General features: G+C 72.7%; 58 protein-coding genes and 2 tRNA genes (2 of these 60 only partly in view). 20 read left to right on the plus strand and 40 right to left on the minus strand.

The genetic code is table 11. The features are described from left to right. The 8 genes in view from QQX10_RS08040 to QQX10_RS08075 are tightly spaced (at most 54 nt apart) and all read right to left on the minus strand, a layout consistent with a single transcriptional unit that may run on beyond the window. Window positions 1–1,082, minus strand: the beginning of a protein-coding gene (locus QQX10_RS08040) for a heavy metal translocating P-type ATPase (RefSeq protein WP_301118768.1). Its footprint begins 1,213 nt before the window's first position; only the first 1,082 of its 2,295 coding nucleotides appear in the window; it begins with the start codon at window positions 1,080–1,082; its stop codon lies off the left edge, out of view. Between the two features lie 34 nt (window positions 1,083–1,116). Further along, window positions 1,117–1,542, minus strand: a complete 426-nt coding sequence (locus tag QQX10_RS08045) for a pyridoxamine 5'-phosphate oxidase family protein (protein ID WP_301118767.1) — start codon at window positions 1,540–1,542, stop codon at window positions 1,117–1,119. Continuing rightward, window positions 1,542–2,111, minus strand: a complete 570-nt coding sequence (locus QQX10_RS08050) for a UbiX family flavin prenyltransferase (protein ID WP_301118766.1) — start codon at window positions 2,109–2,111, stop codon at window positions 1,542–1,544. The genes QQX10_RS08045 and QQX10_RS08050 overlap by 1 nt, the downstream gene beginning before the upstream one ends. Beyond that, a complete protein-coding gene (locus tag QQX10_RS08055) occupies window positions 2,108–3,628 on the minus strand; it encodes a UbiD family decarboxylase (RefSeq protein WP_301118765.1) in 1,521 nt (506 codons plus the stop codon). Before QQX10_RS08055 ends, QQX10_RS08050 begins: the two co-directional genes overlap by 4 nt. Before the next feature lie 20 nt (window positions 3,629–3,648). Next, entirely contained in the window at window positions 3,649–5,172 is a 1,524-nt protein-coding gene (locus QQX10_RS08060; RefSeq protein WP_301118764.1) for a sugar ABC transporter ATP-binding protein, read from the minus strand. Window positions 5,173–5,192: 20 nt separating this feature from the next. Next, complete coding sequence (locus QQX10_RS08065; protein ID WP_301118763.1) at window positions 5,193–6,317, minus strand: sugar ABC transporter substrate-binding protein; 1,125 nt, start codon at window positions 6,315–6,317, stop codon at window positions 5,193–5,195. A gap of 54 nt (window positions 6,318–6,371) precedes the next feature. After that, window positions 6,372–7,427 (minus strand): ABC transporter permease, encoded by a 1,056-nt coding sequence (locus QQX10_RS08070; RefSeq protein ID WP_301118762.1) that lies wholly within the window; start codon window positions 7,425–7,427, stop codon window positions 6,372–6,374. 11 nt (window positions 7,428–7,438) lie between these two features. After that, window positions 7,439–8,332: an alpha/beta hydrolase gene (locus tag QQX10_RS08075; RefSeq protein ID WP_301118761.1), complete on the minus strand. Its 894-nt coding sequence runs from the start codon at window positions 8,330–8,332 to the stop codon at window positions 7,439–7,441. Window positions 8,333–8,737: 405 nt separating this feature from the next. On the opposite strand from QQX10_RS08075, the gene QQX10_RS08080 reads away from it, so the two are divergent. Genes QQX10_RS08080 through QQX10_RS08125 form a run of 10 tightly spaced genes read left to right on the plus strand, consistent with a single transcriptional unit; the run spans window position 8,738 to window position 16,812 of the window. Then, window positions 8,738–9,169: a hypothetical protein gene (locus QQX10_RS08080; protein ID WP_301118760.1), complete on the plus strand. Its 432-nt coding sequence runs from the start codon at window positions 8,738–8,740 to the stop codon at window positions 9,167–9,169. Continuing rightward, window positions 9,166–10,089, plus strand: a complete 924-nt coding sequence (locus QQX10_RS08085) for a hypothetical protein (RefSeq protein WP_301118759.1) — start codon at window positions 9,166–9,168, stop codon at window positions 10,087–10,089. Before QQX10_RS08080 ends, QQX10_RS08085 begins: the two co-directional genes overlap by 4 nt. A 19-nt stretch (window positions 10,090–10,108) precedes the next feature. Further along, on the plus strand, window positions 10,109–11,380 hold the full coding sequence (locus tag QQX10_RS08090; protein ID WP_301118928.1) for a V-type ATPase 116kDa subunit family protein: 1,272 nt from the start codon (window positions 10,109–10,111) through the stop codon (window positions 11,378–11,380). A 3-nt stretch (window positions 11,381–11,383) separates the two neighbouring features. Further along, window positions 11,384–11,809, plus strand: coding sequence for an ATP synthase subunit C (locus QQX10_RS08095; protein WP_301118758.1), 426 nt, complete (start codon window positions 11,384–11,386; stop codon window positions 11,807–11,809). Further along, window positions 11,806–12,051 (plus strand): V-type proton ATPase subunit F family protein, encoded by a 246-nt coding sequence (locus tag QQX10_RS08100; protein WP_301118757.1) that lies wholly within the window; start codon window positions 11,806–11,808, stop codon window positions 12,049–12,051. Before QQX10_RS08095 ends, QQX10_RS08100 begins: the two co-directional genes overlap by 4 nt. Continuing rightward, the gene (locus QQX10_RS08105) at window positions 12,048–12,572 is read left to right on the plus strand and encodes a V-type ATP synthase subunit E family protein (RefSeq protein WP_301118756.1); all 525 of its coding nucleotides are present in this window, start codon (window positions 12,048–12,050) and stop codon (window positions 12,570–12,572) included. The genes QQX10_RS08100 and QQX10_RS08105 overlap by 4 nt, the downstream gene beginning before the upstream one ends. Next, the gene (locus QQX10_RS08110) at window positions 12,560–14,317 is read left to right on the plus strand and encodes a V-type ATP synthase subunit A (protein WP_301118755.1); all 1,758 of its coding nucleotides are present in this window, start codon (window positions 12,560–12,562) and stop codon (window positions 14,315–14,317) included. The genes QQX10_RS08105 and QQX10_RS08110 overlap by 13 nt, the downstream gene beginning before the upstream one ends. Beyond that, window positions 14,314–15,741 (plus strand): V-type ATP synthase subunit B, encoded by a 1,428-nt coding sequence (locus QQX10_RS08115; protein WP_301118754.1) that lies wholly within the window; start codon window positions 14,314–14,316, stop codon window positions 15,739–15,741. The genes QQX10_RS08110 and QQX10_RS08115 overlap by 4 nt, the downstream gene beginning before the upstream one ends. Next, complete coding sequence (locus tag QQX10_RS08120; RefSeq protein ID WP_301118753.1) at window positions 15,734–16,363, plus strand: V-type ATP synthase subunit D; 630 nt, start codon at window positions 15,734–15,736, stop codon at window positions 16,361–16,363. Before QQX10_RS08115 ends, QQX10_RS08120 begins: the two co-directional genes overlap by 8 nt. Next, a complete protein-coding gene (locus QQX10_RS08125; RefSeq protein ID WP_301118752.1) occupies window positions 16,360–16,812 on the plus strand; it encodes a universal stress protein in 453 nt (150 codons plus the stop codon). Before QQX10_RS08120 ends, QQX10_RS08125 begins: the two co-directional genes overlap by 4 nt. 17 nt (window positions 16,813–16,829) lie before the next feature. Here QQX10_RS08125 and QQX10_RS08130 read toward each other — a convergent pair. The 6 genes from QQX10_RS08130 to manA form a co-directional block, all read right to left on the minus strand. Then, a tRNA-Arg gene (locus QQX10_RS08130) sits at window positions 16,830–16,905 on the minus strand. A 53-nt stretch (window positions 16,906–16,958) separates the two neighbouring features. Then, window positions 16,959–17,945: an aldo/keto reductase gene (locus QQX10_RS08135; protein WP_301118751.1), complete on the minus strand. Its 987-nt coding sequence runs from the start codon at window positions 17,943–17,945 to the stop codon at window positions 16,959–16,961. A gap of 130 nt (window positions 17,946–18,075) precedes the next feature. Next, a complete protein-coding gene (locus tag QQX10_RS08140; RefSeq protein ID WP_301118750.1) occupies window positions 18,076–18,792 on the minus strand; it encodes a C40 family peptidase in 717 nt (238 codons plus the stop codon). Window positions 18,793–18,939: 147 nt separating this feature from the next. Next, complete coding sequence (locus QQX10_RS08145; RefSeq protein ID WP_301118749.1) at window positions 18,940–19,623, minus strand: metal-dependent transcriptional regulator; 684 nt, start codon at window positions 19,621–19,623, stop codon at window positions 18,940–18,942. Next, entirely contained in the window at window positions 19,620–20,954 is a 1,335-nt protein-coding gene (locus QQX10_RS08150; RefSeq protein WP_301118748.1) for a UDP-glucose dehydrogenase family protein, read from the minus strand. Before QQX10_RS08150 ends, QQX10_RS08145 begins: the two co-directional genes overlap by 4 nt. Before the next feature lie 33 nt (window positions 20,955–20,987). Next, window positions 20,988–22,181 (minus strand): mannose-6-phosphate isomerase, class I, encoded by a 1,194-nt coding sequence (manA, locus tag QQX10_RS08155; protein WP_301118747.1) that lies wholly within the window; start codon window positions 22,179–22,181, stop codon window positions 20,988–20,990. Between the two features lie 35 nt (window positions 22,182–22,216). On the opposite strand from manA, the gene serC reads away from it, so the two are divergent. Both serC and QQX10_RS08165 read left to right on the plus strand, forming a co-directional pair. Next, on the plus strand, window positions 22,217–23,347 hold the full coding sequence (serC, locus tag QQX10_RS08160; RefSeq protein ID WP_301118927.1) for a phosphoserine transaminase: 1,131 nt from the start codon (window positions 22,217–22,219) through the stop codon (window positions 23,345–23,347). Then, on the plus strand, window positions 23,344–24,105 hold the full coding sequence (locus tag QQX10_RS08165) for a CAP domain-containing protein (RefSeq protein ID WP_301118746.1): 762 nt from the start codon (window positions 23,344–23,346) through the stop codon (window positions 24,103–24,105). The genes serC and QQX10_RS08165 overlap by 4 nt, the downstream gene beginning before the upstream one ends. A gap of 12 nt (window positions 24,106–24,117) precedes the next feature. Here the strand turns inward: QQX10_RS08165 and QQX10_RS08170 are convergent, their stop codons facing one another. The 3 genes from QQX10_RS08170 to QQX10_RS08180 are packed head-to-tail and all read right to left on the minus strand — an operon-like array spanning window position 24,118 to window position 26,728. After that, entirely contained in the window at window positions 24,118–25,323 is a 1,206-nt protein-coding gene (locus tag QQX10_RS08170; RefSeq protein WP_367281268.1) for an MFS transporter, read from the minus strand. Then, a complete protein-coding gene (locus QQX10_RS08175) occupies window positions 25,320–26,348 on the minus strand; it encodes a DUF3027 domain-containing protein (RefSeq protein WP_301118745.1) in 1,029 nt (342 codons plus the stop codon). The genes QQX10_RS08170 and QQX10_RS08175 overlap by 4 nt, the downstream gene beginning before the upstream one ends. Continuing rightward, window positions 26,348–26,728 (minus strand): cold-shock protein, encoded by a 381-nt coding sequence (locus QQX10_RS08180; RefSeq protein WP_301118744.1) that lies wholly within the window; start codon window positions 26,726–26,728, stop codon window positions 26,348–26,350. Before QQX10_RS08180 ends, QQX10_RS08175 begins: the two co-directional genes overlap by 1 nt. Before the next feature lie 182 nt (window positions 26,729–26,910). Here QQX10_RS08180 and QQX10_RS08185 point away from each other — a divergent pair, with 182 nt between their 5' ends. From QQX10_RS08185 to QQX10_RS08195, 3 genes are all read left to right on the plus strand, one after another. Beyond that, complete coding sequence (locus QQX10_RS08185) at window positions 26,911–27,621, plus strand: HD domain-containing protein (protein WP_301118743.1); 711 nt, start codon at window positions 26,911–26,913, stop codon at window positions 27,619–27,621. 85 nt (window positions 27,622–27,706) lie between these two features. Beyond that, window positions 27,707–27,994 carry a WXG100 family type VII secretion target gene (locus QQX10_RS08190; protein WP_301118741.1) on the plus strand — a complete coding sequence of 96 codons (288 nt, stop codon included), beginning with the start codon at window positions 27,707–27,709 and terminating at the stop codon, window positions 27,992–27,994. A gap of 145 nt (window positions 27,995–28,139) precedes the next feature. Then, window positions 28,140–28,403 (plus strand): DUF4031 domain-containing protein, encoded by a 264-nt coding sequence (locus QQX10_RS08195; RefSeq protein ID WP_301118740.1) that lies wholly within the window; start codon window positions 28,140–28,142, stop codon window positions 28,401–28,403. Between the two features lie 271 nt (window positions 28,404–28,674). Here the strand turns inward: QQX10_RS08195 and groL are convergent, their stop codons facing one another. From groL to QQX10_RS08210, 3 genes are all read right to left on the minus strand, one after another. After that, window positions 28,675–30,303, minus strand: a complete 1,629-nt coding sequence (gene groL, locus QQX10_RS08200; protein ID WP_301118739.1) for a chaperonin GroEL — start codon at window positions 30,301–30,303, stop codon at window positions 28,675–28,677. 228 nt (window positions 30,304–30,531) lie between these two features. Next, window positions 30,532–31,125, minus strand: a complete 594-nt coding sequence (locus QQX10_RS08205; RefSeq protein ID WP_301118738.1) for a LytR C-terminal domain-containing protein — start codon at window positions 31,123–31,125, stop codon at window positions 30,532–30,534. A gap of 21 nt (window positions 31,126–31,146) precedes the next feature. After that, on the minus strand, window positions 31,147–31,428 hold the full coding sequence (locus QQX10_RS08210; protein WP_301118737.1) for a DUF3263 domain-containing protein: 282 nt from the start codon (window positions 31,426–31,428) through the stop codon (window positions 31,147–31,149). A 98-nt stretch (window positions 31,429–31,526) separates the two neighbouring features. Here QQX10_RS08210 and QQX10_RS08215 point away from each other — a divergent pair, with 98 nt between their 5' ends. Then, window positions 31,527–32,198, plus strand: coding sequence for a uracil-DNA glycosylase (locus tag QQX10_RS08215; RefSeq protein ID WP_301118736.1), 672 nt, complete (start codon window positions 31,527–31,529; stop codon window positions 32,196–32,198). A gap of 189 nt (window positions 32,199–32,387) precedes the next feature. Here the strand turns inward: QQX10_RS08215 and QQX10_RS08220 are convergent. The 4 genes from QQX10_RS08220 to QQX10_RS08235 all read right to left on the minus strand — a co-directional run bounded on the left by QQX10_RS08220 (window position 32,388) and on the right by QQX10_RS08235 (window position 35,624). Then, a tRNA-Thr gene (locus QQX10_RS08220) sits at window positions 32,388–32,460 on the minus strand. A gap of 87 nt (window positions 32,461–32,547) precedes the next feature. Then, a complete protein-coding gene (locus tag QQX10_RS08225) occupies window positions 32,548–33,357 on the minus strand; it encodes a DsbA family protein (RefSeq protein ID WP_301118735.1) in 810 nt (269 codons plus the stop codon). A 46-nt stretch (window positions 33,358–33,403) separates the two neighbouring features. Then, a complete protein-coding gene (locus tag QQX10_RS08230; protein ID WP_301118734.1) occupies window positions 33,404–33,910 on the minus strand; it encodes a MauE/DoxX family redox-associated membrane protein in 507 nt (168 codons plus the stop codon). Between the two features lie 130 nt (window positions 33,911–34,040). Then, complete coding sequence (locus QQX10_RS08235; RefSeq protein ID WP_301118733.1) at window positions 34,041–35,624, minus strand: protein kinase domain-containing protein; 1,584 nt, start codon at window positions 35,622–35,624, stop codon at window positions 34,041–34,043. A 182-nt stretch (window positions 35,625–35,806) separates the two neighbouring features. Between QQX10_RS08235 and QQX10_RS08240 the strand changes: the two genes are divergently transcribed. Together QQX10_RS08240 and QQX10_RS08245 are read left to right on the plus strand one after the other, a co-directional pair. Then, complete coding sequence (locus tag QQX10_RS08240; RefSeq protein WP_301118732.1) at window positions 35,807–36,970, plus strand: ABC transporter ATP-binding protein; 1,164 nt, start codon at window positions 35,807–35,809, stop codon at window positions 36,968–36,970. 258 nt (window positions 36,971–37,228) lie between these two features. Continuing rightward, entirely contained in the window at window positions 37,229–38,710 is a 1,482-nt protein-coding gene (locus tag QQX10_RS08245) for a DUF4032 domain-containing protein (protein ID WP_367281266.1), read from the plus strand. Window positions 38,711–38,767: 57 nt separating this feature from the next. Here the strand turns inward: QQX10_RS08245 and rlmB are convergent, their stop codons facing one another. The 5 genes from rlmB to QQX10_RS08270 all read right to left on the minus strand — a co-directional run bounded on the left by rlmB (window position 38,768) and on the right by QQX10_RS08270 (window position 43,296). After that, complete coding sequence (gene rlmB / locus QQX10_RS08250; RefSeq protein ID WP_301118731.1) at window positions 38,768–39,730, minus strand: 23S rRNA (guanosine(2251)-2'-O)-methyltransferase RlmB; 963 nt, start codon at window positions 39,728–39,730, stop codon at window positions 38,768–38,770. A 209-nt stretch (window positions 39,731–39,939) separates the two neighbouring features. Continuing rightward, on the minus strand, window positions 39,940–41,364 hold the full coding sequence (gene cysS, locus QQX10_RS08255; protein WP_301118730.1) for a cysteine--tRNA ligase: 1,425 nt from the start codon (window positions 41,362–41,364) through the stop codon (window positions 39,940–39,942). Window positions 41,365–41,624: 260 nt separating this feature from the next. Beyond that, window positions 41,625–42,107, minus strand: a complete 483-nt coding sequence (gene ispF, locus QQX10_RS08260; RefSeq protein WP_301118925.1) for a 2-C-methyl-D-erythritol 2,4-cyclodiphosphate synthase — start codon at window positions 42,105–42,107, stop codon at window positions 41,625–41,627. A 2-nt stretch (window positions 42,108–42,109) separates the two neighbouring features. After that, window positions 42,110–42,817, minus strand: coding sequence for a 2-C-methyl-D-erythritol 4-phosphate cytidylyltransferase (gene ispD / locus QQX10_RS08265; protein ID WP_301118729.1), 708 nt, complete (start codon window positions 42,815–42,817; stop codon window positions 42,110–42,112). Next, the gene (locus QQX10_RS08270; protein WP_062296348.1) at window positions 42,814–43,296 is read right to left on the minus strand and encodes a CarD family transcriptional regulator; all 483 of its coding nucleotides are present in this window, start codon (window positions 43,294–43,296) and stop codon (window positions 42,814–42,816) included. Before QQX10_RS08270 ends, ispD begins: the two co-directional genes overlap by 4 nt. Before the next feature lie 172 nt (window positions 43,297–43,468). On the opposite strand from QQX10_RS08270, the gene QQX10_RS08275 reads away from it, so the two are divergent. Beyond that, window positions 43,469–43,933: a hypothetical protein gene (locus tag QQX10_RS08275; protein WP_301118728.1), complete on the plus strand. Its 465-nt coding sequence runs from the start codon at window positions 43,469–43,471 to the stop codon at window positions 43,931–43,933. A gap of 111 nt (window positions 43,934–44,044) precedes the next feature. Here the strand turns inward: QQX10_RS08275 and pstB are convergent, their stop codons facing one another. The 6 genes from pstB to QQX10_RS08305 form a co-directional block, all read right to left on the minus strand. Next, a complete protein-coding gene (gene pstB, locus QQX10_RS08280) occupies window positions 44,045–44,824 on the minus strand; it encodes a phosphate ABC transporter ATP-binding protein PstB (RefSeq protein WP_301118727.1) in 780 nt (259 codons plus the stop codon). A 10-nt stretch (window positions 44,825–44,834) separates the two neighbouring features. Then, window positions 44,835–45,794, minus strand: coding sequence for a phosphate ABC transporter permease PstA (gene pstA / locus QQX10_RS08285; RefSeq protein ID WP_301118726.1), 960 nt, complete (start codon window positions 45,792–45,794; stop codon window positions 44,835–44,837). 1 nt (window position 45,795) lies between these two features. Continuing rightward, window positions 45,796–46,800, minus strand: coding sequence for a phosphate ABC transporter permease subunit PstC (gene pstC, locus QQX10_RS08290; protein ID WP_436968569.1), 1,005 nt, complete (start codon window positions 46,798–46,800; stop codon window positions 45,796–45,798). A 95-nt stretch (window positions 46,801–46,895) separates the two neighbouring features. After that, window positions 46,896–48,014, minus strand: coding sequence for a phosphate ABC transporter substrate-binding protein PstS (gene pstS, locus QQX10_RS08295; RefSeq protein WP_301118725.1), 1,119 nt, complete (start codon window positions 48,012–48,014; stop codon window positions 46,896–46,898). Window positions 48,015–48,205: 191 nt separating this feature from the next. Beyond that, window positions 48,206–48,901: a response regulator transcription factor gene (locus QQX10_RS08300; RefSeq protein ID WP_301118724.1), complete on the minus strand. Its 696-nt coding sequence runs from the start codon at window positions 48,899–48,901 to the stop codon at window positions 48,206–48,208. Then, entirely contained in the window at window positions 48,902–50,011 is a 1,110-nt protein-coding gene (locus QQX10_RS08305; protein WP_301118723.1) for a sensor histidine kinase, read from the minus strand. Window positions 50,012–50,149: 138 nt separating this feature from the next. Here QQX10_RS08305 and phoU point away from each other — a divergent pair, with 138 nt between their 5' ends. Further along, on the plus strand, window positions 50,150–50,809 hold the full coding sequence (gene phoU / locus QQX10_RS08310) for a phosphate signaling complex protein PhoU (protein ID WP_301118722.1): 660 nt from the start codon (window positions 50,150–50,152) through the stop codon (window positions 50,807–50,809). 308 nt (window positions 50,810–51,117) lie between these two features. On the opposite strand, the gene QQX10_RS08315 is transcribed toward phoU, so the two are convergent. The 5 genes from QQX10_RS08315 to lysS all read right to left on the minus strand — a co-directional run. Then, complete coding sequence (locus QQX10_RS08315; RefSeq protein ID WP_301118721.1) at window positions 51,118–51,864, minus strand: phosphoglyceromutase; 747 nt, start codon at window positions 51,862–51,864, stop codon at window positions 51,118–51,120. Window positions 51,865–52,043: 179 nt separating this feature from the next. Next, the gene (locus QQX10_RS08320) at window positions 52,044–53,111 is read right to left on the minus strand and encodes a lactonase family protein (protein WP_301118720.1); all 1,068 of its coding nucleotides are present in this window, start codon (window positions 53,109–53,111) and stop codon (window positions 52,044–52,046) included. Then, on the minus strand, window positions 53,108–53,440 hold the full coding sequence (locus QQX10_RS08325) for a histone-like nucleoid-structuring protein Lsr2 (protein ID WP_301118719.1): 333 nt from the start codon (window positions 53,438–53,440) through the stop codon (window positions 53,108–53,110). The genes QQX10_RS08320 and QQX10_RS08325 overlap by 4 nt, the downstream gene beginning before the upstream one ends. 117 nt (window positions 53,441–53,557) lie before the next feature. Then, entirely contained in the window at window positions 53,558–53,809 is a 252-nt protein-coding gene (locus QQX10_RS08330) for a hypothetical protein (protein ID WP_301118718.1), read from the minus strand. Window position 53,810: 1 nt separating this feature from the next. Beyond that, a protein-coding gene (lysS, locus tag QQX10_RS08335) for a lysine--tRNA ligase (RefSeq protein WP_301118923.1) crosses the window boundary here: on the minus strand, window positions 53,811–54,422 show its 3' portion. 852 nt of this gene lie beyond the right edge of the window; only the last 612 of its 1,464 coding nucleotides appear in the window; the start codon falls outside the window, past its right edge — the gene reads right to left on this strand; the stop codon is at window positions 53,811–53,813.

The raw sequence follows: 54,422 nt of genomic DNA on the forward strand, positions 1-54,422 counted from the left end.
CGCGCGAGGGCGGCCTCGACGATCGGTCCGGCGAGCACGTGGGCGGAGACCTGGTCCAGCGAGGCCGCGAGGCGCAGGGCGACGTCGGGGTCCCCGCCGTCCGCCGGCACCACGTCGGCCAGCTGCGGCCGGCCTCGCGTCAGCGTGCCGGTCTTGTCGAACACGGCGACGCGGGCGCGGGCGAGGCGCTCGAGCGCACCTCCGCCCTTGACCACCACGCCGAGCCGCGCGGACCGGGACAGGCCCGACACGATCGCGATCGGCGCCGCGAGCAGCAGCGGGCACGGGGTGGCCACCACCAGCACCGCGACGGCGCGGACCGGATCGCCGGACACCCACCAGGCGCCGCCCGCGAGCGCGAGCGTGAGCGGCACGAACGCGATCGCCCACCGGTCGGCGGCGCGCACGAACGGCGCGCTCGCCGCCTGCGCCGCCTCGACCAGCCGCACCAGCGCCGCGTAGGTCGAGGTCTGCGCCGTCGTGGTGGTGACCAGCTCGAGCGGACCGCCCGCGTTCACCACGCCCGAGCGCACGTCACCACCCGCGGGCCGCTCGACGGGCTCCGGCTCCCCGGTGAGCGCCGACTCGTCGAGCGTCGCGTCCGCCGCCAGGCGGCCGTCGACCGGCACGACCTCCCCCGGGCGCACCAGCAGACGCTCCCCCACCCCGATCTCCTCGACGGCGACCTCCACGAGGCCGTCTCCCACGACCCGGCGGGCGGTCCGTGGCGCACGCGCGGCCAGGAGGCTGAGCTCGCGCCGCGCGCGGGCGTCGGCGCGGGCCTCCAGGACCTGGCCGGTCGCGAGCATGAGCGTGATGATCGCGCCGGCGAGGGGCTCGTCGACCCACAACGCCCCGGCGAGCGCCAGCACCGCGATGATGTCGACCGTCGGCCGGCGATGCCGGGCGGCCTCGACGGTCGCGGAGAGAGCGAACGCCAGCCCGAGCAGGGTGCCGGCGATCCACATCCACCGGGCCGCCGCATCGTCCCCCGCCCAGGCGAGGACGCCGCCCGCGGCCAGGACGAGCCCCGAGGCGATCAGCACGATCGTCTCGAGGTGCCGCCGCAGCGCCGCGATCATGCTTCCACGCTACGCCGCGAGCCGTGGTCCCGGCTCAGGGCAGCAGCGGCTCGACCTGATTGTCGAACGGGTCCGAGGACAGCACCGTCCAGCGACGCGCCTCGTCGAGGGTCACGGCCAGGACGCACACGCCCTCGGCCGGGACGCCGGGCGCGAGCCGCGAGACGTGCCGCGCCACCTGCTCGGGGTCGCGGATCACCCGCGCCGTCCCGCCGGCGGCGAGCCACCCGCCGGGGACCGGCCCGGCGAGCGCGACCTCCGGCCACCGCTCGAGGTCGACGGCCTTGCGGGACGATGCGGCGGTCAGGACCAGCGCATCCGCCCCGCCCTCCGGCGCGTCGGCGAAGAGGGTCACCGGCCGCGAGCGCAACGCTCCCCCTTCGGCGCGCGTGGCCATGGTCCACACGGCGGCCTCGACGAGCAACGCGCGCACCGCGGCGCGACGGGGGCGGTCGTCCATCAGCCCGGCCCCTCCCAGCGCGGGATCCCCGCGACATGGACGTCGAAGAGGTCGAGCGCGCGGGCGACGGAGTGAGTGATCACGTCGTCGATCGAGGCCGGGTGCGCGTACATCGCCGGCACCGGGGGGAACACGATGGCCCCGGCCTCGGTGACGGTGGCCATGTTCCGCAGGTGGATGAGGTGGAGCGGGGCCTCCCTCGCCATCAGCACCAACCGCCGACGCTCCTTGAGCACCACGTCCGCGGCGCGGCTCACCAGGGACGTCGAGGCGCCCGAGGCGATCTCGGCGAGCGTCCGCATCGAGCAGGGCGCGATCAGCATGCCGCGCGTCGCGAAGGATCCGGAGGAGATCGCGGCGTCGATGTCGCCGGGACGGTGCACGTGGTCCGCGAGCGCCTCGATCTCCGCCCGGCTGAGGCCGCTCTCGTAGGTGCGGGTCACGTGCGCCGCCTTCGACATCACCAGGTGCGTCTCGATGCCCGCGTCGCGCAGGAGCTCGAGCGCCCGCACGCCGTACGCGGTGCCGGAGGCGCCGGTGATCCCCACGATGATCCGGTCACCCGTCATGGCGCCGCCCCGGCGACCGCATCGTCCAGGTACGGGAACGCGAGTCCCGGCGCCCAGGGGCGGGGGTCCACGTCCGCGAAGCTCGCGCGGGCGAACTCATCGCGCAGCGCCCACGGCGCCGTCGCGTCGTAGAGGGTCTTCGACGTCACGCCCGGGGCGGGGATGCCGGCGTCGTAGGCCGGCTGCTGCGAGGGGTCGAGCACGTGGCCCGCGACGCCCGGGATCACCACGATGTCCGTGGAGCCCTGCATCCGGGTGGTCATGGCCCACAGCACGTCGTCGGTGTCGAACACGTCCACGTCGTCGTCCACGACGATCACGTTCTTCAGCTCGCGGAAGGTCGCGAAGGCGACCAGCGCGGCATGCCGCGCCATCCCGTCGTCCCGCGGGCCGCGCTTGCGCACCTGCATCACCAGCAGGAGCTTGCCCCCGCCCGCCGTGTGCGCGTGGACCTGGGTCACGAACCCGGGCATCGATCGCTCGACCGCCTGCAGCACGGACGCCTCGGTGGGGATGCCCGCCAAGGAGGTGTGCTCCTCACCCGGGCCGACGAGCGTCTGCAGGATCGGGCGCTCGCGCGTGGTGACCGCCGTGACGCGCATCACCGGCACCGCCGGGTGGGCCGGACCGGCGTACCCGGGGAACTCGGGCATCGCGTGGCCGGTGCCCGTGTGCTGGTCCTCCGCGACGCGCACGCCGGGGAGGAGCTCGCCCTCGATGACGATCTCGGCGCGGGCGATCGCGTGCTCGTCGACCGTCGTGGCGCGCACCAGCTCGACGGGCTCGCCTCGCAAGCCGCCCGCCACCTGCAGCTCGTCGAAGCCGAGCGGCGTGGCGGGGGCCTCGAAGCACGCGCCGACCACCACCGCCGGGTCCAGGCCCATGTTGATCGTCACGGGCAGCGGCCGCCCGGCGGCCTCGGCCTTCGCGCGGAACACGTCGATGTGGCGGCCCGGCGAGAAGAAGATCGACAGCTCGTCCCGCCCCTGCACCGCGATCCGGTGGATCGTGACGTCGGAGCGCCGGGTCTCGGGGTCGGACGCGAGCAGGAGCCCCATGCAGAAGTACGGGGCGGCATCGGTGGGGGTGTTCGTGGGCGCCGGCAGCAGGGCGCGGATGTCGAAACCCGGGTCGGAGGCGAGGTGGACCACCTCCTGGGCCGGCGCATCGTCCACGACCACGGGCGGCACCGGCGCCTCCAGGGCGTCGACCAGCCGGTGGGCCACGGTGTCCGGGGTCGCGCCCAGCAGCCGCGCGGCCCTCCGGCGGTCCGCGAGCAGGCCCACCAGCACCCGCGCGCCCGGGTACCCGGCCACATCGGTGAACATCATGGCCGGCCCGCGGCGCGTGGGCCGGGCGACGGTGCCGCCGGCGCCCACGTGACGGTAGACCCCGGCGAGCTCCGCCTTCGGATCGACCGGGTGGTCGCTCTCGAGGTACGCGCCGGGCTCGTCCGCGATCAGCGCGAGCGCGTCGCGCAGGTCGCGCACGAGCGGTCCGGGTGCATCGCGGGTCATGGCGGCTCGAGCGGCCGCGGTCAGGCGGTCGCCTCCTCCGGCACACCCGTATTGATCAGCTCGAGCATCGTCTGCGTGGTGATGCGCTCGCCCTCGAGCTCGGCGACCGCGCGGCCGCGATAGAAGACCACGACGCGGTCGCACGCGGCGACCACCTCCTCCAGGTCCGTGGAGCACATCAGCACCACCGCGCCTCCGTTGGAGGCGCCGCGCAGGAGCCCGTGGATCTCGGCGCGCGCGCCCACGTCGACGCCACGGGTCGGGTCGTCGAGCAGCAGCACCGACGGCGCGTTGTCGAGCCACTTGGCCATCACGACCTTCTGCTGGTTGCCGCCCGACAGCGAGCTGACGTCGTCTGCGATCGAGCCGACCTTGATGCCGACCCGCTCGACGTGGCCCTGGGCCCGCTCGATGAGCGAGGCCTTGCGCATCACGAGGCCGTCGCGGGCCATGCCCATCGATCGGACCTGGACCATGTTCTCCCAGATGGGCTTCTCGAGCATGAGGCCGTAGCGGCGCCGGTCGCCGGACACGTACGCGACCCCGGCGGCGACGTGCGCCCGCTGCCCCTTGGGCGCGGGACGTCCGCCCGGCAGCGTCACGGTGCCCGCGGTGGGGCGGACGATCCCGGCGAGGGCACGCAGCACGTCGGTGGGCCCGGACCCGGCGAGCCCGACCAGGCCGACGATCTCGCCCGGCCGCGCCGTGAGGTCGACGTCGTGGACGCCGGAGGCGAGGGAGAGGCCGGTGACCTGCAGGACGCCCTCCGCCGAGCCGGCGAGGTCCTCGACGTCCGCCCGCGCGACGGTCTCGGTGGCCACGACCTTGTCGCCGATCATGGCCTTCACCAGCGTGGGCACGGTGTGGTGCGCGATCGGATCCGCGGACAGCGCCATCTCGCCGTCGCGGAGCACCGTGACCTCGTCGCAGACGCTCATCACCTCCTGCAGGATGTGGCTGACGAACACGACGCCCACATCGCGGCTGCGCAGCACCCGGAGGATCTCGAGCAGCCGCTCGGTGGCGCCCCCCTCGAGGGCCGAGGTCGGCTCGTCCAGAAGCAGGACGCGCGGCTGGGTCACGAGCGCCTTGGCGATCTCGACCAGCTGGCGGTCCGCCAGCGACAGGTCCTCGACCAGGACGCTCGGCTTGGCGTCGACGCCCAGCTGCTCGAGGATCGGCTCGGCCCTTCGGAGCATCTCGCGCGTGTCGATGAGCAGCCCCTTGCGCGGCTCGCGCATCGGGAACAGGTTGGACAGCAGCGACAGGTGGGGGAACAGGCTGAGCTCCTGCGACACCACCGCCACGCCGCTGGCGGCCGCCTCGGCCGTGTTCGCGAACGCCACGTCACGCCCGTCGAGGCGCAGGACTCCGGAGTCGGGCCGGGTCACCCCGGTCATGATCTTGACCAGGGTCGACTTGCCGGCGCCGTTCTCGCCCAGCAGGGCGTGAACCGAGCCGGGACGGACCGCGAGGCCCACCCCACGGAGCGCGTGCACTCCGCCATAGCTCTTCCGGATGTCCTGCGCCTCGAACGCGTGCATGAGTGTGCGTGCCTGCCTTGTTATCCGATGTAGTCCTGGTAGTTCGCGATCTGCTCGTCACCCACCGGGCTCAGAGCCTCGCGCATCGAGTCGTCGCTGGCCTGCCGCGCCAGCACCTCGTCGATGTTGTCGGAGTTGACCACGAGGCCGCCGGTGTCCCAGACGCCCGCGGGGATCTCGAAGCCGTCCTCGGCGTGCATCGCGAGCAGCTTGGTCGCGATGTAGCCCTTCAGCCAGTGCTCGGGCGAGACCAGCACGGCGACGCGGCCGGTCTTGACCTCGTCGAGCGAGCCGGGCTCGAGGTCCATGCCGCCGGCGAGGATCTCGACGCTGTTGCGGGTCTGGATCAGGCCGAGCGAGACGGCGTCCTGGGCGCCGGGCGCCATGTAGGCGAGGGCGTCGGGGTACTGGCGCCAGATGCCGTCCCAGGCGTCGTAGTTCTCCTGGGGGGAGCCGGACGTGCCGTAGGTGGAGATCGGGCCGATCACCTCGACGTTCGGGTACTCCTCGGTCACGACCTCGATCATGCCGTCGACGCGGGCCATGAGCGGGGGCACGGCGGGGCCGTTGGTGCCGATCACGATCTGCCCGGACGCGTCGGCGTCGAGGTCCTTGAGGAGCTCGCGGGCGAGCATGCGGCCCAGCTCCATGTTGTCGTTCGTGATGAAGAGGTCGACGCCGGCGTCGGCGGGCGGCGGGGCGTCGATGGCGATCACCGGGGTGCCGGCACCGGTGGTGTCGAGCACCGGACGGTAGAACGGGTCGGCCGCGAGCGTCTGGAGCACCACGCCGTCGGTCTGGGTCTGCGCCAGCGCCTGGAAGAGCGGGAGCAGCTTGGACGGGTCGCCGGAGTCGGGCGCGGCGGACTCGAGGGCGATCGCCGGGTCGTTGGCGGCCACGGCCTCGGAGCCCTTGAGCATGAGCTGGAAGGCGTACGTGATGGTGTCCCAGTACGCGATGCCCAGCTTGATCGAGCCGGGCTCGAGCGTCGACTCGGTGGTGGTGTCGGTGCCGGTGGTGGGCTCGTCGGAGGTGGTGGCCTCGGTGCCGGACGAGCTGCAGCCGGCGAGGGCGACCGCGGCGATCGCGGCGCTGGCCGCGAGAACGCCGAGGCGCCTGCGGAGGGTGGTCGGATCGGACTTCATTGTCACTGCTCTCCTTGTTGTTGGGGACCTGGTGGTGGGGTGGGATGTGGACCGCTAGGTCTTCTTCCGTCTCGCCTTGCGGCGGGCCATCAGCCCGTTGAGCGAGACGGCGAGGATGATGATGGCGCCGGTGGCGAACTGGCTCCAGACCGCGGGGATCGAGAAGTACACGAGGCCCACGCCGACGGTCTTGAGCAGGATCGCGCCGATCGCGGCGCCGAAGATGGTCGCGATGCCGCCGGTGAGCGGGTTGCCGCCGATGACGGCGCCGGCGACGGCGAACAGCTCGAAGCCGCCGCCGCTGGTCGGGTCGCCGCTGGTGAAGAACGCGAGCCCGAGCAGGCCTGCGAGGCCCGCGAGGCCGCCGCTCAGCAGGAAGCCGTACGTCTTGTTGCGGTTCACGGGGATGCCGGCGAAGGCCGCCGCGTCGGGGTTGGAGCCGATCTCGCGGGAACGGTAGCCGAACGGTGTCGCGCGCAGCACCACGGTGAGCAGCGCCACCACGATGATGAGGATCCACACCGAGACGGGCAGCCCCAGCACCTTCCCGCCGCCGAGGATGGCGAAGAACGGGTCGGAGACCGGCATGCCGATGATCTGCTTGCCTTCGGAGACCGCGGCCGCGAGTCCGCGGAGCACCCATCCCATCGCGAGCGTCGCGATCAGCGAGTTGATGCCGATCCCTTGCACGATCAACGCGTTGAACGCGCCCACGCCGACGGCGCACAGCAACGCGATGGCCGCGGCGAGCCACGTGTTCATGCCTCCCTGGATGAGGAGCGAGGCGACGATCCCGGTGAGCACATAGTTGCCTGCGACCGAGAGGTCGACCTCTCCCTGGGTGAGGAGGAACGCGATGCCGGCGGCCATCAGCGCGATGTACACCGACTGCTGCACCACGTTGATCAGCTGCGTGGTGCTGAAGAACGCCGGGTTCATCAGGCCGATCACCGCGACGAGCAGCAGCAGCGCGGCCAGCGCGCTGAACCAGTCGGCACCGGTGAGGGCGCGGATGTTGAGCCCGCTGGTCAGGAACGACGGCAGCGTGCTGCGCGTCGGCGCCGACGGCGGGGATGCGGAGGGCTCGTCGGCCTTCACGCGTGGGCTCATGAGGGTGCCTTTCATCGGAGGGTCCTGGCGGTGGCGTGGGGGTGAGCCGGGGGCATCACCTCGCGGAGGAAGTCCACGGCCTCGTGGACGAACTGGAACGGGTCGGGGTGGCCCTCGAAGACGTGCCCCGCGCCATCGACGGGACGCAGCCGCACATCGACACCCGCGCCCTCGAGGGCCGAGGCGAGGTGCACGCTCTGCCCGAAGGGCACCAGGCGGTCGTGCATGCCGTGACGGATCAGGATCGGCGGGCATCCCGGGCCCACGTGGGTCGCCGGATCCGCGTCCGCCACCCGGTCGGGCGCGTGCTGCACGGGAGCCCGCAGCAGCACCGACTCGGGCGAGTCCGGATCGTCGTGCACCTGAAGGGCATCGGCGGGAGCCTGGTGGTCCATGAGGGCGAAGTTGGACGGGCCGTACCAGTCGACCACGGCCGCCACGGTCGGCGGCTCGAGGCCGGGCTCCTCATCGGGGTGCTCCGCGGCGCCCCGGACCCCCGCGCTCGCCGCGAGGTGGGCTCCCGCGGACTCTCCCCACACCGCGATCGCGGCCGGCGCGATGCCGAGCTCGTCCGCGCGGCCCCTCAGCCATCGCACGGCGGCCCTGACGTCCAGCAGCTGGGCGGGCCAGGCCGCCTCGGAGGAGAGGCGGTAGTCGATCGACGCCACCACGAATCCGGCACGCGCGAGGCTGCCGAAGAAGTCGCCGTCGTCGAGGAAGTCGGGAAGGAGGGCCCGCGAGCCGACGCGGAAGGCTCCCCCGTGGATCCACACGATCGCGGGATAGCGACGCGCGGCGGCGGCGCCGCCGGCCGGCTCCCACGCCTCGGCCGGGGCGTGGAGGTCGAGGGTCAACGGGCGGAAGCCGACGCGGCTGGAGTAGACGGCGTCACGGATGACGGCCACATCGCCGTCGATCTGCGGCGCGCTCAGCGGCCGGCCGGCGAGGGGGGCTCCCCAGGGTTCGGCGGTCTCGGGACCGTCAGGTGTACGTCTTTGCACATCTGCAGTCTGGAGGAATTTAAGTCAGGAGTCAACTTAATTAGGTCACGAAAGGTCGAGTTTCGGTCTCGGTTCGGTAACGGTCGCCCAGGAGGGACGACGCGATGGCGCCGCGCCGCTCGCGGCACGGCGGGACGGCGCCGGCGCCATGCCCTCCCCCCGACGGTCGCGACGATGCGGCGGTCCGTGTCCTCAGCAGGGCCTTCGCCTCCCCCGGGCCCGCCGGGCGCGGGCGCACCCCGCGGGAGTAGATTCGAAGATGAGCGGGCACCCCGGATGCCCGGGTCGTCGCTGACTCGAGGAAGAGACATGCGCTGGCAGGAGATCCTGGACCGCTTCCGCCCGGTGGCGGCACCCGGCGGCGCCGCCGAGTCGGCGGAGCACGTCGCCCAGCGCTCCAGCGCGGCGCTCGAGCTCGCCCCGGTCTTCGCGGCCGTCGACGCGGACCTGGCGCAGGCCGCGACGCGAGTCGAGGAGGGATGCACGCGCGCGGCGGAGCGTGCCGAGCAGGCACGCGCCGAGGCCGCGGCGCTGCTCGCGCACGCACGTGGCGAGGCGCCGGCGCGGGAGGCCGCGGCCGCTGCGGAGGTGCTCGCGCGGGCAGCGGGCGAGGACGAGCGCGTGATGCGTGCGGCCCGCGATGAGGTGGACCGTCTGCTCGCCGACCGCAGGCCGCGCGTCGAGGACGCCGCGCGACAGGTGGTCGAGAGCCTGGTCGACCCGCTCGGGCGCTCATCATGAGCATCGCATGGGTGGCCGCCGCGGTCAGGACGCGTGCGCTGGTCTCCGGCCGCGCGGGAGCCGCCGGAGCCGCGCGCCTCGCGGCCGCCGGCTCGCTCGAGCAGGCCCGCGAGCTGGTCGCGCGCTGGAGCTACGGCGCACGGCTGCCCGAGTCCGCCACCGTGACCGGCCTCCAGCTCGCGACCAGGGAGACGCTGCTGTGGCAGCTGCGGGTCCTGGCGGGGTGGGCGCCGGCGGGCGGCACCCGCATCCTCCGCGCCGCCGCGGCGCCGTTCGAGCGCGACAACATCCTGGGACTGGCCCGGGAGCTGCGGGGCGACAGGGCGGGCCCGGCGCACGACCTGGGCTCGCTCGCGACGTCCTGGGGCGCTCTCCGTCGGGCCGCGAGCCCGGAGGACCTGCGTGCCGCGCTGGCGCGCACGCCGTGGGGGGCGGTCGAGCCCGAGGAGGAGGACCGGCTGGCCGAGCTCCTCGAGGCCGCCTGGCTCCTGCGCTACGCGCAGACGGCCCCCGCGGCTCGGGTCTGGGTGTCCCGACGCGCGGCCCTGGTCGCCGCGCGCGCCGTCGTCGTCGACGGCGACAGCCCCTCCGCGGGTCTGACCCGGCGGCTGCGGCCGTTGCTCGGACGCGCGTGGGAGGAGGCTCGGGACCTTCCGGCGCTGACGGCTGCGCTCCCGCCGCACGTGCGCCCGATCCTCGCGGGGATCGACGGCGCGGAGGATCTGTGGCGGGCCGAGGCTCGGGACCGTGCCCTGACCGAGGCGGAGGCCACGGCGCTGATGAGGTCCGGCGCGCCCCGCCAGGAGGTGGTGGTCGCGGGCCTCGCGCTGCTCGAGGTGGACGCGTGGCGCGTCCAGGCCGCCGCGGCGGCCCTCGAGGCGGGTCCGGCTGCCCGGGAGGTGCTCGATGCCGCGGCGTGAGCACGGGGGACCCGTGACGATGGACCGCGTCGCGATCGTCGCGCTCGAGGAGGACCGCGACCGCACGCTCGCGGCGGTCGCCCGCGCGGGCATCGTCGAGCTGGACCTGCGAGCCGCGGGCCCCGAGGACGGCGATCCGTTCGCCCGCGCCGCCCGGGCGGCCGTGACCCATGACCGCATCGTCGGGTGGGTCGGCTGGATGCCGAGCCACGAGCGCGACGGCCTCGCCTCAGCACTCGCCCCGCTCGGCGCGGCGGTCGTGCCGCTGCGCCACCCCGCGGGCGAGCAGCCGCCCACGCTCATGGCGGAGCGCGACGCGGGCACCTCCCGCACGCTGGTCGACACCTACGGGGTGGTGCCCTACGCCGACGTCGACCCGGCGCGCCTCGCGGCCGCCGCATACATCCTGATGTTCGGGATGATGTTCGGCGACGTCGGTCACGGCGCGATGCTCGCCGGGCTCGGGCTCGCGATGCGCGCCGGCTGGATCCCCCGCCTCAGGAAGCTGACCCGCATGTGGCTGTTCGTCACGCTCGCGGGGCTCGCGGCGATGGTGTTCGGCGCGCTCTACGGCGAGGCGTTCGGGCCCACGGGCCTGGTCCCGGTGCTGTGGCTCGACCCGATGGACGACCCGGTGCCGCTGCTGCTCGCCGCCGTCGGCATCGGCGGGGTCCTGCTCGCCGGCTCCTACGCGACGGGCACCATCAACCGCGTCCGCGAGGGCGGCTGGGGCTACGCGCTCTACGCGCGCTCCGGGCTCGCCGGCGCGGGCCTGCTCGTCGCCCTGGCCCTCCTGACGTGGGGACTCGTCGCGGACGTTCCCGCGCTGACAGCGGCGGGAGCCGTGCTCGCCCTCGCCGCGCTGGTGCTGATCTTCATCGGGGTGCTGTCCGAGTCGGGCGGCGGCGCCACGGGCGTGCTGCAGGCGGGCATCGAGTCCGTCGACGCCGTCAGCCGGCTCGGCTCCAACGTCGTGTCCTTCGCGCGGCTCGCGGCCTTCGGACTGACCCACGCGGCCCTGCTCACCGTGATCTGGGACGGCACCACCGCCCTGTGGCGTCCGGGCTGGGCGGCCGTCGCCGCCGTGCTGGTATTCGTGGTCGGCAACGTCATCACGTTCGGGCTCGAGGCGCTCGTCGCGGGAGTGCAGGCGCTCCGGCTCGAGTACTACGAGCTGTTCTCCCGTGTCTTCGTCGGGGAGGGACGCGCCTTCCGACCGTGGCACCCCGAGGTCCCCGAGGTCGCGGAGCCGTCCGGCGCCGCGGCGAGCGAGCCCGATCGAGAGGAGTGACCCATGTCCATCTGGCTCCTGACCCTTCCCATCCTCGTGCTCGTCGCGGGCGGCGCCACCGTGCTGATGCGTCGACGCCCCCGCGCGGGGATCGTCACGATCATCGGCGCCAACCTCGCGGTGATCGCTGCCGCCGTCGTCGTGCTCGTCTCCGCGCCCTCGGCGAGCGCCGCGGCACCCGTCGCGGCCGCGACCACCGAGGCCGCCGCGTCGGGCTCCAACGGCTCCGCGCTCATCGCCGCGGCGATTGCCGTCGTGGGCTCGTCGATCGGCGCGGCGATCGCCGTCGCGTACACCGGTTCCGCCGCGCTCGCCGCGATGAGCGAGCGCCCCGAGATGTTCGGCCGCGCCATGGTGGTCGTCGGCCTCGCCGAGGGCATCGCCATCTACGGGCTCATCATCGCGATCATCCTGATCGGCAAGGCATGAACGCTCCGGCACCGCTCCTCGACGGCGTCGTCGTCGCGATCGGCGACCGCCGGCTCGTCGGCGCGTACGCGCTGGCCGGGGTCGACGTGCGGCACGCGCCGGATCCGGGCGCCGTGCGCCTCGCCTGGGAGGCGCTCGCGCAGGATGTCGCGCTGGTGGTGCTGACCGCGGACGCGGCCGCGGCGCTGGGGGGCGAGGCGGACCGCCTGGGCGCACCGGTGACGGCGGTGATCCCGACATGAGGTCCCTGCCGACCGGATCCGCGCCGTCGCTCGCGCCGCTGCGCGACCGCATCCATGCTCAGGCGGAGGGCGTGGTGCGCGCCTGCGAGCGGAAGTCCGCCGAGGAGGCCGCCATCACGCTCGCGGAGGCGCGCCGGGACGCCGACGCGATCACGGAGCGCGCGGTCCAGGCGGGCGAGGCCGCGGCGCGGTCGGACGCCGCACAGCGCTCGGCACGCCGCCGGCGCGCCGCGCACGAGCTCGACCTCGCGGGTCGCGAGTCGCTGCGCCGGGAGATCGAGGACCGGGTGGTGGCGCGCGCCCGGATGCTGCGGACCTATCCGGCCTACCCGCGCCTGCTCGCGTCGCTGCGCGAGCGCGCACGCGAGATGCTCGGGCCCGACGCCGCCATCGAGGAGCACCCCGACGGCGGGGTGGTGGCCGCCAGCGGCACGCGCAGGCTCGACCTCACGCTTCCCGCGCTCGCGCGTGCCGCGCTGGGGTCCCCGTCCGAGGAGGTGTCGGCGCTATGGATGCCGTGAGCGCGTCGCCGACGCCGGCCGCACGCGTCGGCCGCGCCGTGCGCGTCACCGGGCCGCTGATCGAGGCCGACGGCGTGCCGGACGTCGCGATGGGCGAGATCCTCCGGATGGGCGCGGGCGGCATCAGCGCGGAGGTGGTGGGCGTCGACGGTGCCCGCGCGACGATGCAGGCCTACGAGTACACCGGCGGCCTGCGCGTGGGCGACCCGGCGGCGGGCACCGGGCAACCCCTCACGGGGCTCTTCGGCCCGGGGCTGCTCGGGCACGCGTTCGACGGGCTCATGCGTCCGCTCTCGTCGGCGCCGCTGTGGCTGCGGCCCGACCGTCCCGGGGACGATGCGGACGGGATCCGGTCGCACCGGTGGACCTTCGTGCCCGCGGTGGCCGCGGGCGACACCGTGGGCGAGGGCGACGTGCTCGGCACCGTGCCGACGACGGGCGCGGTCGAGCATCGGGTCCTGACGCCGGCGGGCTGCGCCGGCACCGTCGAGCGGATCGCCGCCGGAGAGGTCGGCGAGCTCGACGCCGTCGCGCGCGTCTCCGGGCGCGACGTCCACCTGTCCGAGCGATGGCCGATCCGCCGCCCGCGCCCCCACCGCGAGCGGCTCACGGATCCGGTACCGCTGCACACGGGCCAACGCGTGCTCGACCTGTTCTTCCCCGTCGCGCGCGGCGCGGCTGCCGCGGTGACCGGCGGCTTCGGCACGGGCAAGACCATGCTCCTCCAGCAGGTGGCGAAGTGGTGCGACGCCGACGTGATCGTCTACGTCGGGTGCGGCGAGCGCGGGAACGAGATGGCCGATGTCCTCGACGACCTCGGCCGGCTGGTGGACGCGCGCACCGGCGGCCGGCTGGTCGACCGGACCGTGGTGGTCGCGAACACGTCGAACATGCCGATGATGGCGCGCGAGCTCAGCATCTACACCGGCGTCAGCATCGCGGAGTACTTCCGCGACATGGGGCACGACGCCGTGGTGATCGCCGACTCGACCTCGCGCTGGGCCGAGGCCCTGCGCGAGTTCGCCAACCGGCGCGGCGACCTGCCCGCGGAGGAGGGGTTCCCCGCCGATCTGGCGTCGGAGCTCGCCGCGTTCTACGAGCGGGCCGGGCGCGTGACCACCTTGGGAGGGCAGGAGGCCTCCGTCACCGTGATCGGGGCGGTGTCGCCACCGGGCGGCGACATGTCGGAGCCGGTCACCACCATCAGCCAGCGGTTCGTGCGCGCCATGTGGATGCTCGACCGGGATCTCGCCTACGCGCGGCACTATCCCGCCGTGCACTGGTCCGGATCGTTCGCGCGCGACGCCGCCGGCCTCGCACGGTGGCAGACCGTGCACGGCGACCCCGAGTGGGCGCAGCGCCGCGCGCGGGCGCTCGAGGTGCTTGCCGAGGCGGACCGGTTGGAGTCGCTGGCCGAGGTGATCGGCGTCAGCTCGCTCCCCGGCCGCGAGCGGGTGGTGGTGCTCGGCGGGCGCCTGCTGCGCGAGGGCGTGCTGGCGCAGAACGCCCTCCACCCCAACGACGCCACGTGCGCCGACGCGAAGGGCGCGGCGCTGCTGGACCTGGTGCTCGATGTGATCGACGCCTGCCACGCGGCGATCGCACGAGGGGTCTCCGCGACCGCGCTGGAGCGCGTCGACATGGGTCCGGTGATCCGCGCGGCTCAGGACGGCGGCCCGGAGGACGCCACGGCCATCGCCGCGACCCGGGAGCGGATGCTCGACGCAATCAGGAGGGTGTCATGAGCGGCGACGGACGCGCCCCGTCGTGGGCAGCCGGCGAGCCGCGGGTCGCCCACCGCGACGTGCAGGCGATCCGTGGGCCGCTGCTGGTCGTCGGCGGTGTGGACGGCGTCGGCTGGGACGAGTCCGCCCAGGTCGCGACCGAGGAGGGCGTCCGGCATGGCCTGGTGCTGGAGCTCGACGGCGATCAGGCGACGGTGCAGGTGTTCGAGGGCACCGACGGTCTGGTGCCCGGCGCGATCGAGGTGAGGTTCGCCGGAAGCCCCCTGCGCGTCCCGGTCGGCGCCGGCTGGCTCGGCCGGGTGTGCAACGGCCGCGGGGCGCCCCTCGACGGGGGGCCGCCCGTCACCGGCGACCGGCTGGAGCCGGTGGCGGGGTGGCCGATGAATCCGGTCGACCGCGACCCCCCGCACGAGCCCGTCCTCACCGGGGTCTCCGCGATCGACGCGCTCACCACCCTGGTGCGAGGGCAGAAGCTGCCGATCTTCTCCGTCGCCGGCCTGCCCCATCTCGCGCTCGCGACCCAGATCGCGGCTCAGGCGACCAGCGCGGGCACGCGGTTCCGGGTGGTGTTCGCGGCCATGGGGCTGACGCATGCCGACATCGCGTACGTCCGGGACCGGCTGGAGGAGCGCACCTCCTCGGGAGAGCTGGTGCTGATCCTCAACGCCGCGGACGACCCGGCGATCGAGCGGATCCTCACGCCCCGCCTCGCGCTCACGGTCGCCGAGCATCTCGCCTTCGACGACGGCGCCGACGTGCTCGTCGTCCTGTCCGACATGACCAACTACGCGGAGGCGGTCCGCGAGGTCTCGGCCGCGCGGCGCGAGATCCCCGCCCGACGCGGCTACCCCGGCTACCTCTACAGCGACCTCGCGAGCCTGTACGAACGCTGCGGCCGGGTCCGCGACCGCGACGGCTCCGTCACGATCGTCCCGGTGCTCACCATGCCGGCGGGCGACATCACCCACCCCGTGCCGGACCTCACCGGCTACATCACGGAGGGGCAGATCGTGCTGTCGCCCGAGATCGCGGCGCGCGGCGTGTATCCGCCGGTCGACACGCTCGGCTCGCTGTCGCGGCTCATGCGTCACGGCGCGGGCGCGCGACGCACGCGCGACGACCACCTCGATGTGGCCGCGCAGGTGCTCGCGGCGCTCGCACGCGCGCGCCAGTCGGCGGCCCTGGCCGAGCTCGTCGGGGCCGCCGCGCTCGGCGAGACGGACCGCAGCTACCTCGCCTACCGCGAGGAGCTCGAGCGGGAGCTGCTCGACCAGGGCGACGCGGAGAGCAGGTCGCTCGAGGAGACGCTCGATCGTGCCTGGACGGCGCTCGCCACGTTGCCGCGACAGGAGCTGACGATGCTGTCGCCGGAGATGATCCGGGCGCACCTCGAGCTCCCGGACGAGGGGGTGGACGATGCCTGACGTCGGGCGCGCGGCCAGGCTGCGGGTGCAGCGCCAGCTGGCCGTCGCGCGCCATGGGGTCGACATGCTCGAGCGCAAGCAGCGGATCATCGCCGCCGAGCACGAGCGGCTCCTCCTCGGCGCGGACCACCTCCAGCAGGCGTGGGAGCGCGCCGCCCGCGATGCGGCGGTGTGGGCGGACCGGGCGGCCGCGCTGGACGGCTGGCCCGCGATCGAGGCCGCGGCGCCGAGCGGCGCGGCGACGATGCGCGCGGAGGCCGGCCACGTCATGGGGGTCGAGTTCACGGACGCGGGCGAGGCGACGGTGCCCGAGCGCCTGCCGTCGGGAGGCAGCTCAGCGCTCGAGCTGGCGGCCGAGGCGATGGCGGAGGCGGTCCGGGCGGCCGCCGCCTACGCCGCGGCCCGGCGCGCCTCGACCACGGTCGAGGCCGAGCTGGTGGCGACCAGGACCCGCCGTCGGGCGGTCGAGCACCGCTGGATCCCGCGCCTCGAGGGCGAGCTGGCGCGGATCGAGGGCGCGCTCGAGGAGCTCGAGCGCGAGGAGAACCTGCGTGTGCGCTGGGCGCTCGACGCGCGCCGACCTCGGCGGACCGCCGGGTCGCGAACGGGAGGTGCGGGATGAACGGCACGGTGCTGGTGGCGGTCCACGACTCCCCCGCCGCGTTCGCGGCCGCCGACGAGGCGATCGCTCACGCACGGCGGACCGGGGCGGCGCTGCGCGCCGTCGCGGTGGTCGAGCCCGCGGGGGCCGGCGAGGACCGCGACGGGTCCGTGGCACGCGGCCGCGCCGCCGGCTGCGAGGCGGCGCTGGCGCACGTGGTCGAGCGCGCCGGCGCGGCCGGGATCGTGGCCACGGTGGCGCTGCGTGGCGGCCGGATCGCCGCCGAGATCCTCGCCGAGGCGGACTCCTGCGAGGCGAGCCTCATCGTGGTGGGGCGGATGGACCGGCCCGGGCACGTGATCCCGGCGATCGGCTCGCACACGCTCGGCGTGATCGAGTTCGCCCGCTCCCCCGTGCTGGTGGTTCCCGAGGACGCCCCGTCGGCACCGCGGCCCCGGAGGCCGCAGTAGGGCGGTCGTGCGGCGGATGGTGCGCCTGGCGCGATTCGAACGCGCGACACCCGCTTTAGGAGAGCGGTGCTCTATCCCCTGAGCTACAGGCGCCTGTACGAGGGGGTACCGGTCAAGGGTACCCGCTCACCGCATCGTCCCTGCGCTCAGAACACGTCGTGGACGTGGCGGCGGCAGTGCCGGTCGTAGATGTCCTCGAGCGCCCGCATCGTCTCCTCGGGCAGCGCGGGCATCTCCGCGGCCGCGGCGTTCGACACCGCCTGCGACGGCCGGGACGCGCCGGGGATCATGGTCGCCACCCCCACCTGCGCGAGCCAGCCGAGCGCCATCTGCGCAGTCGTCCAGCCCGCGGGGGTGAGCGCCGCGACCTCGCGCGCCGCCGCCACGCCGACCTCGAACGGGATGCCGGAGAACGTCTCGCCGATGTTCATCTTCGAGCCGTCGCGGTTCCAGGTGCGGTGGTCCTCCGGCGCGAAGGTGGTGTGCTCGTCGTACTTGCCCGAGAGCAGGCCCGAGGCCAGCGGCAGCCGCGCGATGATCCCGACGCCGCGCTCGGCCGCGAGCGGCAGCACCCTCTCGAGCGGCTTGCGGCGGAAGATGTTGACGATGATCTGGATGGTGGCGAGGTCGGGCTGCTCGAGCGCCGCCAGGGCCTCGTCCACCAGCTCGACGCTCACGCCCCATCGCGCGATGCGGCCCTCGGCCTGGAGCGTGCGGAGGTCGTCGTAGACGCGCTCGTCGCCGTAGACGGCCGTGGGCGGGCAGTGCAGCTGGACCAGGTCGAGGGTCTCGACGCCGAGGTTCTCGCGCGACCGGTCGGTCCATGCGCGGAAGGCGTCGAGCGTGTACGCCGCCGGCTCATGGGGCTCGGCCCGGCGCCCCATCTTGGTGATCACCGTGAAGTCGGCCCGGTCGGCACGCCCCGCGAGGAACCGCCCGATCGCCTTCTCGGAGCGCCCGTCGCCGTACACGTCGGCGGTGTCGAACAGCCGCGTACCCGCGTCGGCCGCGGCCGCGAGGACCTCCTGCGCCGCATCGTCGCCCACGGTGGCCCAGTCGCCGCCGAGCTGCCACGTGCCCAGACCGACCAGCGAGATCTCGCGTCCCAGGTTCGGGACCATCGTCGTCCTCATGGGATCCACCCTAGCCGCGGGAATGCATCACCCCGACCGCGCGGTTGCACCAGGCATGACGATGCCCGGGCCCGCACGCGACGAGGGCCGCCACCTTGCGGTGACGGCCCTCGTGAGGCGTGTGCGCCGGTCAGCCGGCGATGCGCTTGTAGGTCGGGTTGGACTGCCAGATCGGGCGGAACTGGACGGTCTTGCCCGGGCGCGGCGCGTCGATCTGCAGGTTGGGACCCGCGTAGAGGGCCACGTGGCCGGAGGAGACGATGATGTCGCCCGGCTGCGGGCTCGACACGGTCACGCCGACGCCCCAGTAGGCGCTCGACGAGCGCGGCAGGGAGACACCGAACTGCGCGTAGACGTACGAGACGAAGCCCGAGCAGTCGAAGCCCGACGGGCTCGAGCCACCGGAAACGTAGGGGGTGCCCACATACTTTGCGGCCTCGGCGATGATCGCGGAGCCGGAGATGGCGGCCGTCACGGCGGCGGACGACGAGGTCGAACCGGACGAGCTCGAGGTGGTCGTGGTGCCGGCGCTGGTCCCTGAGGACGTGGCCGCACGGGCCGTGGTGGCGACGGGGGCCGGCTCCGGCGGCGGCGGGAGCTCGACATCGACGGAGGGGGTGTCGATCTCGAAGGCGTCCGACTCCTCGGTGGAGGTGACCGCAGGGATCTCGGCGACGTCGCTGGCGTAGTCAGCGCGCTGAGCGGAGCCCAGGACCGTGACGTTCGAGTCGTCCTCGGTCGTCACCAGGGCGGCCGCGGCGGCTCCCGTGAGGGGAACCACGACGAGTGCGGCGCCCGCTGCTGCGGCCACCGCGCGCGTCCGGGCGCGCATGTATCCGTACTTCAATTTCTGTTCCTTCCGCGCCGTGTGCGCGTCGTTGTTTCTGTACCCCGTCGCTCGCGTCATCTTCGAGCGTCTCCTCTTGTGAGGGGCACCGTGGAGTAGGTCTCCATGCCATGAAGGCCGTCTTTGTTACCGAAAATTTATCAAACTTCACTGAGAAGGCAAGCCGAAGAGGTGGCGCGCCACCTCTTCGGGCACGGTGACGGCATCCTTGCGAACGGCCAAGCATACCCCCTGGGGTACCTCGGACAGCGTGACCGTCTCGCCTGGCAGGATCCCGTTCTCGACCAGCGCCTCGAGCGCCTCCAGATCGGCCTGCGGATGCTCCCCGATGCGGGTCAGTGTGACGGATGTCACACCGGCCTCCAGCAGCTCCGAGACCCGCGCCTCGCCCCCGGCCGCGATGCCCTCGGGCACGCCCAGCTCCCCGAGCCCGGGGATCGGGTTGCCGTACGGCGACACCGTGGGAGCGTCGAGCAGCTCGATGAGCCGGCGCTCCACACGCTCGCTCATCACGTGCTCCCACCGGCATGCCTCGTCGTGCACATGCGCCAGGTCGAGCCCGATCACGTCGGTCAGCAGCCGCTCGGCGAGGCGGTGCTTGCGCATGACGCGCGTCGCGAGCTCGCGGCCCCGCTCGGTGAGCTCGAGGTGGCGGTCCTCCGACACCAGCACCAGCCCGTCGCGCTCCATGCGCGCGATGGTCTGCGAGACCGTGGGGCCCGCGTGGCCGAGGTGCTCGGCCAGGCGCGCGCGCATCGGCGTGACGCCGTCCTCGATCAGCTCATAGATGGTCCGGAGATACATCTCCGTCGTGTCGATGAGGTCGCTCATGACGCGTAGCGGCCCAGCCCCAGGTAGCGCCACCCCGCCGCGATCCACTGGTCGGCCGGGAGGCAGTTGCGTCCGTCGATGACCGTGGCCTGCGCGACCTCGCCCGCCACGACGGCGGGGTCGAGCTCGCGGAACTCCTTCCACTCGGTCGCGACGATCACGAGGTCGGCGTCCGCGCAGGCCTCGTCCGCATCGGCCACGAACGGCAGCGTGGGCCACACCGCGGCGGCGTTGCCCATCGCCTCCGGGTCGTAGACGCGCACCTCGGCGCCCGCGAGGTGAAGCCGCCCCGCGATATCGAGCGCGGGCGAGTCGCGCACGTCGTCGGAGTTCGGCTTGAAGGCCGCTCCTAGCACCGCGATGCGCGCACCCTTCAGGGAGCCGCCCACCTCACGCTCGGCGAGGTTGACGACGTGGTCACGGCGGCGCAGGTTGACGTTGTCGACCTCGCGCAGGAACCCCAGCGCCTGGTCCACGCCGAGCTCGCCGGCCCGCGCCATGAACGCTCGGATGTCCTTCGGGAGGCAGCCGCCGCCGAAGCCGAGGCCAGCGCCCAGGAACTTGCGGCCGATGCGGGCGTCGTAGCCGATCGCGTCCGCCAGGTCGGCGACGTCGGCGCCCGTGGCCTCGCACACCTCCGCGACCGCGTTGATGAAGGAGATCTTGGTCGCGAGGAAGGCGTTCGCGGAGACCTTGACCAGCTCCGCGGTCGCGAGGTCCGTCACCATGAACGGCGTTCCCCGGCCGATCGCGCCGGCGTACACCTCTCGCGCGACCTCCTCGATGCGGCCCGGCCGGTCCTTGTCGACCCCCACCACCAGGCGGTCGGGACGCAGGGTGTCCTCGACGGCGAACCCCTCCCGCAGGAACTCCGGGTTCCAGCCGAGCTGCGCCTCGTCGCCGACCGGAGCGAGCTCGCGCACGCGGGCCGCCAGGCGGGCGGCCGTCCCCACCGGGACGGTGGACTTGCCCAGGATCACGGCGGGGCGGGTGAGCAGCGGCGCGAGCGTCTCGATGACGGAGTCCACGAACCGCATGTCCGCCGCGTTCTCCCCCTTCTTCTGAGGGGTGCCGACACCGATGAAGTGGACGTCGGCGAACTCCGCCGCCTCCGCGGCGTCGGTGGTGAAGCGCAGGCGCCCCGACTCGACGTGCTTGCGGAGCAGCTCAGGCAGCCCGGGCTCGAAGAACGGCACCTCGCCTCGGGCGAGCCTCTCGATCTTCGCCGGGTCGATGTCGACGCCGATGACCTCGTGGCCGAGCTCGGCCATCCCGGCCGCGTGGGTGGCACCGAGGTAGCCGGTGCCGAAGACTGACATGCGCAGTGACATGCGCCTAATCTAACGGCACCCCAGGCACCAGGACTAAGGAACTTCTGCGACGACGGCCATCCCGTGGGCGTCCACGTGGAGCTCGCCGTCGCAGTACGGCACGAACGCCGCCTGGCCGCGGCGCAGCCCGAGGCCTCCCGAGCCCGCCCGCACGTCGACCGTGCCGTCGACGGCGAGGACGATGCGCGGGCCCGGAGCGACCCGCGCGGCCCCGTCCCTGACCACGGTGAGCGCGAACTCGCCGACCGGCGCGGGATAGTGCGTCACCGGCCCGTCGACCTGCGGCGCGACGCGTGGCGGAGGACCGGGGGTGCCGTCGGTGAGAGCGACGAGCAGCGGGATGTCCACCTGCTTGGGCGTGAGCCCGGCGCGCACCACGTTGTCGGAGTTCGCCATGATCTCGACGCCCAGGCCCGACTGATAGGAGTGGACCACTCCGGCCTCGGTGAAGCAGGCCTCACCCGGCTCGAGGCGCACGACGTTGAGCGCCAGCGCCACGAGGGCGCCGACGTCGCCGGGGAAGTCGGCCAGGGTGGCGGCGGCGACCGCGAGGCCCTCGCTCGCGTCGGCGCCGGTGCCGACCTCGGCCAGGCGTGCGACCGCGTCACCGGCGTCGGGATGGGTCAGGACCGTCGAGACGTACTCCCGCAGCGCGACGGTGGGCTCGGTCGAGTTGTTCAGCTCCTCCGCCCACGCGCGCGTGCACTCGAGGCCCAGCCGCATGAGGTCGGCGGCCACCGCGGGCGCCTTGCGGAAGCCCGCCAGCAGAGTCATCGGAGTGAGCGCGACGATCATCTCGGGCTTGTGAGACCGGTCCTTGAAGGTGCGCGCCGCCGCGTCGAGGGGGACGCCGATCGCCTGCTCCCGGCGGAAGCCCTCGTCGGCCTGGGCCAGCGTCGGATGCACCTGCAGCGACAGCGGCTTGGCGATCGCGAGGACCTTGAGCAGGTACGGCAGCCGCTCCCACCGCACGACCACGTCGTGGCCGAGCATGGCGGCGGGGTCGCGCGCGATGAGGCGGTCGAGCGGCACGACGTCCCCGGGGTACAGCCCTACCTCGTCGGCACGCACGGCGTGCATCGCCGTCGCGAGCGCGGGCGCGCTGGGGTGAGCCCCCCACCACGCCTCGGCGACCGGCTCGTCCGTGACGGGTCGTCCGAGCATCGTCTCGATGACCCCGGACATGCCCCAGGCATAGTTCTGGAGCGTGGGTTCCAGGCGATACATGGGGCACATCATGCCAGTACCCGCTGGCTACCATGATGCCCATGACCGCGCTGATCGAGATCCCTCACGACCTGCTGCCCCGCGACGGGCGCTTCGGCTCGGGCCCGTCGAAGGTGAGCGACGCGCAGGTGAGCGCGCTGGTCGCGTCCCAGCCGTCCGTGCTCGGCACGTCGCACCGGCAGGCTCCGGTGAAGGGCCTGGTGGGCGACGTGCGGCGCATGCTCGCCGAGCTCTACTCGCTGCCCGAGGGGTACGAGGTGGTGCTCGGCAACGGCGGCTCCACCCTGTTCTGGGACGCGGCGGCGTTCTCCCTGGTCGACGAGCTCGCCCAGCACTGCACGTTCGGGGAGTTCGGCGCGAAGTTCGCGAAGGCCACGGACCTGGCGCCGCACCTGCGGCGGTCGTCCCTCCGCACCGCCGAGCCCGGGAGCATCGTCCTGCCGGAGGCCGAGGACGGCGTGGACGTCTACGCCTGGCCGCACAACGAGACCTCGACCGGGGCGATCGCGCCGGTGCTGCGGCCCGCCGGGACCGAGGGCGCGCTGACCGTGGTCGACGCCACCTCGGCCGCCGGAGGCACGCTGGTCGACCTGACCCAGGCCGACGTCTACTACTTCGCGCCCCAGAAGAGCTTCGCCTCGGACGGCGGGCTGTGGTTCGCCTTCCTGTCGCCGGCGGCTCTCGCCCGCGTCGAGGCCATCGCGGCCGCCAAGCGCTGGGTGCCGGAGTCCCTGTCGCTCGCGGCCGCGATCGACAACTCGCGTGCGAACCAGACCCTCAACACCCCCGCGGTCGCCACGCTGGTGATGATGCGCGCGCAGCTCGAGTGGATGCTGGCCGGCGGCGGGCTCCCGTTCGCGGCAGGACGCTCAGCCGAGTCGTCCACGGCCATCTACGACTGGGCGGAGCGCACGTCCTGGGCGACGCCGTTCGTGACCGATCCGGTGCACCGGTCGCCGGTGGTCGCGACCATCGACCTCGACGCCTCGATCGACAGCGCCGTGCTGCGGACCCACCTGCGCGGCAACGGGATCGTCGACATCGACCCCTACCGGAAGCTGGGGCGGAACCAGATCCGCGTCGGCGTCTACCCGGCCGTCGACCCCGACGACGTGCGTGCCCTGCTCGCCTGCATCGACCACGTCGCGGACCGCCTGGGGTCATGACCACGGAGCGGGAGGACCCGCGGCCCGACCGTGCCGGCCGGCGTCTCCCGGTCCTCCTGCTCGGGATCGCGCTGGCGGGCGTCGGCGGGAGCGTCGCCTGGTCGCTCGCGTCGCAGGACGATGCGCGGGTGACCGCGAGCGCCGACGTGGTCTCCGTCCCGGAGGCCACCGCCGGTGCCGAGGCGATCACGGCCGCCGAGGTCAGCCCGGCACCCCTCTCGCGGGGCATCGGCGTGCGGCTGCCCTCGCCGACGCCGGAGCCGGCGGACACGCCGGCCACGCCGGGGGGATCGACGGCGTCGGGGTCCTCCGCCCGGTCCTGGGGGCCGGACGACTGGCGCGCCTACTGCGACTCTCCCGCCTCCCCCACCGGCGCATCGTCCGCCCGCGGCCTGCTCACCGCGGCGAATACGGAACGCGCCCGCCTGGGCATCGCGCCGCTGGCATGGTCCGGCGATCTGGCGGCCGCATCCGAGTCGTGGTCCTTACAGATGGCGCGCGACGACGAGTCGACCTCCGGCATGGCGGATGCGCTCGCGCACAATCCGGCGTCACCGGGCCGGGCGGAGAACGTCGGCGTCACCGCGAGCTCCGCAGGCATCAGCCAGGCCCGCGCCGCCTCGACGCTGGCCACCGGATGGATGCGGTCTCCGGGACACTGCCGGAACATCATGAACCCCGCGTACTCGGTCATGGGCGCGGGCCTCGCCGTCACCTCCGACGGCACCACCTGGTACGGCACCGAGAACTTCCGCTAGGCCTCCGGAGCCTCATTCGGCGACGTGACCCGGGGACCGCATGGACGGGATCCACGCGACGAATCCGCCCACCGTCGCCAACCCCATGCCGCCGACGGCGACGAACCCGACCGGCAACGCGATCAGGGCACCCACCGACACCAGCGCGGGGCCGAGCAGGCCTCCCACGTCCTGCAGCACCATCCACAGCCCCGTGAACACGGTGCGGCCCTCCGCGGGAGCGACGTCCGCGCCGAGCGTCATCACCAGGCCCGAGCCCCAGCCGTTGCCCAACCCCAGCAGGAGCGCGGCGATCGTGACCTGAGTCGCCCCCGCGGTCAGCGGGAGCGCGAGCGTGCCGAGCGCGAGCAGCAGGGTCGACGGGATCGCCGTCCAGCGCCGGCCCCAGCGGTCCATCACCGCCCCCGCCGGGTAGAACAGCAGCATGTCGATCGCCGCCGAGATGGAGTAGATCAGGGTGGCCGCCTGCGGGCTGAGCCCCACGTGGGTCGCCCAGAGCGGGATGACGGCGATGCGCGCCTGGCGCAGCGCCCCGGTGGCGATGACGGTCACGCCCAGGGTGCGCAGCACGGGCAGGTTCTCACGCGCGACCAGCCGCAGGGAGATCCGGGGACCGTCCGCGCGGGCCGGCCGCTCGCGAGCGGCCGGGGAGAGGCCCAGCGCCGCGATGGCGGCGACCAGGAACGCGGCCCCCATCCAGTAGGTCGCGGCGAGCCCCCAGATCCCGATCAGCGCGGCACCGAGCAGCGGGCCGATGAAGTTGGCGATGCGCCAGACCCCCGCGAGCGTCGTGAGCGAGCGGGCGGTGAGGTCGGGGGTGATGATCGCGAGGATCTGCCCCTGCCTCGCCACGTGATACCAGGCATGACCCAGCCCGACGATCACGGCGCCGACCATGAAGACGGCGAGGTGCGGTGCCCACGCGGCGAGCACCGAGCCCGCCGCGATGACCGCGAGCGCGGCCATCGCCGCGTGCGTGGAGCCCCAGCGGTGCGCGATGGCGCCGCCGAGCGCCGAGCCGGGCAGCCGGCCGAGCTGGTACGCGGCGACGGCGAGGGAGGCGAAGGCCGCCGTGTGCCCCATGTCCGCGACGCTGAGGGCCAGCACCGGCAGGATCGCGCCGATCCCGATCTCCGCGAGGAAGGTCGGCAGGTAGGCGTGGCTCAGGAGCGAGCGCGCGATCTCCCGGCGGGAGGTCGGGCCCTCGCCCGCGGTCAGGAGCGCTGCTCCGGCTCGGAAGCCGTGGCGGCGTCGGTGGCCTCGGCCGGCTCCTCAGAAGCCTCGGTCGTCTCCGCAGCCGCGTCCTCGGGCAGCGGCTCGCCGGGCGCGACCTCGGTCTCGACCACGTCGCCGTCGACCTCGACGGGCTCGGGGGCGACGGGCTCGTCGTCGGGGGTCTCGGGCTCGCTCGCCTCGTCGGCGGGCTCGGTCGGCTCCTCGGCCGCCTCGTCCGCCGGCTGCTCCGGCTCGGGAGTCGGCTCCGGCTCGGGCTCCTCCTCGGCCTCCTCGAGATCCACGGTGACCGCGGTCTGGTTCTCGAACACGGGGTCGGGGTCGGGCCACTGGGTCGAGTGACGCTCGACGTCGGTCTCCGAGTGCGCACCGCAGCCATGGTCGACGCTGACGACCTTGCCGTCGGAGGGCGACCACTCGTTCGAGCAGGCCCCGAAGCGCAGGCGCATCGAGCCGGTGAGCGGGATGAAGAAGGCGCAGGTCGAGCAGGGCGACGCGGACGCGATCGCCGAGGCGGCGTTCGGGCCATGCGAACCGCGGTACCAGCGGTCCGCGACCTCGGAGCGCCCCTCGGAGCCGAGCGCGCGGGCGCGACCGAGCCCGAGCTCCCAGATCTCCATGGCGTCCTCGTCCTCGCCGGACACCTCGTAGCCGGGGACCAGCCGCGCGTCGTCGGGGATGTACGGCAGCACCATCGAGGGCTCGAGGTCGCCCGGGCGCACCCGGTCGGCCCACGGGACCCACGCGGGGGCGAGCAGCGCATCGTCCGCGGGCACCAGGTGGGCCTCGCACACCGTCGCCGCCTTCTGGCGCGGAGCGCGCGCGAGCGAGACGGACCAGACCCAGCCGCGGTAGCCCGGCAGGGCGCAGGCGAACAGGTGGGTCACCAGCCGCTCGGACTCGGTGGTGGCGGAGAGGTGCTCGCCGACCGCGTCGACGTCACCGGCCGCCTCGATCGCCGCCTCGCGGGCGAGATCGACGGCTCCGATCAGCACGGCGTCCTTGGCCATCAGACGTCCAGCTGCTCCGCGACGGCGCGCAGCACGGCGGCCACCTGCTTGCCCTTGGCGGGCTCCGGGTAGCGCCCCTTGCGCAGCGAGTTGGACACGCCGTCGAGCATCTTGATGAGGTCCTCGACGATCACGGTCATGTCCTCGGCGGGCTTGCGGAGGTTCGCGGCGACCGACGGCGCCGCCTCGAGGACGGTCACCGAGAGCGCGGAGGGTCCCCGGCGGCCGTCGGCGACGGAGAACTCGACCTTCGCGCCCGGCTTGACGGTGGTGCCCGCGGGCAGCGCGGACGCGTGGAGGAAGACCTCCGAGCCGTCCTCGCTCGCGATGAATCCGAACCCCTTGTCGGAGTCGAACCACTTCACTTTTCCGGTGGGCACATCAACCTCGTTCGTCCTGCTGGCACCGTCTCTCGGCGCCCACCCGATTCTAGCGGGCGGGAAGCGCGTGCGGTCCCGACGCTCCTGGGTCGGGACGATGCGGGCGCGGGGTTTTGCGTCCCGCGCCCCTGAGTCGGCACACTGGAGGCGTACGGAGTCCCCCGTCCCTGTCTGAGGTGAACATGTCTGCGGCCACCACGCCTGCCTGGCTGCTCCCCGCCTTCGTCCGCGAGGCGACGGCTGCGGGCTCGACCGCATCCGAGGAGCAGATCGCCGAGGCGGGGGACCGGCTCCTGCGGCGGTGGGAGAACCCGGCGCGGCGATATCACGGGATCCAGCACCTGGTCGAGCTCCTGACGCGGGTCGACGAGCTCCAGCAGGAGACCCGCCTGCCCCACTGCGTGCGCCTGGCGGCCTGGTACCACGGCGCGGTGTTCGCGTCGGACTCGGCCTCCGCGTACGCCGCGAAGGGCGGGGAGGACGAGGACGCCAGCGCGGAGTTCGCACGCCTCGAGCTGCGTGAGCTGGGACTGCCGGTCGAGAAGATCGACGCCGTCGCGACCATGGTTCACGGTCTCGCGCGGCACGCCGCCGGGACCCAGTCGACCGACGCGGCCGTGCTGTCGGACGCCGACCTCGCGATCCTCGCCGCCGACCCGCAGCGGTACAAGGCGTACCTGCAGGACGTCCGCGCCGAGTACTCCGCGATCCCCGACGAGCGCTTCATGCGCAGCCGCCGCGCGATCGTCTCGAAGCTGCTGGCCCGGGAGCGCCTCTACACGAGTCCGCTCGGAGCCACGTGGGAGTCCCAGGCACGGCAGAACCTCACGGCGGAGCTCGCGCGCCTCGACAAGGCCCTCGCGGCGATGTCCCCCGCCGACGACACCGCCTGAACCGCTCCCCCTCCGGGCGCGGGCCCGCCGCGGTCCCGTCGCGATCCCTAGCGTGGTGCGCACCCACACCACCAGGGAGGACACCATGCAGTTCCACGTCGATGCCGCCGAGGTCGCGGCCGCCGCGGCACGGACCGCTCACACGGCCGACGCGATCCGCGGCGAGACCGCCGCCATGCTCGCGCACCTGACCGCGCTCGAGGGCTCCTGGCAGGGATCCGCGGCCGCCGCGTTCGGCGACGTCCGCGAGCAGTGGCGCGCGGCCCAGGTCCAGGTCGAGGCGGCCCTCGACGCGATCACCCAGGCCCTCGGCGCCGCCGCACGGTCCTACGAGGACGCGGAGGCGACTGCGACCCGGCTGTTCGCCCGCTGACCCCCGCCTGTCGGGACACTCAGTACTGATCCGAGCCCGATCCTGTGCGCCCCGGGACGCTCAGTCCTCATCGGAGCCCGATCCGGCTCCCCCCGGGACGCTCAGTCCTCATCTGCACGCCCGCGTCCGACGTACGCTCGGGACCATGATCCTCATCGACCCGCCGCTGTGGCCCAACCACGGCACGGTGTGGGGGCACCTGGTCTCGGACGCGTCGCTCGAGGAACTGCACGCGTTCGCGCGCCGGGCGGGGATCCCCGAGCGCGGCTTCGACCGCGACCACTACGACTATCCGATCGCCCGACAGGAGCAGCTGGTCGAGCTGGGCGCCACGCTGGTCTCGACGCGCGAGCTCATCACGCGGCTACGTGCCTCCGGGTTGCGCGTCACGGCGGCCCAGAGGCGCTGAGCCGCGCCCTGCACCTGCCGGCTCCCGCCGCCCGGCTCCGTGCGGGGAGGTGATGGTCGCTCCGCGGACTCCGGTTCTCGCTGCGGGGAGCTCGGCGCAGCGCGCACCCCTGGTTTGGCACTCCACTTCCCCGCAGGAGGCGCGCACCTTCCCCACGCGACCGCCAGCTCCCCGCAGGAGGCGCATCGTCCCGCCCGGGCACGACGAAGGCCCCCGCCCCGGCGAACCGGGAGCGGGGGCCTGCGTCAGTCGGTCGCGAGACCGGGCGGGGTCAGAAGCCCATGCCGCCCATGTCGGGCGCGCCGCCGGCCGGCATGGCCGGCTCGGGCTCGGGCTTGTCGGCGACGACGGCCTCGGTGGTGAGGAAGAGCGCCGCGATGGACGCCGCGTTCTGCAGCGCCGAGCGGGTCACCTTCACCGGGTCGTTGACGCCCGCGGCGAGCAGGTCGACGTACTCGCCGGTCGCGGCGTTGAGGCCGAAGTGGACCGGGAGGCCCTTGACCTTCTCCACGACGACGCCACCCTCGAGGCCGGCGTTGATCGCGATCTGGCGCAGGGGCGCGGTGATCGCGGCCTCGACGATCCGGGCACCGGTCGCCTCGTCGCCCTCGAGCGCGAGGCCCTCGAACGCCGAGGTACCGGCCTGGATGAGGGCCACGCCACCACCGGCGACGATGCCCTCCTCGACGGCGGCCTTCGCGTTGCGGACGGCGTCCTCGATGCGGTGCTTGCGCTCCTTGAGCTCGACCTCGGTGGCCGCGCCCGCCTTGATGACGGCGACGCCGCCCGCGAGCTTGGCGAGGCGCTCCTGGAGCTTCTCGCGGTCGTAGTCCGAGTCCGAGTTGTCGATCTCGGCACGGATCTGGCGCACGCGGCCCTCGATCATCTCCTGCGCACCGGCGCCCTCGACGATCGTGGTCTCGTCCTTGGTGACGACCACCTTGCGCGCCTGGCCGAGCAGCTCGAGACCAGCGTTGTCGAGGGACAGGCCCACCGACTCCGAGATCACGGTGCCGCCGGTCAGGATCGCCATGTCCTGCAGCATCGCCTTGCGGCGGTCGCCGAAGCCGGGCGCCTTGACGGCGACGGCCTTGAAGGTGCCGCGGATCTTGTTCACCACGAGGGTGGCGAGGGCCTCGGACTCGACGTCCTCGGCGATGATCATCAGCGGCTTGCCGGTCTGCATGACCTTCTCGAGCACGGGGACCAGGTCCTTGACGGAGCCGATCTTGGACTCGACGAGCAGTACGTAGGCGTCCTCGAGGACGGCCTCCTGGCGCTCGGGGTCGGTGACGAAGTACGCCGAGAGGAAGCCCTTGTCGAAGCGCATGCCCTCGGTCAGCTCGAGCTCGAGGCCCAGAGCCGAGGACTCCTCGACGGTGATGACACCCTCCTTGCCGACCTTGTCCATCGCCTCGGCGATGAGCTCGCCGATGGCGGGGTCGCCGGCCGAGATGCCCGCGGTCGCGGCGATCTCGTCCTTGGTCTCGACCTCCTTGGCCGCCTTGAGCAGCTCGGCGGTCACGGCCTCGACGGCCTTCTCGATGCCCTTCTTGAGGGCGATCGGGTTGGCGCCGGCGGCGACGTTGCGCAGACCCTGCTGCACGAGCGCCTGGGCGAGCACGGTGGCGGTGGTGGTGCCGTCACCCGCGACGTCGTCGGTCTTCTTGGCGACCTCCTTGACGAGCTCCGCGCCGATCTTCTCGAACGGCTCGTCGAGCTCGATCTCCTTGGCGATGGAGACACCGTCGTTGGTGATGGTCGGGGCGCCCCACTTCTTCTCGAGCACCACGTTGCGGCCCTTGGGGCCAAGCGTGACCTTGACGGCGTCGGCGAGGGCGTTCATGCCCCGCTCCATGCCGCGGCGGGCCTCCTCATCGAAGGCAATGATCTTTGCCATGGGGATGATTCCTCTTCCGATGGAATGCGGCTCCCCCACCGCCCGCGACGGACGATGCGGCGCCCGGCGTTCACGTCACGCCGCGCCCCGCACCTCGGCAGGTGAGCCTTAGGTCTGATTTAGCACTCGCGCAGGGCGAGTGCTAACCGCGATTCTGGCACTCTCACCCGGCGAGTGCAAACCGCGGGGGCGTCGTTCAGCCGATGTTCGCCAAGGGCGAGCCGCGCCTCAGCGCGGGTCGGAGACGATCTGCACCTCGACGTCGGCGTCCGTGGTCGGCTCGCCCTGCACGACCGCGTCGAAGCCGAGCGCGTCGGCGACCGCCTGCGCGGTGTCCGCCATCGCATCGTCCGCGTAGACGACCGTGTTGACGTCGGGCTTGGTGCCGGTGAGGTTGGCGGCGCTGACGGCGGTGAAGCCGGCGTCCTCGAGAAGCGACTGCTGGCCCGCGGCGAGGCCGCCGATGCCGGTGCCGTTGAGCACCGCGACCGCGGCGTCGTACTCGATGACGGGCTCCGGCTCGGCCGTCTCGGTCGGCTCGGGGGTGGCGCTGGCGGACGCGGAGGCCGAGGCGGAGGCGGAGGCCGACGGCGAGGCCTCCACGGAGGCCGTGGCGCTGGGCGTGCTCGACGCCTCGGAGCCCGACTCGCCGCTGTTCCACAGGAACTGGGCGATCAGGAAGGCGAGCAGACCGGCGACGATGAACACCACGATCGGCGTGACCACGAGGATCCACCACGGGCGGGGCGCGCGGTGCACGCCCACGGGACCGGCGCTCTCGGCGATCTGGTCGAACTCGTCGCGGGGATACTCGTCAGCCACGGGGAAACCCTACCTTCCGCCTCACGCGTCCCGGGAGCCCATGGCGCGACCACGCTGACGCGCGGCGCGCATGCGGCGCAGGCGACGCACCAGCATCGGGTCGTGGGCCAGGGCCGCGGGAGAGTCGATGAGGGAGTTCAGCACCTGGTAGTACTGCGTCGCGCTGAGGTCGAACAGCTCCCGGATCGCGTCCTCCTTGGCGCCCGCGTAGCGCCACCACTGGCGCTCGAAGGCGAGCACGGAGGAGTCGCGCTCGCTCAACGCGGTGGTCGCGTCGAGCGGCTGCGCCGCGGTGCCGTCCATCGGGGCTCCCTCCAGTCCGGGCACCACCGTAACGCCGCCATGGAGGGACGACGCGCAGGCGCGCTGGTCGGAGCCGGGCCCGCCGCTAGGGTGGCGCCATGGCCGACGCGTGGAAGGACCCGGTGGCGCCCGACTGGGCGGAGGTCCTGGAGCCCGCCGCGGACACGCTCGCCGCGCTCGGCGTCTTCCTGCGCGAGGAGGTCGCCGCCGGCCGCGGCTACCTCCCGGCCTCCGACCGGATCCTCCGCGCGTTCGCTACCCCGCTCGCAGAGGTCCGGGTGCTGATCGTGGGTCAGGACCCGTACCCGACCCCGGGCGACCCGGTGGGTCTCAGCTTCTCGGTGCCGCCCGGACATCCCATGCCGCGGTCGCTCACCAACATCGCGCGGGAGCTGCGGGAGGACACCGGCGCGGTGCTGAGCTCGGGCGACCTCTCGCACTGGGAGCGGCAGGGGGTGATGCTCCTGAACAGGGTGCTCACCGTCTCGCCCGGCCGGCCGGCCTCGCATCGCGGCAAGGGGTGGGAGCAGATCACCGCCCTCGCGATCGAGGCTCTCGCCGCGCGCGGTGGGCCGCTGACCGCGATCCTCTGGGGTCGGGACGCGCAGGCGCTGGGTCCGGTGCTCGGCGACGTGCCGCGCGTCGAGAGCGCGCATCCGTCGCCGCTGAGCGCCTCTCGGGGCTTCTTCGGATCGCGCCCGTTCTCGCGGACCGACGCGGCGCTGGAGGCCCAGGGCGCCGCCCCCATCGCGTGGGGCACGCCGGACTGAACCTCGGCATCGTCCCCTCCCCGACTGTCGGGACACTGAGTCCTCATTTCTGCGGGAGACACCTCGTGCCGGGACGCTCAGTCCTCATCGGCCGCGGGCTCGGGAGGACTGAGTGTCCCGAGCGGCGCGATCCGGCCGAAACAGGAGGACTCACTGTCCCGACGGGCAGAGGGGAGGGTCGGGAGGCAGAGCTGGCAGCGGGACTCGAACCCGCAACCGCCCGATTACAAGTCGGGTGCGCTACCAGTTGCGCCATGCCAGCAGGGGACCGCCAGGATACCGGCCCCGGACGCGCCGACGCCCCGCGCGGCGGACCGGCGGGGCGTCGGGGATCGGACGATGCTGGGGCTCAGCCCAGGCTCTCGATGTACGCCTTGAGGTTGCCGTCCGTGAAGTAGTCCACCGAGGGCGAGCTCGAGTCGGCGTTGAGGATCAGGCCGTCGTCGAAGCTGCCGGTCGCGGAGATCCGCACGGTCGGGGTCCCCTGCATGCCGTCGACCGAGGCCTGCTGGGTCGCCGCGGTCGCCCACTTCTTGAAGTCGTCGTTCACGAGGCTGCCGGCGACGTCAGCCGGGACGCCGGCGTCGAGAGCGATCTGCTCGATCTCGTCGTCGCTGAGGCCGTCCGTGTTCTCGGCGGGCTGGTTCGCGAACAGCGCGTTGGAGAAGTCCAGGAACGCCTCGGGCGCGTCGTTGGCGACCACGCCGGCGGCGGCCGCGGACCGCGTCGAGTAGTTGGTGCCGTTCGAGTACCGGTCGAGGATCGAGATCGGGTGGTAGTAGACCTGGATGTCCCCGGCCTCACGCATCTCGTCGATGTCGGCGGCGTTGGTGTCCTCGAAGACGCCGCAGATGGGGCACATGTAGTCGAGGTAGATGTCGACGCGCACCGCGTCGGTCGGCACGTCCACCCCGACCACGCCGCTGGTGCCCACCGGGATGCCGCCGGTCGAGTCGGAGGCCACCGGGGAGGTCGCGCCGTCCGAGCCGAGCTCCGGCACCTTGCCCTGGTTCACGATGAAGATCACGACCGCGGCGAAGATCGCGAGACCCGCCACGGATCCGGCGATGATCATCAGGGTGGTGCGGCGCTCCTGCGCGCGGACCTGGGCCTGCGCCTTGGCGCGCGCCTCGGCGGCCTTCTGGTTCTTGCTGGACATCTCTCTCCTGGGGTTGGTCCTTGGCGGGAAAGTCTACGGGTGCGGGTCAGGCGGCCTTCATCCAGCCGTCGAGCGAGAAGCGCGACCGGGGCCAGATCAGCAGGTACGTGCCGAGCACGATGAACCCGAGCCGCTCGAGCATGTGCAGCGGATAGTTCGTGGTGCCCTCCGCCACGTCTCCGCCGCCGCCGAAGCAGCCGCAGTCGATCGAGTAGCCCTGCGACCACGCCCAGATCACGCCCGTGGAGAACGCCGCCATCATCAGCAGCCACGCGATCGAGGACAGCCGGGTGAACAGGCCCAGGATCAGGAAGACGGCGAGCGCGAGCTCGAGGAACGGCAGCATGGTGCCGACCAGCGGGACCACGGCCTCGGGCAGCAGCCGGTACGCGCGCACCGCGATGATCGACTGGGGGATGTCCAGCATCTTCGGGATCGCGGCGGCGATGAGGATGACCGCCATTCCGAGCCGCACCACGGTGCTCAGCCATGGCTGGATCGCGTGCCAGCGGCTCGTCTGCGCGTCGGTGGTCTCGTCGGTGTCGACGCCCATGATGTCCCCTCGTCCGCGGGGCGGACGCCGTCCGCCCCGTGCTGCCTGACCGGCCAACGTCCGGTTCTCCGTCAATGTTCCATCGCACTATCGCCGACGGGCCGGGGACGATGCGGGACCTGGGTCCCGCTCAGCCCGCGCCGGGCATCCCTGGCAGCGGCCACCACCAGATGTCGACCTTCACGTACAGCGCGAGGACGGCGACCAGGATCCCGACGACCAGGACGACCGCCCACGTGCCGCGCAGGCCCGACGAGGGCGACAGCGCCGCGGCCAGGCGGTGCGCGCCCTCGCGCGAGCCCGACATGTAGGGCCCCCACGCGAGCATGACGATCCCGACCAGGCACCCGAGCGCGAGCGCCGCGGCGTGCCCGTAGTACTGCCCGACGGCCGTCGTGGGGGCGGCGACGCCCGCGCTCACGAGCCACCACCCGCCGACCGCCGCTCCCCCGCCCAGCACGGCGGCCGCGAGCGCGGCGGGCACCGTCTCGGCCGCGGCGCGCAGCGTGTGCCACGGGAGGCCGAGGGTGTGCACCACCGTGTCCGACGTGCGCCGCTCCCCCCGGCGCGCGGTGGCGGCGTCGATGGCGACGCCGCGGCGGAAGACGCCGCGGGCGATGATCCACACGGCGAGCACGACGCCGAACGCGACGAACGGCGCGATCGGCGCCGCGACCACGGCGAGGATCGCCGCCAGGAGCAGGAGGGTGCGGCGCCGGGGCGCGGGCTCGGGCGCCTCCTCCACATCGTCCTCGTCCATCCACGTGTCGGCGCCCGTCGACCACGGCACCGGCGACCCCTCCGGCACGTAGGGCGCGGGCGCGACCGGCGACTCGCCGCTCGGCAGCACGGCGGTGCGCTCCGCATCGTCCTCGAGGACGTACCCGGCGGGCGCGACCACGGTGGCGGGGAGCCCGTACGGGATCGCCTCGGTGGCCCCGCGCAGCGAGGCGACCACGTCCCGCATTCCCGGGCGTCCCGAGATGTCGCGTCCGAGCGCGGCGTGGAGCGCCGCGGCGCCGGGGGCGTCGGGCAGGCGCACGTCGGCCTCGAGGGTGCGGCTGATCGCGCCGGTGCCGGCGCCGAAGGGCGCCTGGGCGGTCATCGCGTAGGCCACCGTCGCGGCCCACGACCACCGGTCGGCGAGCGTGCCCGGCTCGGCGCCGTCGATCACCTCGGGGGCGACGTAGCCGGGGGTCCCGCTCACGAGGCCCTCGCGGGTGAGGCGGTTGTCGGTCGCGCGGTGGGACAGGCCGAAGTCGATCAGCACCGGGCCGTCGCTGCCCATCATGATGTTCGACGGCGTGACGTCGCGGTGGATCACGCCGGCGGCGTGGACCGCCTCGAGCGCGGAGGCGGTGCGCTCGGCGAAGTCGGCGAGCGCGTCGCCGGCGAGCGGGCCCTCGCGCTGGATGAAGTCGAAGAGGGTGTCGCCGTCGATCAGCTCGAAGACGACGAAGGTCTCGTCCTCGTCCAGCTCGGCGTCGAGGATGTGCGGCACCGCAGGATGGCGCAGGGACTGCAGCGCCCGCACCTCGCGGCGCAGGCGCTCGACGGCGACCTCGTCGTCGCGGGCGTCGACCAGCTTGAGCGCCGCGACCTGGCCGTCGGGCGACTGGACGCGGTAGACCGAGCCCGACCCGCCCGTGCCGAGCCGCGCGAGCACGCGGTAGCCCCCGATGAGGTCACCTGGTTCGCGCTGGGGCCCGGCCATGCGCCCAACCTACCCGGCGGAGGCGCCGGTCCCGGGTCCCGGGTAGGAGGTCCCGGGTGGGGTGTGAGAGGATGACGGGGCCGGCGCACCCGCGTCGGCACGTGTCAGCGTGGACACACGATTGGCATCACTTCACTACGGATCGTCCGGCACGTACCTGCCGGTGAAGGAGAAACACGGCCATGGCCACTGTTACCTATGACAAGGCGTCCCGGATCTACCCGGGCACCGAGCGCCCCGCGGTCGACGCACTCGACCTGTCGATCGCCGATGGCGAGTTCCTGGTCCTCGTCGGACCCTCCGGTTGCGGAAAGTCCACCTCCCTGCGCATGCTCGCGGGCCTCGAGGACGTCGACAAGGGCTCCATCTTCGTCGGTGACCGCGACGTCACCCACGTGCAGCCGAAGGACCGCGACATCGCGATGGTGTTCCAGTCCTACGCGCTCTACCCGCACATGACCGTCGCGGACAACATGGGCTTCGCGCTCAAGATCGCCAAGGTCGACAAGGCCACGATCCGCGAGCGCGTCGAGGCGGCCGCGAAGATCCTGGACCTCACCGAGTACCTGGACCGCAAGCCGAAGGCCCTCTCCGGTGGTCAGCGTCAGCGCGTCGCCATGGGCCGCGCGATCGTCCGTCAGCCGCAGGTGTTCCTCATGGACGAGCCGCTGTCGAACCTCGACGCCAAGCTCCGCGTCCAGACCCGTACCCAGATCGCCGCGCTGCAGCGTCGCCTGGGCACCACCACCGTCTACGTGACCCACGACCAGGTCGAGGCGCTCACCATGGGCGACCGCATCGCCGTGCTGAAGGACGGCGTCCTCCAGCAGGTCGGCACCCCGCGCGAGATGTACGACACCCCGGCGAACGTGTTCGTCGCGGGCTTCATCGGCTCGCCGGCGATGAACCTGTCCACCTTCCGCGTCGAGGGCGACTCCGCCGTGGTCGGCGACTCGAAGGTGAAGCTCGAGCGCGAGGTCGTCGCCGGCATGACCGCCGACGACAAGGGCGACATCATCCTGGGCTTCCGTCCGGAGTCGCTCGACCGCGTGGCCCCGAACACCCCGGGCGCGTTCCCGGTCGAGGTGAACGTGGTCGAGGAGCTCGGCTCCGACGCCTTCGTCTACGGCACGCTCCCGACCCCGGTCGCGTCGGCCCACGACGTCACCGTCGGCGGCTCCGGCGAGGGCATCGTCCGCGTCGACCCGCGTGATGTCCCCGCCAAGGGCGACACCATCTGGGTCACCATCCGCCCGGGCGAGCAGCACGCCTTCTCGGCCTCGACCCAGAAGCGCCTCACCACGCACGCGATCCAGACCGACGCGTCGCGCACCGTCGGCGCGTAAGCACCGCAGTCCCGCAGGGGCGGTCCCGGCTCAGGCCGGGGCCGCCCCTGCGGCGTTCCCGGGCTGGGTCCCCGCGCCCCGCGCCCTCCCACCCGGACAGCCCGCACGGACCTGGTCCCGGGTTCGCGGCGTGTCGCGGGACGATGCGCGGGCCGGCCCGGCGTGTCGCGGCGAGATCCGTGCGGGGCGTCCGGGCAGGAGGCGGACGCCCGCCCGACCCCGGCATCGTCGCTCCGGCGCCCGGCTACGCTGAGACCCATGCCGCACATCACCGGAGCCGTCGACGCGTCGCTGATGGAGCTCCCCTGGGAGATCCCGCTGTCCGCCTGGCCGGAGGAGCGGATCGCCGCGCTGCCCCGCGGCCTGTCGCGCCACGTGGTGAGGTTCGTGCGCCACAACGGCACGGTGCTGGCGGTGAAGGAGACCAACCGCGAGATCGCGTACCGCGAGTTCGAGATGCTGCGCGAGCTCGAGCGCATGGACGCACCCTGCGTGCACGCCGTCGCGGTGGTCACGCGCCGCATCTCCGTGTCCGGCGACGAGCTCTCCGCCGCCCTGGTCACCGAGCACCTCGCGTACTCGCTCCCCTACCGCGCGCTGTTCTCGACGGCGCTGCGCAAGGGGACGCTGAACCGGCTGATCGACGCGCTCTCCGTGCTGCTCGTGAAGCTGCACCTCAACGGCTTCTACTGGGGCGACGTGTCGCTGTCGAACGCCCTGTTCCGCCGCGACGCGTCGGAGTTCTCCGCGTACCTGGTCGACGCCGAGACCGGCGACCTGCACGAGCAGCTCACCAGCGGGCAGCGGTCGTACGACCTGGAGATCGCGACCACCAACATCATCGGCGAGATCCTCGACCTGCAGGCCAACGAGGACCTCGACGAGGGCATCGACCCCTTCAAGATCGGCGACCGGCTGGAGTCGAAGTACTCGAAGCTGTGGTCGGCGCTGACCGAGACCGAGGTGTTCGACTCGAACATCCCGTTCCGCGTGTCGGAGCGCGTGCGCGCGCTCAACGAGATGGGCTTCGACGTGGGCGAGCTCGACATGCTCTCCACACCCGACGGCACGGGGCTGCGGATCCGGCCCAAGGTGGTGGACGCGGGCTACCACTCGCGCCGCCTGATGCGCCTCACCGGCCTCGACGTGCAGGAGAACCAGGCGCGCCGCCTGCTGAACGACCTCGACGAGTTCCGCGCTGTCCGCCGTGACGTGATCGAGGACGAGTCGTTCGCGGCGCACGAGTGGCTCACCACCATCTTCGAGCCCACGGTGCGCGCGATCCCGCGCGAGCTGCGCGGGAAGCTCGAGCCCGCCCAGGTGTTCCACGAGGTGCTCGACCACCGCTGGTACCTCGCCGAGGCCGCCGCGGAGGACGTGCCGATGCCCGTCGCGACCGCCTCGTACGTCAAGAACGTGCTGCCGCTGCGCCCCGACGAGCGCGCCGTGCTGGGCCGCTCGCTCGCGGAGATGACCGCGGAGCTCCCGGCCCTGACCGACGAGTTCGGCACCAGCTTCGAGGCGCGCGACCCGTTCGAGAACGACAACACCTACGCCTGGGGCGAGGTCCCGGCGCCGGCGACCACCGAGCCGCCGGTGGTGCGGCGCGCCACCACCCGGATCCCGGCGCCCGAGCGGGCGCCGCTGTCGGGCGAGCTCGCCAAGCGTGACCAGGACGCCGCCGAGGCGGCCCACGCCGAGCAGGACGATGCGGCGGAGTCGGAGGAGTCCGGCTTCTAGCCTCGTCGGTCGCGCGCCCTGGGGCGCGGCTCGCGCGGGCCGGTCAGCGCGGGCCGGTCAGCGCCCGGCGGCCTTCGCGGCCTCGTACAGCGCGATCGACGCCGCGACGGAGGCGTTGAGGCTCTCGGTGGTCCCGGCGATGGGGATCGAGACCACCTGATCGCAGGCCTCGCGCACCAGGCGGGACAGCCCCTCGCCCTCGGCGCCGACCACGATCACGAGCGGCCCGTCGAGCAGGCTCGACTCGTGCAGCTCGACCTCGCCGTCGCCGGCGAGACCGATCACGAACAGGCCCGCCTTCTTGTACTCCTCGATGGTGCGGGTGAGGTTGGTGGCACGCGCGACGGGGATGCGCGACGCGGCGCCCGCCGACACCTTCCAGGCGGCCACGGTCATGCCGGCGGCCCGCCGCTCGGGGATCAGCACCCCGGACGCGCCGAACGCGGCCGCGGACCGCACGATCGCGCCCAGGTTGCGCGGGTCCTGGATGCCGTCGAGCGCGATGATGCGGACGGGCGCGGGCGCCTCGAGCAGGTCGGACGGGTGCGCGTACTCGTACGGCGGCACCTCGAGCGCGACGCCCTGGTGCGGCGAGCCGTCCGCGAGCGCGTCGAGGGTCGGCTTGGTGACCTCGCGCACGGTAACGCCCTGCTCGACCGCGAGCGACACGATCTCGGTGACGCGGTCGTCGGCGTCGATCCTGTTGAACACGCTGAGCAGGTTCGCGCTCATGCCCTCGCGCAGCGCCTCGAGCACGCTGTTGCGGCCGACCACCAGGTCGACGGCGCCGCTCGTGCGGTCCTTCGGCGCGGCCTTGCCCGATCGCTGGGGCCGCTTGGCGGCCTCCTTCTCGGCACGCACCTTGGCCTTGTACGCCTTGTGGTTGGGGCGGTCCTCGGCCTTCGGGGTCGGACCCTTGCCCTCGAGCGCCTTGCGGCCGTGACCGCCGGTGCCGACCTGCGCACCCTTCTTGGAGCCCGCGTTCCGGGTCGCGCCGCGGCGCTGTGAGTTACCAGCCATGGGTACAAGGGTAATGGGGGACGATGCGCGGGGCCGCCTCACCGTCGCCACCTCCCCGTACGCGCGGACGGTCCGCACCTACCGACGGCACCGACGCAACACGCGGACACTCCTCGCCAGCCGTCTAGCAGGCACGTCGCTGAATCGGTGGCGGCCGCGAGCACGAGCGCTCGGCGTCGGTAGGTGCGGAGCGTCCGCGGTCTCGACCCTCAGCCGTCGGAGGCGAGCGACCAGCGGGCGCCGTCCGCGCCGTCGGCCACCACGATCCCGGCGGCGGCGAGCCGGTCGCGGATCGCATCGGCGGTGGCCCAGTCCTTCGCGGCTCGCGCCGCCGCCCGTGCCTCGATGTCCGCGCGCACCATCACGTCGAGCGCGGTCATCGCCGCATCGTCCGCCCCGGACGACCCGCCCGCCCACTCGGGAGCGGCGGGGTCGAGGCCCAGCACGTCGAGCATCGCCCGGGCGGCGAGGAGCGCGGCGGCGACCGCCGCATCGTCCCCCGCGGTGAGCGCGGCGTTGCCGGCGCGGACGGTCTCGTGGATCACGGCGAGTGCGCGCGGGACGGCCAGGTCGTCGTCCATCGCCTCGACGAAGCTCGCGGGCAGCTCGGCTGCACGCACCTCGTCGCCGGTCGGCGCCCCCACCTTCTCGGATGCGCGGGCGACGAAGCCCTGGAAGCGGCCCCACTGGGCGGCCGCCTCCGGCAGCGTCTGCTCCGAGTACTCGAGCATCGACCGGTAGTGCACCGCGGCGAGCGCGAGCCGCAGCGCAGCGGGCTCGTGCTCCGCCAGCACCTCGGACACGAGCAGCCCGTTGCCCAGCGACTTCGACATCTTGGCGCCCGACTGCGTCACCCAGGCCGAGTGCATCCACAGGTGCGCGAAGCCGTAGCCGGCGGCGCGGGACTGCGCCTGCTCGTTCTCGTGGTGCGGGAACCGCAGGTCGAGGCCGCCGCCGTGGATGTCGAACTCGTCGCCCAGGTAGCGCTGGGCCATCGCGGAGCACTCGATGTGCCAGCCCGGGCGGCCACGGCCCCACGGGGAGGCCCACGACGCGGTGTCGGGCTCGTCGGCCTTGCGCGCCTTCCACAGCGCGAAGTCGCGCGGGTCGCGCTTGTCCTCGGCCGGCGCGTCGGGCGCGGGCGTGAGGTCCTCGAGCGCCTGCCGCGTGAGCTCGCCGTAGGGAGCGTAGGAGCGGACGTCGAAGTAGACGGAGCCGTCCTTCTCGTACGCGTGGCCGGCCTCGATCAGACGCCCGATGATCGCGACGATCTCCGGGATGTGGCCCGTCGCGCGCGGCTCGGCCGCCGGCGGCAGCACGCCGACCGCGGAGTACGCCGCCTGGAACTCGCGCTCGTAGTGCAGCGCCCAGGCCCACCACTCCCAGCCGGCCTCCGCCGCCTTGGTGAGGGTCTTGTCGTCGATGTCGGTGACGTTGCGGACCATGGTGACCTGGTAGCCGGAGCGCTCGAGCCATCGCTGGAGGACGTCGAAGGCGACCGCGCTGCGCAGGTGGCCCACGTGGGGGGAGCTCTGCACCGTGGGACCGCACAGGTAGATGCCCACCTTCCCCGGGGTGAGGGGGGCGAACTCGCGCTCGAGGCGCGTGGCGGTGTCGAACAGCGTCAGGGTCACCGCACCAGGCTACCGGCCATGCCCTCCCAGGTACCGCGCCGCACGCTCGGGACGCTGAGTCCTCATCTGGACCCGGTTCTGGACCTCCCGGGACAGTCAGTCCTCATCGCCACGCGCGGGCCCGTGATGGCCGCTCCCGCGATGCGCCAGGCCGATGAGGACTCAGCGTCCCGGCATCAGCAGATCGGGGGCGAGACGGAGGACTGAGTGTCCCGACAGGCGAGGGGCGCGGGAGAGGGGAGGCCGGGCGCGGGGCAGGCTCAGGCCGGGAGGATCAGCGCGGTCGCGATCGCCGCGACCCCCTCGCCCCGACCCGTGAGCCCGAGACCGTCCGTGGTGGTGCCCGCCACCGTCACGGGCGCCCCGCAGGCCGCGGACAGCGCGGCCTCCGCCTCCGCGCGCCGGGGCGCGAGCTTGGGGCGGTTGCCGATCACCTGCACCGCCACGTTCCCGATCGAGAAGCCCGCGGCCCGCACCAGCCGCGCGGACTCGGCGAGCAGCACCACGCCCGCGGCACCCGCCCACTCGGGACGCGAGGTGCCGAAGTTCGATCCGAGGTCCCCCAGGCCCGCGGCGGACAGCAGCGCATCGCAGGCGGCGTGCGCGGCCACGTCGGCGTCGGAGTGTCCCTCGAGGCCCGGCTCACCCGGCCACTCGAGGCCCGCGACCATCAGCGGGCGGGACCCGCCGAACGCGTGCACGTCGACGCCGATGCCCGTCCGGGGCGGGCCGACGGGCGGCATGGTCACCGCAGCGCGTCCTCGGCGACGTCCGGGGACACGCCCGCGATATGCGCGGCGACCAGCAGGTCGGAGGCGTGCGTGACCTTGATGCCGTGCTCATGGCCGTCGACGGCGACCACGCGGTGGCCACGGCGGCGCACCAGGGTGGCGTCGTCGGTGGCGTCGGAGTGCACGGCCTTGGCGTGCGCCTCGAGCAGCGGGCCGGCGCGGAACACCTGCGGCGTCTGCACGGCGCGGAACAGCGTGCGGCTCACCGGGTCGCCCAGCGCGCCGTCGGCGGCGGGGGCGGTCACCAGCGTGTCCACGACGGGGACCACGGGGATCGCGCCGGCCGCACCCGCCTCGACCGCGGCGACGGCGGCCCGCATGGTCTCGACGGGTTGGAAGGCGCGGGCGGCGTCGTGCACCAGCACGATGTCCTGGTCGCCCAGGTCGAGCGCCTCGAGGCCCGCAGCGACGGAGGCCTGGCGGGTGTCCCCACCGGGGACGATGAACAGCGCGGCGCACGTCTCGACGTGCTCCAGCGCGGCGGCCACCTCGGTGAGGTGGGTCGGCGGCGCGGTGACCGCGATGCGGTCGGCCACGCGCGCCATGCGGCGCACCGCGTGCACCAGCAGCGGCTCGCCCGCGATGCGGACGAGCGCCTTGGGCAGGTCGGATCCGAGCCGCGTGCCGTATCCGGCCGCCGTGACGACGGCCGCGAGGGTCACGACGCGAGCACCTCGTCGAGGCGGGCCTCCGCGGCCTCCTCATCGCACTTCTCGGCGAGCGCGAGCTCGCTCACGAGGATCTGGCGCGCCTTGTGGAGCATGCGCTTCTCACCGGCGCTGAGGCCCTTGTCGGTGTCGCGACGGCTGAGGTCGCGGACCACCTCGGCCACACGGATCACGTCGCCCGAGGCGAGCTTCTCGACGTTGGCCTTGTAGCGGCGCGACCAGTTGGTCGGCTCCTCGATGTAGGGCTCCCGCAGGACTCCGAACACCTTCTCGAGCCCCGCCTGATCGACGACGTCGCGCACACCCACCAGGTCCACGTTCTCCGCCGGCACCTCGATGGTCAGGTCACCCTGGGCCACCTTCAGCTTGAGGTAGGTCTTCTCCTCACCGCGGATGATGCGCTTCTTGATGTCCTGGATCTGGGCCGCCCCGTGGTGGGGGTAGACGACGGTCTCGCCAACGACGAAGTTCATGGTGGAGTAATCCCCTTCTCGGTGGATCCCCAGTCTATCATTCGCCATTTGTGCAATAACATCCGCCCCCGAGCGCCCGCCGGGCCGTCGGTCCCGGCGCGGAGGCCGCATGTGGCCACGCGTGCGCGCACCCACTATTCTTCCTGGTGACGTCCCCCGAAAGGTCCCCACCGTGAAGATCCCCGCAGGCATCGCCGCCGCCGCCGTCGTCTCCGCCGTCCTGGCCGGCTGCAGCGCCGTCAACCCGATCACGACGCAGATGCAGTACGACGCCTCGGACGGCATCAGCCTGGAGATCGGCGACGTGACCGCCTACAACCTGCTGGTGCTCACCCCGGGCGAGGGCGAGACGGGGGTCCTGATCGGCACCCTGGAGAACGCGGGAACCGAGGACGTCGCGGTGAGCGCGAGCATCGACGGCACCGCCATCACCACGGTGGACGTGCCCGCCGGCGCCACGGTCAAGCTCGGTGGTGACGACGGCGAGACCGCCGTCACCGGTACCGTCCCGGTCCTGCCCGGCCTCCTGACCGAGGTGGTCTTCCAGACCGATGCCGAGGGCCAGGTGGCGGAGGACGTGCCCGTCCTCGACGGCACCCTCCCCGAGTACGACCACGAGCTGTCCAAGATCTCCTGAACCCCGCGCATCGTCCCGACGGAGGGACGATGCGGCGGTCCCGGGACGAGCAAAGGCCCCGACGCATCGCGTCGGGGCCTTCTCTCTGCGCCGGCTGGCAGACCGGCGGGATCAGCCGAAGCGGCCGGAGATGTAGTCCTCGGTCGCCTTCTCGGACGGCGTGGAGAACATGGTCGGGGTGTCGTTCATCTCGATGAGCTTGCCGGGCTTGCCCGTGCCGGCGATGTTGAAGAACGCCGTCTTGTCGGACACGCGCGCGGCCTGCTGCATGTTGTGGGTGACGATCACGATCGTGTAGTCGTTCTTGAGCTCCTGGATGAGGTCCTCGATCGCGAGGGTCGAGATGGGGTCCAGGGCCGAGCAGGGCTCGTCCATGAGGAGCACGTCGGGCTTGATGGCGATCGCGCGGGCGATGCAGAGGCGCTGCTGCTGGCCGCCGGACAGGGACGAGCCCGGCTTGTCGAGGCGGTCCTTGACCTCCTCCCAGAGGTTGGCGCCGCGCAGCGAGCCCTCGACCAGGTCCTCGGCGTCCGACTTCGAGATGCGCTTGTTGTTGAGCTTGACGCCCGCGAGCACGTTCTCCGCGATCGACATGGTGGGGAACGGGTTGGGGCGCTGGAACACCATGCCGATGTGGCGGCGCACCGCGACCGGGTCCACGCCGGAGCCGTAGAGGTCCACGCCGTCCATCAGCACCTCGCCCTCGACGCGGGCGCCGGGGATGACCTCGTGCATGCGGTTGAGGGTGCGGAGGAAGGTGGACTTGCCGCAGCCGGACGGGCCGATGAAGGCGGTCACGGCCTTGGGCTCGATCGCGAGCGACACGTCCTCGACGGCCAGGAAGTTGCCGTAGAAGACGTTCAGGTTGTTGACGTCGATGCGCTTGGTCACTATCGGTCCTTTACCGGCCGGTCTTGGGGGAGAAGTATCGGGAGATGAGGCGCGCGATCAGGTTCAGCGCCATGACGATCAGGATCAGCACCAGGGCGGCGGCCCACGCGCGGTACTCGGTGATCTCGCCCACGCAGGGGATCCCCGGGTCGTTGCACGGCTGCACGCCCTTGCGCCACTCGGACACGATGTACACCGGCAGCGACATCATGCGACCGTCGAACAGGTTGAAGTTCATGGAGTCCGCGACGCCCACCGCGATCAGCAGCGGGGCGGTCTCGCCGATCACGCGCGCGATCGCCAGCGTCACGCCGGTGGTGATGCCCGCGATCGCGGTGCGCAGCACCACCTTGAGGATGGTCAGCCACTTGGGCACGCCGAGCGCGTAGGAGGCCTCGCGGAGCTCGTTCGGCACCAGGCGCAGCATCTCCTCGGAGGAGCGCACGACGACCGGGATCATGAGCACGGACAGCGCGACCGCACCGACCATGCCGGTCTTGGTGCCGGGCCCGATGATGAGCGCGAACACCGCGTACGCGAACAGACCGGCGACGATCGAGGGGATGCCCGTCATCACGTCGACGAAGAAGGTGACGGCCTTCTTGAGCCAGCCCTTGCCGTACTCGACCAGGTAGATCGAGGTGAGCAGACCGATCGGGACCGAGATGACGGTCGCCGCGATCGTGATGAGCAGCGTGCCCCAGATCGCGTGCAGGATGCCACCCTCGGGCATGCCGCCGAAGACGCCGCGCATGGACTGCTGCAGGAAGTCGAGGTTGAAGTTCGCCTCGCCGTTCGCGTCGACCATGAACCGGTCGATGCCGCGGGTGATCACGGTGACCGTGAGCCACACGAGCGGGATGACCGCGATCAGGAAGGCGAGGTAGACCAGGACGGTCATGCCGCCGTTGGAGAACCGGCGGCGGGTGCTCAGGGTGCCGAGCGCGGCGGCGGTGTCGGTGGTGGCCATGTCAGTTGGCTCCCGAGAACTCGGCCCGGCGCGCCACGATCCAGCGGGCGAGCATGTTGACCAGCAGGGTGATGATGAACAGCGCGAGGCCCAGCGCGATCAGGGCGGACACGCCCTGGGTGTTCGCCTCCGGGAACTGGCCCGCGATGAACGATGCGATGGTGTTGTGGCTCGCGGCGTTGAAGAGGCCGAACGAGTAGCTCAGGCCCACCGAGAGGATCATGTAGACCGCCATGGTCTCGCCGAGCGCGCGGCCCAGGCCGAGCATCGTCGCGCCGATCATGCCCGAGCGCGCGAAGGGGAAGACCGCCATGCGGATCATCTCCCAGCGGGTGGCACCCATGGCGAGGGCGGCCTCCTCGTGCAGCTTGGGCGTCTGGAGGAACACCTCGCGGGTGACGGCGGTGATGATCGGGACCACCATGATCGCGAGGACGATGCCCGCGGACATGGCCACGCGGCCCGTCGAGGAGATGGTGCCGTCGGCGGCCGGGGCGAACAGCGGGATCCAGCCGAAGTAGGTGCTGATCCACTCGTAGGCGGGCTGGAGCACCGGGATCACGACGATCGCACCCCAGAGTCCGTAGACCACCGAGGGGATCGCGGCGAGCAGGTCGATCATGTAGCCCAGGCCCTGCGCCAGCTTGCGCGGCGCGAAGTGGGAGATGAAGAGCGCGATGCCGATCGACAGCGGCGTCGCGATGAGCAGGGCGACCGCGGAGATCAGCACGGTGCCGAAGACCAGGAAGCCGGCGAGCTCGATGAGGCTCTGGCCCTCGTCGGGCCGGACCCAGGAGATCTTGGCGGCGACCTCGCCGGAGGTGTCGGTGAGCGCCGGCCACGCCTCGACGAGCAGGAACGTCGCGACGGCGGCCAGGGTCACCAGGATCAGCGTGGCGGCGGTGGCCGACAGGCCGAAGAAGACCTTGTTCGCCGCACGCTCGGTGTGCGCCGTCAGGGGGGTGCCGGCCGCGGTGACCGCGGTGGGCTTGTCAGTGGTGGTCACGCTCTACTCTCCGTGGAGGCTCCGTGGGAGGCGGACAGACAGGTGGTGGACTCATCCTCGCGGACGAGCCCACCACCGGTCCAATCCAATGCTGCTTACGCCGCCGCGATCTCGTCGAGGATCGCGGTGATCTTCGCGGACAGGTCCGCGGAGATCGGCGAGGAGCCGGCGGCCGAGGCCGACTGCGCCTGACCCTCCTCCGAGGCGACGTACTTGAGGAAGCCGGTCACCAGGGCGGCCTCGGTCGCGTCGTCGTACTGCTGGCAGACGATGTGGTACGAGACCAGGACCAGCGGGTAGGCGCCCGCGGCGGTCGTGGTGCGGTCGAGGTGGATCGCGAGGTCGTTCTCACCGCTGGTGTAGTCCGCGGCCGGCGAGGCGTCCACGACGGCGGCGGCGGCCTCGGCGGAGAACGGCACGTACTCCTCGCCGACCTTCAGCGCGACGGTGCCGAGGTCGCCGGCACGCGAGGCGTCGGCGTAGCCGATGGTGCCCGCGTTGTCCTGGACGATCTGCACGAGGGCCGAGGTGCCCTGGCCCGACTCGCCCGCGGCACCCATCCAGTCACCGGAGGCCTCCTGGCCCCACGTGGTGGAGGCGGCGGCGAGGTACTCGGTGAAGTTCTCGGTGGTGCCCGACTCGTCGGCACGGTGGACGATGGTGATCGCGCTGTCGGGCAGCTCGACGCCCTCGTTCTGCGACGCGATCGCGTCGTCCGACCAGTTGGTGATCGTGCCGTTGAAGATGTCCGCGATGGTGTCCGCGTCCATGTTCAGCGAGTCGATGCCGTCGAGGTTGAAGATGACCGCGATGGGCGAGATGTACATCGGCAGGTGGATCGCGCCGGACTCGCCGTCGCAGCGGGCGATGGAGAGGTCGTACTCCTCCTCGTCCATCTGGGCGTCCGAGCCGGCGAACGAGGTCGCGCCGTCGAGGAACTGGGTGCGGCCACCGCCCGAGCCGACCGGGTCGTAGTTGACGGTCACGTCGGGGTTCGCGGACTGGAACCCGGCGCGCCAGGCCTCCATCGCGGACTCCTGCGACGAGGCGCCGGCGCCGTTCAGCGAGCCCGAGAGCTCCATGGCGGTGTCGGTGGTCTCCGTGGCCGACGACTCGGTGTCGGTCGAGCCCTCGTTCGAGGCGGAGCAGGCGGCAAGCGCAAACGTCAGCGCGGTGGCGGTCAGCACCGCACCGGTGCGAGCAGCGATCTTCACGTTCAGTTTCCTCACAAGTTGGGAGTGCCCGGCGTGCTGCCGGATGACCACCAAGGTAAGGAGCGAAGGTAACGGCGCCCGGGGCGGATTCTGAATGGAAGATGAACATCCGGTGAACTGCCCGGCGCCGTGATCGAAACGTGACGATCCTGCCCCCCTGCACCGCCGCATCGTCCCTCCGGACGGGTGCGTCAGGCCTCGAACGTGTAGCCCACCCCGCGCACGGTCTGGATGAGCACGGGCTGCGACGGGTCAGCCTCGACCCGCGAGCGGATGCGCTTGATGTGGACGTCGAGGGTCTTGGTGTCGCCGAAGTAGTCGGCGCCCCACACGCGGTCGATGATCACCTGGCGCGGCAGCACGCGGCCGGCGTTCTGCGCGAGTAGGTGCAGCAGCGCGAACTCCTTGGGCGGCAGGGAGATGGTCTCGCCGTCCTTCGTCAGGTGCAGGCGCTCGGGGTCGAGGGTGATGCCGGCGAGGGTGAGGCGTTCCGGCTCGTCGATCACCTCGCGCTGGCCCGACGCGACGCGGCGCAGCACGTTGCGGATGCGCGCGACCAGCTCGCGGCCGGAGTACGGCTTGGTGACGTAGTCGTCGGCGCCCAGCTCGAGGCCGATGATCCGGTCGACCGGGTCGTCCTTCGCGGTGACCATGATGACGGGCACGTCCGAGCGCTCGCGGATCGCCTTGTAGACCTCGGGTCCGGGCAGCCCGGGCAGCATGAGGTCGAGCAGCACCAGGTCGGCGCCGTCGCGGGCGAACGCCTCGACGCCCTTGGGTCCGGTCTCCGCGAGCCCGACGGCGAACCCCTCGCGCTCGAGCAGGAACTGGAGGGAGTCGCGGTACGACTCCTCGTCCTCGATCACGAGGATCCTCGCCTCCGACATCTACCCCTCCTGAAGAACGTTGAGCTTGAGCGTGAACGTGGAGCCGACGCCCTGCTCGGACCACAGGCCCACCGAGCCGGCGTGCTGGAGCGCCACGTGCTTGACGATGCTGAGGCCCAGGCCGGTGCCGCCGGTGTCGCGGGAGCGGGCCGGGTCGGCGCGGTAGAAGCGCTCGAAGATGCGCTCCTGGTCCTTGGGGTCGATGCCGATCCCGTGGTCGACCACGGAGATCGAGGCGACGCCGTCCTTCGCGCCGAGCGCGACGGCCACCTCGCGCCCGGGGTCGGAGTACTGGACGGCGTTGTCGATCAGGTTGCGCAGCGCCATCACCAGCAGGTCGCGGTCGCCCATGATCTCGGGCCGCGCCTTGAGGTCGGGGACGATGCGGATGTCGCGGGCGTCGGCGCCCAGGCGGGCGGCCTCGATCGCCTCGTGGACCACGCCGTCGAGCTGGAGGCGCTCGTGCTCCGCGATGGAGCCGCCGCCCTGAAGCCGGGTGATCTCGATGATCTCCTGGATGAGCTTGGTGAGGCGGCGGGCCTCCTTGCGCATCTTCTTGGCGAACTTGCGGACCATCACCGGGTCGTCCGCGCCCTCCTCGATGGTCTCCGCGAGCAGGCTGAGCGCGCCGATCGGGGTCTTCAGCTCGTGCGAGACGTTGACGGCGAACTCGCGGCGGGACTGCTCGGCGGCGCGCGCCTCGGTGTGGTCGTTCGCGACCGCGAGGCACAGCTCGTCGTCGAGCGGGGTCACGCGCACGTGGACGAAGGAGGTGCTGCCGAGCACGCCGCGCTGGACCGCGACCTCGTCCTCGACCGGCTCGTCCCTCCTCCACGCCTCCTCCGCGAGATCCGCGACGTCGGAGTGGAGCTTGCCGTCCAGCCGGGCGATGCCGAGCGCGACCGCCGGCGAGTTCGCGAACGCCGAGCGCCGGTCGCGGCGCACCACCACGGCCCCCGACTGGAGGATGGACATCAGCTGGCGGGTGCGGTGCGGCACCAGGGTCGCCGCGACGGTCAGCCGGTGCCGCCTGCGCAGGCCGAGAAGCGCGACCACGGCGGCCCCGACCAGGGCGCCGACGGCGGCGGCCAGCCACAGGTCGGGAGTCATGGCCACACAGTATCCACGCGCGTCGGAGTTCACCCAATGTTCAAACGGGTCACCGATTGTTCACCGTCGGTCGGGGCGGAAGCGTCCGGGATGCCCCTGGTTGGTGCCAGACTTGGAGGGCACAGCAGAAGGAGAGCCATGCGCACCCTGTTCAACGCCGAGATGGCGGACCTCGCCCAGGACCTGATCGCGATGGCGCGTCACGTCGAGACCGCCATCACCAAGACCGCGGACGCCATCCTCACCGGCGACCTCGAGCTCGCCCAGTCCGTGATCGCGGACGACGCGAAGCTCGACGAGCTCGAGGACATCGTCGACGAGCGCTGCGTCCTGCTCATCGCGCAGCAGCAGCCCGTGGGCCTCGACCTCCGCACCATCATCAGCTCGCTGCGGATCTCCGCGTCGCTCGAGCGGATGGGCGACCTCGCCGAGCACATCGCGAAGGACGCCCGTCGCGCGTACCCGAACTCCGCGATCCCGGACTCGCACCGCCAGATCATCGAGGACATGTGCGCGGCCGCCAAGGAGGCCGCCGGCGAGGTGGTCAAGCTGCTCGAGAACCGCGACCTCAACGTGGCCGCGGCGATCGTGGAGGACGACGACCGCCTCGACGACCTGCACGAGGCCGCCTACCAGGGCCTCGTCGCGGAGGGCTACGCGGGCACGCCTCAGGAGACCCTGGACGTCGCGCTGCTCGCCCGCTACTTCGAGCGCTTCGGCGACCACGCGGTGGGCATCTCCCGCCGCATCGTCTACCTGGTCACCGGCGACCACTCGGGCGACCGCGCCAAGATCTGAGAGCCCGCGGCGGGCGACGCGCTCTGGGGGGAGTCGCGCGCAGGCCGCTCCGGCCGCGCCTCGTCATCGGGCGGCGGCCACGGGCCCCGCACCCCGCCAGGGGTGCGGGGCCCCTCTCTTTCTCCCCCGCCCCGCCCCAGCCCCCCGCGCCCCCGGCCTCCCTGCCCCCGAACCCGCTGCGGGGAGGTCATGGCCCTTCCCCACGCATCGTCACCTCCTGCGGGGAGCTCAATGCCCCCGGGCATGCGACAGGGCCCCCGCCTCCGTCGGGAGGCGAGGGCCCTGCGCGTGGCAGCCGGTCCGGGCTGCTACTTCTTCTTGCCCTGGTTGGCGACGGCCTGGATGGCGGCCGCGGCGGCCTCCGGGTCCAGGTACGTGCCGCCGGGGTTGGTCGGCTTCAGGGTCTCCTCGTCGAGGTGGTACACCAGCGGGATGCCCGTGGGGATGTTGACGCCCACGATCGCGTCGTCCGCGACGTCGTCGAGGTGCTTCACGATCGCGCGCAGCGAGTTGCCGTGCGCCGCGACCATGACGGTCTTGCCGGCCTTGAGATCCGGGACCACCTCGGACTCCCAGTACGGCAGTGCGCGCTCGAGGACGTCCTTGAGGCACTCCGTCTTGGGGATCGGCTCGCCGGCGTAGCGCGGGTCGCCCTCCTGCGTCCAGGTGTTGTCGGCGCTGATCTCCGGCGGCGGCACGTCGTAGGAACGGCGCCAGATCATGAACTTCTCCTCGCCGAACTGCTCGAGGGTCTCGGCCTTGTTCTTGCCCTGGAGGTCGCCGTAGTGACGCTCGTTGAGGCGCCAGTTGCGCTTGACCGGGATCCAGTGACGGTCCGCCGCGTCGAGCGCGAGGTTCGCGGTCATGATCGCGCGACGCAGCAGCGAGGTGTGCAGCACGTCGGGGAGGATGCCCTCCTCCTTGAGCAGCTCGCCGCCGCGCTTGGCCTCGCCCCAGCCCTTCTCGTTGAGCGGGACATCCACCCAGCCCGTGAAGAGGTTCTTCTCGTTCCACTCGCTCTCGCCGTGGCGGAGCAGGATCAGTGTGTAGGTCATGGCGTCAGCCTAGCCGCGACCGCCGGGGGCGCGCTGGACCGAGGTCCCGGCCGTCACCGGTCATGCGCCCGCTTGCCCGACGTCGCCCGCGTCCCCCGCGGCCCACCCGAAATGGACGATCGGTGCGCGAAACCGCCGGGTTCCGTGCACTCAGGCTCCATCTCACGGCACGGCCGCGATCAGACGGCCGCGACGCAGGCCGGGCTGACCACCTCGGCGGCGGCGTGCGGCAGGTCGATCACGTCGCCGATCCCGCTCTCCGGCCGCAGCGCGAAGACGTCGGTCATCGCGAACGCCCGGACCTCGTGGCCGCGCTCGGCCCCGACGATCAACCGGTCGCCCAGCACCGCGAAGAACCGCGGCCACTCCCCCGCGTCGATCGCCGCGCGGTAGGTCAGCTCGCCCTCGGGCGCGATGTCGAACACGCTCACGACGTCCGCGCCGCGCACGCTCACCAGCAGGACCTCGCCGTGGGGCCCGTCCGCGAGCGCGAGGTGGGAGTCCTGCAGCTCGGCGCTCCGCGGCGGGGCGAGGGTGGAGGGCGCCTCAGCGATCACCTCGGCGGTGGCGGACGTCGGGTCCCAGCGCAGCGTCCGCACCAGGTGGTCGAGCTCGCAGGTGACGTAGATCAGCCCGCCGCGGACCACCGCGTGGCGCGGGCCGGCGCCTGGCGGCAGGGTCGCCGCGATCCCGTCGGGCTCGAGCAGCCCGTCGGAGCCGATCCGGTAGCGGCGCAGCTCATCCGTGCCCAGGTCGCAGACCAGCAGGTGGGCGCCGCCGGGGGCGATCAGCGACGAGTGGGCGTGCGGGCCCTGCTGACGATCGGCGTTCGGGCCCGAGCCGGCATGCCCGAGGAGCTGGGCCGGGGCCGCATCCGCGGGCAGGCCGTCCCCGCTCAGGCGCACGACGGCCACATCGCCGCTGGAGTAGTGGCTCACGTACAGCGTGCGGGCGTCGGGCGCGAGGAGCAGGTGGCAGGCGTCGGCGCCGCCGGTCGGGACGGAGGCGACGATGCGCGGCGCGGGCGGACGCGACACGTCGAGCACGGTGAGCGCCGAGTCAGGCAGCTCGCTTGCGACGTAGACGAGCGGCAGCTCCGGGTGGGCGAGCACGTACGACGGCGCGGGCAGCTCGGCGACCTGGACGGCTCCGGCGAGGCCGGCATCGTCCTGGATCCACAGGCCCTCGCCGAGCCCGGCGGGCGTGCCGAGGCCCGCCGCGGGGTACGTGCCCCAGAGGAGGGTCACCGGGCGTCGAAGGCCTCGCGGACCTTCGCAGGGATGCGCCCGCGCTCGGGCACGTCGACGCCGTTGGCCTTGGCCCAGGCGCGGATCTCGGCGGCGTCGGAGGCCTTCGCGGCCCTGGACTCCGCGCGGCGGGCACGCGAGGCGGGCTTGCGCGCATTCATGCGACGACCTGCGGAGATCCACGGCGCGACCGCATCGCGGAATTCCTTCGCGTGGGTCGAATTCAGATCGATCTCGTACGACGTGCCATCGAGAGAGAAAGCGATGGTCTCGTCGGCCGTGCTGCCGTCGATGTCATCGACCAGCACTACCTGCACCTTCTGTGCCACGAGCGGTCCTTTCGGTCGGGGGGAACCGAGATAACAGTTCCACGCGGAAAGGCGCGCGTCAATTGTCCGCGATTATCGGCACAGAATGTCCCGCCGGGGGGAATTCCGGTCCGATATTCAGGACTGAATGTCCCGGGGGGCGTCAGCGGAGTTCTCGGCCGACGAATTCCGGGCGGATTCCGCGCCCGCGGCACCCCCCGCATCGTCCTGCTCCGCGGCCTCGGCCGCGTCCTGCTCGGCCTCCATCCGGGCCAGCGCGGCGCGCTCGTTGCGGTCGGCGCGGATGACCGAGCGGATCGCGAACCAGAAGATCAGCCCCACCCCGATGGACGGGATGATGCCGACCAGCACCGCCTGCCACGTGGGCATCTCAGTCCTCCTGCGGCTTCACCAGGGGGAACAGGATGGTCTCGCGGATGCCCAGGCCGGTCAGCGCCATGAGCAGGCGGTCGATGCCCATGCCCATGCCGCCGCTCGGGGGCATCGCGTGCTCCATCGCGGTGAGGAAGTCCTCGTCGAGACGCATGGCCTCGTCGTCGCCCTGCGCCGCCATGCGCGCCTGCTGCTCGAACCGCTCGCGCTGGATGACCGGGTCGACCAGCTCGGAGTAGCCCGTCGCGAGCTCGAAGCCGCGGACGTACAGGTCCCACTTCTCGACGATCCCGTCGATCGAGCGGTGGTCGCGCGTCAGCGGCGAGGTCTCGACCGGGAAGTCGCGGACGAACGTGGGCGCCGTCAGGGTGTCGCCGACGTGGTGCTCCCACAGCTCCTCGACCAGCTTGCCGTGGTTGACGCGCTTGGGGTCCACCTTGAGTCCGGCCTTGTCGCAGAGCATCTCGAGGTGCTCGACGGGGGTGGTCGGCGTGATCTCCTCGCCGATCGCCTCCGACAGCGAGCCGTACATGGTGAGGTGAGCCCACTCGCCGCCGAGGTCGTACTCGGTGCCGTCGGCCAGCGTGACCACCTGGGTGCCGAACACGTC

It is taken from the genome of Demequina lignilytica, from assembly GCF_030418305.1.
Taxonomy (GTDB): Bacteria; Actinomycetota; Actinomycetes; order Actinomycetales; family Demequinaceae; genus Demequina; species Demequina lignilytica.

Excerpts from the sequence above, each read along its gene's own strand:
- manA (WP_301118747.1), bottom strand. The coding sequence starts at position 22,181 with ATGTATCGCCTGGAACCCACGCTCCAGAACTATGCCTGGGGCATGTCC.
- QQX10_RS08165 (WP_301118746.1), top strand. The coding sequence starts at position 23,344 with ATGACCACGGAGCGGGAGGACCCGCGGCCCGACCGTGCCGGCCGGCGT.
- QQX10_RS08240 (WP_301118732.1), top strand. The coding sequence starts at position 35,807 with ATGGCCACTGTTACCTATGACAAGGCGTCCCGGATCTACCCGGGCACC.
- QQX10_RS08330 (WP_301118718.1), bottom strand. The coding sequence starts at position 53,809 with ATGCCCACGTGGCAGGCGGTGCTGGTCGGCATCATCCCGTCCATCGGG.
- QQX10_RS08090 (WP_301118928.1), top strand. The coding sequence starts at position 10,109 with ATGGACCGCGTCGCGATCGTCGCGCTCGAGGAGGACCGCGACCGCACG.
- QQX10_RS08210 (WP_301118737.1), bottom strand. The coding sequence starts at position 31,428 with ATGGACGGCACCGCGGCGCAGCCGCTCGACGCGACCACCGCGTTGAGC.
- QQX10_RS08175 (WP_301118745.1), bottom strand. The coding sequence starts at position 26,348 with ATGGCCAAGGACGCCGTGCTGATCGGAGCCGTCGATCTCGCCCGCGAG.
- phoU (WP_301118722.1), top strand. The coding sequence starts at position 50,150 with ATGCGCACCCTGTTCAACGCCGAGATGGCGGACCTCGCCCAGGACCTG.
- QQX10_RS08045 (WP_301118767.1), bottom strand. The coding sequence starts at position 1,542 with ATGGACGACCGCCCCCGTCGCGCCGCGGTGCGCGCGTTGCTCGTCGAG.
- QQX10_RS08245 (WP_367281266.1), top strand. The coding sequence starts at position 37,229 with ATGCCGCACATCACCGGAGCCGTCGACGCGTCGCTGATGGAGCTCCCC.
- QQX10_RS08135 (WP_301118751.1), bottom strand. The coding sequence starts at position 17,945 with ATGAGGACGACGATGGTCCCGAACCTGGGACGCGAGATCTCGCTGGTC.
- QQX10_RS08115 (WP_301118754.1), top strand. The coding sequence starts at position 14,314 with ATGAGCGGCGACGGACGCGCCCCGTCGTGGGCAGCCGGCGAGCCGCGG.
- QQX10_RS08215 (WP_301118736.1), top strand. The coding sequence starts at position 31,527 with ATGGCCGACGCGTGGAAGGACCCGGTGGCGCCCGACTGGGCGGAGGTC.
- QQX10_RS08065 (WP_301118763.1), bottom strand. The coding sequence starts at position 6,317 with ATGAAGTCCGATCCGACCACCCTCCGCAGGCGCCTCGGCGTTCTCGCG.
- QQX10_RS08190 (WP_301118741.1), top strand. The coding sequence starts at position 27,707 with ATGCAGTTCCACGTCGATGCCGCCGAGGTCGCGGCCGCCGCGGCACGG.
- QQX10_RS08185 (WP_301118743.1), top strand. The coding sequence starts at position 26,911 with ATGTCTGCGGCCACCACGCCTGCCTGGCTGCTCCCCGCCTTCGTCCGC.
- ispF (WP_301118925.1), bottom strand. The coding sequence starts at position 42,107 with ATGCCGCCCGTCGGCCCGCCCCGGACGGGCATCGGCGTCGACGTGCAC.
- serC (WP_301118927.1), top strand. The coding sequence starts at position 22,217 with ATGCCCATGACCGCGCTGATCGAGATCCCTCACGACCTGCTGCCCCGC.
- QQX10_RS08110 (WP_301118755.1), top strand. The coding sequence starts at position 12,560 with ATGGATGCCGTGAGCGCGTCGCCGACGCCGGCCGCACGCGTCGGCCGC.
- QQX10_RS08070 (WP_301118762.1), bottom strand. The coding sequence starts at position 7,427 with ATGAGCCCACGCGTGAAGGCCGACGAGCCCTCCGCATCCCCGCCGTCG.
- QQX10_RS08120 (WP_301118753.1), top strand. The coding sequence starts at position 15,734 with ATGCCTGACGTCGGGCGCGCGGCCAGGCTGCGGGTGCAGCGCCAGCTG.
- QQX10_RS08305 (WP_301118723.1), bottom strand. The coding sequence starts at position 50,011 with ATGACTCCCGACCTGTGGCTGGCCGCCGCCGTCGGCGCCCTGGTCGGG.
- QQX10_RS08055 (WP_301118765.1), bottom strand. The coding sequence starts at position 3,628 with ATGACCCGCGATGCACCCGGACCGCTCGTGCGCGACCTGCGCGACGCG.
- groL (WP_301118739.1), bottom strand. The coding sequence starts at position 30,303 with ATGGCAAAGATCATTGCCTTCGATGAGGAGGCCCGCCGCGGCATGGAG.
- QQX10_RS08225 (WP_301118735.1), bottom strand. The coding sequence starts at position 33,357 with ATGTCCAGCAAGAACCAGAAGGCCGCCGAGGCGCGCGCCAAGGCGCAG.
- pstA (WP_301118726.1), bottom strand. The coding sequence starts at position 45,794 with ATGGCCACCACCGACACCGCCGCCGCGCTCGGCACCCTGAGCACCCGC.
- QQX10_RS08105 (WP_301118756.1), top strand. The coding sequence starts at position 12,048 with ATGAGGTCCCTGCCGACCGGATCCGCGCCGTCGCTCGCGCCGCTGCGC.
- QQX10_RS08145 (WP_301118749.1), bottom strand. The coding sequence starts at position 19,623 with ATGAGCGACCTCATCGACACGACGGAGATGTATCTCCGGACCATCTAT.
- rlmB (WP_301118731.1), bottom strand. The coding sequence starts at position 39,730 with ATGGCTGGTAACTCACAGCGCCGCGGCGCGACCCGGAACGCGGGCTCC.
- QQX10_RS08100 (WP_301118757.1), top strand. The coding sequence starts at position 11,806 with ATGAACGCTCCGGCACCGCTCCTCGACGGCGTCGTCGTCGCGATCGGC.
- QQX10_RS08300 (WP_301118724.1), bottom strand. The coding sequence starts at position 48,901 with ATGTCGGAGGCGAGGATCCTCGTGATCGAGGACGAGGAGTCGTACCGC.
- QQX10_RS08235 (WP_301118733.1), bottom strand. The coding sequence starts at position 35,624 with ATGGCCGGGCCCCAGCGCGAACCAGGTGACCTCATCGGGGGCTACCGC.
- QQX10_RS08150 (WP_301118748.1), bottom strand. The coding sequence starts at position 20,954 with ATGTCACTGCGCATGTCAGTCTTCGGCACCGGCTACCTCGGTGCCACC.
- QQX10_RS08230 (WP_301118734.1), bottom strand. The coding sequence starts at position 33,910 with ATGGGCGTCGACACCGACGAGACCACCGACGCGCAGACGAGCCGCTGG.
- QQX10_RS08270 (WP_062296348.1), bottom strand. The coding sequence starts at position 43,296 with ATGAACTTCGTCGTTGGCGAGACCGTCGTCTACCCCCACCACGGGGCG.
- QQX10_RS08085 (WP_301118759.1), top strand. The coding sequence starts at position 9,166 with ATGAGCATCGCATGGGTGGCCGCCGCGGTCAGGACGCGTGCGCTGGTC.
- QQX10_RS08195 (WP_301118740.1), top strand. The coding sequence starts at position 28,140 with ATGATCCTCATCGACCCGCCGCTGTGGCCCAACCACGGCACGGTGTGG.
- QQX10_RS08080 (WP_301118760.1), top strand. The coding sequence starts at position 8,738 with ATGCGCTGGCAGGAGATCCTGGACCGCTTCCGCCCGGTGGCGGCACCC.
- QQX10_RS08125 (WP_301118752.1), top strand. The coding sequence starts at position 16,360 with ATGAACGGCACGGTGCTGGTGGCGGTCCACGACTCCCCCGCCGCGTTC.
- QQX10_RS08315 (WP_301118721.1), bottom strand. The coding sequence starts at position 51,864 with ATGACCTACACACTGATCCTGCTCCGCCACGGCGAGAGCGAGTGGAAC.
- QQX10_RS08095 (WP_301118758.1), top strand. The coding sequence starts at position 11,384 with ATGTCCATCTGGCTCCTGACCCTTCCCATCCTCGTGCTCGTCGCGGGC.
- QQX10_RS08050 (WP_301118766.1), bottom strand. The coding sequence starts at position 2,111 with ATGACGGGTGACCGGATCATCGTGGGGATCACCGGCGCCTCCGGCACC.
- QQX10_RS08060 (WP_301118764.1), bottom strand. The coding sequence starts at position 5,172 with ATGCACGCGTTCGAGGCGCAGGACATCCGGAAGAGCTATGGCGGAGTG.